At 75.2% G+C, this 54,240-nt stretch carries 56 protein-coding genes and 2 pseudogenes (1 of these 58 only partly in view); 33 read left to right on the top strand and 25 right to left on the bottom strand.

The window, feature by feature from the left end; all coding sequences use genetic code 11:
- Positions 1–87 precede the first annotated feature (87 nt).
- From ACFVUY_RS29415 to ACFVUY_RS29430, 4 genes are all read left to right on the top strand, one after another.
- On the top strand, positions 88–765 hold the full coding sequence (locus tag ACFVUY_RS29415) for an NAD(P)H-binding protein (protein WP_387734965.1): 678 nt from the start codon (positions 88–90) through the stop codon (positions 763–765).
- Between the two features lie 391 nt (positions 766–1,156).
- Complete coding sequence (locus tag ACFVUY_RS29420; RefSeq protein WP_387734968.1) at positions 1,157–2,065, top strand: hypothetical protein; 909 nt, start codon at positions 1,157–1,159, stop codon at positions 2,063–2,065.
- Between the two features lie 154 nt (positions 2,066–2,219).
- Positions 2,220–2,849, top strand: coding sequence for an AraC family transcriptional regulator (locus ACFVUY_RS29425; RefSeq protein ID WP_387734971.1), 630 nt, complete (start codon positions 2,220–2,222; stop codon positions 2,847–2,849).
- A 325-nt stretch (positions 2,850–3,174) separates the two neighbouring features.
- On the top strand, positions 3,175–4,647 hold the full coding sequence (locus ACFVUY_RS29430) for a hypothetical protein (protein WP_387734974.1): 1,473 nt from the start codon (positions 3,175–3,177) through the stop codon (positions 4,645–4,647).
- Positions 4,648–4,695: 48 nt separating this feature from the next.
- Here ACFVUY_RS29430 and ACFVUY_RS29435 read toward each other — a convergent pair whose 3' ends face one another.
- Positions 4,696–5,211, bottom strand: a complete 516-nt coding sequence (locus tag ACFVUY_RS29435; RefSeq protein WP_387734977.1) for a hypothetical protein — start codon at positions 5,209–5,211, stop codon at positions 4,696–4,698.
- Positions 5,212–6,358: 1,147 nt separating this feature from the next.
- Here ACFVUY_RS29435 and ACFVUY_RS29440 point away from each other — a divergent pair.
- The 6 genes and pseudogenes from ACFVUY_RS29440 (at position 6,359) to ACFVUY_RS29465 (ending at position 11,217) form a co-directional block, all read left to right on the top strand.
- A complete protein-coding gene (locus ACFVUY_RS29440) occupies positions 6,359–7,642 on the top strand; it encodes an Ig-like domain repeat protein (protein WP_387734980.1) in 1,284 nt (427 codons plus the stop codon).
- 341 nt (positions 7,643–7,983) lie between these two features.
- Positions 7,984–8,367 (top strand): ferrous iron transport protein A, encoded by a 384-nt coding sequence (locus ACFVUY_RS29445; RefSeq protein WP_387734983.1) that lies wholly within the window; start codon positions 7,984–7,986, stop codon positions 8,365–8,367.
- Between the two features lie 40 nt (positions 8,368–8,407).
- A pseudogene (locus tag ACFVUY_RS29450) lies at positions 8,408–8,863 on the top strand (MarR family winged helix-turn-helix transcriptional regulator); the annotation flags it as partial.
- Between the two features lie 152 nt (positions 8,864–9,015).
- A complete protein-coding gene (locus tag ACFVUY_RS29455) occupies positions 9,016–9,858 on the top strand; it encodes an ATP-binding cassette domain-containing protein (RefSeq protein ID WP_387734986.1) in 843 nt (280 codons plus the stop codon).
- Positions 9,818–10,684: an ABC transporter permease gene (locus ACFVUY_RS29460; RefSeq protein ID WP_387690658.1), complete on the top strand. Its 867-nt coding sequence runs from the start codon at positions 9,818–9,820 to the stop codon at positions 10,682–10,684. The genes ACFVUY_RS29455 and ACFVUY_RS29460 overlap by 41 nt, the downstream gene beginning before the upstream one ends.
- A 206-nt stretch (positions 10,685–10,890) precedes the next feature.
- Positions 10,891–11,217: a hypothetical protein gene (locus ACFVUY_RS29465; RefSeq protein WP_387690656.1), complete on the top strand. Its 327-nt coding sequence runs from the start codon at positions 10,891–10,893 to the stop codon at positions 11,215–11,217.
- A 137-nt stretch (positions 11,218–11,354) separates the two neighbouring features.
- Here ACFVUY_RS29465 and ACFVUY_RS29470 read toward each other — a convergent pair whose 3' ends face one another.
- Positions 11,355–12,083 (bottom strand): SDR family oxidoreductase, encoded by a 729-nt coding sequence (locus tag ACFVUY_RS29470; RefSeq protein ID WP_387734989.1) that lies wholly within the window; start codon positions 12,081–12,083, stop codon positions 11,355–11,357.
- A gap of 220 nt (positions 12,084–12,303) precedes the next feature.
- On the opposite strand from ACFVUY_RS29470, the gene ACFVUY_RS29475 reads away from it, so the two are divergent.
- Positions 12,304–12,846, top strand: a complete 543-nt coding sequence (locus ACFVUY_RS29475; protein ID WP_387690653.1) for a HEAT repeat domain-containing protein — start codon at positions 12,304–12,306, stop codon at positions 12,844–12,846.
- A 45-nt stretch (positions 12,847–12,891) separates the two neighbouring features.
- On the opposite strand, the gene ACFVUY_RS29480 is transcribed toward ACFVUY_RS29475, so the two are convergent.
- A complete protein-coding gene (locus tag ACFVUY_RS29480; RefSeq protein ID WP_387734991.1) occupies positions 12,892–13,836 on the bottom strand; it encodes a hypothetical protein in 945 nt (314 codons plus the stop codon).
- 424 nt (positions 13,837–14,260) lie between these two features.
- Between ACFVUY_RS29480 and ACFVUY_RS29485 the strand changes: the two genes are divergently transcribed.
- Entirely contained in the window at positions 14,261–14,839 is a 579-nt protein-coding gene (locus ACFVUY_RS29485) for an RNA polymerase sigma factor (protein WP_387734994.1), read from the top strand.
- Positions 14,836–15,891, top strand: a complete 1,056-nt coding sequence (locus ACFVUY_RS29490) for a hypothetical protein (protein WP_387734996.1) — start codon at positions 14,836–14,838, stop codon at positions 15,889–15,891. The genes ACFVUY_RS29485 and ACFVUY_RS29490 overlap by 4 nt, the downstream gene beginning before the upstream one ends.
- 125 nt (positions 15,892–16,016) lie before the next feature.
- Here the strand turns inward: ACFVUY_RS29490 and ACFVUY_RS29495 are convergent, their stop codons facing one another.
- From ACFVUY_RS29495 to ACFVUY_RS29505, 3 genes are read right to left on the bottom strand one after another with little or no spacing between them, the layout of a single operon-like run.
- Positions 16,017–16,703, bottom strand: a complete 687-nt coding sequence (locus tag ACFVUY_RS29495; protein ID WP_387734999.1) for a DUF6875 domain-containing protein — start codon at positions 16,701–16,703, stop codon at positions 16,017–16,019.
- On the bottom strand, positions 16,700–17,401 hold the full coding sequence (locus ACFVUY_RS29500) for a hypothetical protein (protein WP_387735001.1): 702 nt from the start codon (positions 17,399–17,401) through the stop codon (positions 16,700–16,702). Before ACFVUY_RS29500 ends, ACFVUY_RS29495 begins: the two co-directional genes overlap by 4 nt.
- Positions 17,398–18,930, bottom strand: coding sequence for a pyridoxal phosphate-dependent decarboxylase family protein (locus ACFVUY_RS29505; protein ID WP_387735301.1), 1,533 nt, complete (start codon positions 18,928–18,930; stop codon positions 17,398–17,400). Before ACFVUY_RS29505 ends, ACFVUY_RS29500 begins: the two co-directional genes overlap by 4 nt.
- Before the next feature lie 402 nt (positions 18,931–19,332).
- Between ACFVUY_RS29505 and ACFVUY_RS29510 the strand changes: the two genes are divergently transcribed.
- Positions 19,333–20,853, top strand: coding sequence for a multicopper oxidase family protein (locus tag ACFVUY_RS29510; RefSeq protein ID WP_387690640.1), 1,521 nt, complete (start codon positions 19,333–19,335; stop codon positions 20,851–20,853).
- 77 nt (positions 20,854–20,930) lie between these two features.
- Here ACFVUY_RS29510 and ACFVUY_RS29515 read toward each other — a convergent pair whose 3' ends face one another.
- Positions 20,931–22,454, bottom strand: coding sequence for an FAD-binding protein (locus ACFVUY_RS29515; RefSeq protein WP_387735004.1), 1,524 nt, complete (start codon positions 22,452–22,454; stop codon positions 20,931–20,933).
- Between the two features lie 63 nt (positions 22,455–22,517).
- Positions 22,518–22,856 (bottom strand): hypothetical protein, encoded by a 339-nt coding sequence (locus ACFVUY_RS29520; protein ID WP_359906340.1) that lies wholly within the window; start codon positions 22,854–22,856, stop codon positions 22,518–22,520.
- A 308-nt stretch (positions 22,857–23,164) separates the two neighbouring features.
- On the opposite strand from ACFVUY_RS29520, the gene ACFVUY_RS29525 reads away from it, so the two are divergent.
- Together ACFVUY_RS29525 and pgm are read left to right on the top strand one after the other, a co-directional pair.
- The gene (locus tag ACFVUY_RS29525) at positions 23,165–23,464 is read left to right on the top strand and encodes a YciI family protein (protein ID WP_387735007.1); all 300 of its coding nucleotides are present in this window, start codon (positions 23,165–23,167) and stop codon (positions 23,462–23,464) included.
- A 217-nt stretch (positions 23,465–23,681) separates the two neighbouring features.
- Positions 23,682–25,322, top strand: coding sequence for a phosphoglucomutase (alpha-D-glucose-1,6-bisphosphate-dependent) (pgm, locus tag ACFVUY_RS29530; RefSeq protein ID WP_387735008.1), 1,641 nt, complete (start codon positions 23,682–23,684; stop codon positions 25,320–25,322).
- 141 nt (positions 25,323–25,463) lie between these two features.
- On the opposite strand, the gene ACFVUY_RS29535 is transcribed toward pgm, so the two are convergent.
- Together ACFVUY_RS29535 and ACFVUY_RS29540 are read right to left on the bottom strand one after the other, a co-directional pair.
- A complete protein-coding gene (locus tag ACFVUY_RS29535; protein ID WP_387735010.1) occupies positions 25,464–25,964 on the bottom strand; it encodes a carboxymuconolactone decarboxylase family protein in 501 nt (166 codons plus the stop codon).
- The gene (locus tag ACFVUY_RS29540) at positions 25,961–26,626 is read right to left on the bottom strand and encodes a class II aldolase/adducin family protein (RefSeq protein ID WP_387735012.1); all 666 of its coding nucleotides are present in this window, start codon (positions 26,624–26,626) and stop codon (positions 25,961–25,963) included. Before ACFVUY_RS29540 ends, ACFVUY_RS29535 begins: the two co-directional genes overlap by 4 nt.
- Positions 26,627–26,769: 143 nt before the next feature.
- On the opposite strand from ACFVUY_RS29540, the gene ACFVUY_RS29545 reads away from it, so the two are divergent.
- The gene (locus ACFVUY_RS29545; RefSeq protein ID WP_387690627.1) at positions 26,770–27,156 is read left to right on the top strand and encodes a MerR family transcriptional regulator; all 387 of its coding nucleotides are present in this window, start codon (positions 26,770–26,772) and stop codon (positions 27,154–27,156) included.
- 70 nt (positions 27,157–27,226) lie between these two features.
- Here ACFVUY_RS29545 and ACFVUY_RS29550 read toward each other — a convergent pair whose 3' ends face one another.
- On the bottom strand, positions 27,227–28,408 hold the full coding sequence (locus tag ACFVUY_RS29550; protein WP_387735014.1) for an MFS transporter: 1,182 nt from the start codon (positions 28,406–28,408) through the stop codon (positions 27,227–27,229).
- Between the two features lie 146 nt (positions 28,409–28,554).
- Between ACFVUY_RS29550 and ACFVUY_RS29555 the strand changes: the two genes are divergently transcribed.
- Both ACFVUY_RS29555 and ACFVUY_RS29560 read left to right on the top strand, forming a co-directional pair.
- Entirely contained in the window at positions 28,555–28,887 is a 333-nt protein-coding gene (locus ACFVUY_RS29555; protein ID WP_387690623.1) for an ArsR/SmtB family transcription factor, read from the top strand.
- Between the two features lie 215 nt (positions 28,888–29,102).
- Entirely contained in the window at positions 29,103–30,404 is a 1,302-nt protein-coding gene (locus ACFVUY_RS29560) for an alpha/beta hydrolase family protein (RefSeq protein WP_387690621.1), read from the top strand.
- A 48-nt stretch (positions 30,405–30,452) separates the two neighbouring features.
- Here the strand turns inward: ACFVUY_RS29560 and ACFVUY_RS29565 are convergent.
- The 3 genes and pseudogenes from ACFVUY_RS29565 to ACFVUY_RS29575 form a co-directional block, all read right to left on the bottom strand.
- A pseudogene (locus ACFVUY_RS29565) lies at positions 30,453–30,701 on the bottom strand (hypothetical protein); the annotation flags it as partial.
- 180 nt (positions 30,702–30,881) lie between these two features.
- On the bottom strand, positions 30,882–31,304 hold the full coding sequence (locus ACFVUY_RS29570; protein ID WP_387690619.1) for a tautomerase family protein: 423 nt from the start codon (positions 31,302–31,304) through the stop codon (positions 30,882–30,884).
- Between the two features lie 84 nt (positions 31,305–31,388).
- Positions 31,389–32,096: an SDR family oxidoreductase gene (locus ACFVUY_RS29575; RefSeq protein WP_387690617.1), complete on the bottom strand. Its 708-nt coding sequence runs from the start codon at positions 32,094–32,096 to the stop codon at positions 31,389–31,391.
- Positions 32,097–32,262: 166 nt separating this feature from the next.
- Between ACFVUY_RS29575 and ACFVUY_RS29580 the strand changes: the two genes are divergently transcribed.
- Positions 32,263–32,925: a helix-turn-helix domain-containing protein gene (locus ACFVUY_RS29580; protein WP_387735016.1), complete on the top strand. Its 663-nt coding sequence runs from the start codon at positions 32,263–32,265 to the stop codon at positions 32,923–32,925.
- A 51-nt stretch (positions 32,926–32,976) separates the two neighbouring features.
- Positions 32,977–33,696, top strand: a complete 720-nt coding sequence (locus ACFVUY_RS29585) for an HAD family hydrolase (protein ID WP_387690613.1) — start codon at positions 32,977–32,979, stop codon at positions 33,694–33,696.
- Positions 33,697–34,622: 926 nt separating this feature from the next.
- On the opposite strand, the gene ACFVUY_RS29590 is transcribed toward ACFVUY_RS29585, so the two are convergent.
- On the bottom strand, positions 34,623–35,273 hold the full coding sequence (locus ACFVUY_RS29590) for a GNAT family N-acetyltransferase (RefSeq protein WP_387735018.1): 651 nt from the start codon (positions 35,271–35,273) through the stop codon (positions 34,623–34,625).
- A 206-nt stretch (positions 35,274–35,479) separates the two neighbouring features.
- Between ACFVUY_RS29590 and ACFVUY_RS29595 the strand changes: the two genes are divergently transcribed.
- On the top strand, positions 35,480–36,721 hold the full coding sequence (locus tag ACFVUY_RS29595) for an acyltransferase family protein (RefSeq protein ID WP_387735020.1): 1,242 nt from the start codon (positions 35,480–35,482) through the stop codon (positions 36,719–36,721).
- The gene (locus ACFVUY_RS29600) at positions 36,658–37,146 is read left to right on the top strand and encodes a hypothetical protein (protein WP_387735023.1); all 489 of its coding nucleotides are present in this window, start codon (positions 36,658–36,660) and stop codon (positions 37,144–37,146) included. Before ACFVUY_RS29595 ends, ACFVUY_RS29600 begins: the two co-directional genes overlap by 64 nt.
- A 135-nt stretch (positions 37,147–37,281) precedes the next feature.
- Here the strand turns inward: ACFVUY_RS29600 and ACFVUY_RS29605 are convergent, their stop codons facing one another.
- Positions 37,282–38,109 (bottom strand): alpha/beta fold hydrolase, encoded by an 828-nt coding sequence (locus tag ACFVUY_RS29605; RefSeq protein ID WP_387735026.1) that lies wholly within the window; start codon positions 38,107–38,109, stop codon positions 37,282–37,284.
- Positions 38,110–38,155: 46 nt separating this feature from the next.
- Positions 38,156–38,818, bottom strand: a complete 663-nt coding sequence (locus ACFVUY_RS29610) for a DUF4097 family beta strand repeat-containing protein (protein WP_387735029.1) — start codon at positions 38,816–38,818, stop codon at positions 38,156–38,158.
- Between the two features lie 309 nt (positions 38,819–39,127).
- On the opposite strand from ACFVUY_RS29610, the gene ACFVUY_RS29615 reads away from it, so the two are divergent.
- Positions 39,128–39,865, top strand: coding sequence for a helix-turn-helix domain-containing protein (locus ACFVUY_RS29615; protein WP_387735303.1), 738 nt, complete (start codon positions 39,128–39,130; stop codon positions 39,863–39,865).
- Between the two features lie 120 nt (positions 39,866–39,985).
- On the opposite strand, the gene ACFVUY_RS29620 is transcribed toward ACFVUY_RS29615, so the two are convergent.
- The 3 genes from ACFVUY_RS29620 to ACFVUY_RS29630 all read right to left on the bottom strand — a co-directional run bounded on the left by ACFVUY_RS29620 (position 39,986) and on the right by ACFVUY_RS29630 (position 42,388).
- The gene (locus ACFVUY_RS29620; protein ID WP_387735032.1) at positions 39,986–40,690 is read right to left on the bottom strand and encodes a hypothetical protein; all 705 of its coding nucleotides are present in this window, start codon (positions 40,688–40,690) and stop codon (positions 39,986–39,988) included.
- On the bottom strand, positions 40,687–40,944 hold the full coding sequence (locus tag ACFVUY_RS29625; RefSeq protein WP_387735035.1) for a hypothetical protein: 258 nt from the start codon (positions 40,942–40,944) through the stop codon (positions 40,687–40,689). Before ACFVUY_RS29625 ends, ACFVUY_RS29620 begins: the two co-directional genes overlap by 4 nt.
- A gap of 505 nt (positions 40,945–41,449) precedes the next feature.
- Positions 41,450–42,388, bottom strand: coding sequence for an NADP-dependent oxidoreductase (locus ACFVUY_RS29630; RefSeq protein WP_387735305.1), 939 nt, complete (start codon positions 42,386–42,388; stop codon positions 41,450–41,452).
- A gap of 136 nt (positions 42,389–42,524) precedes the next feature.
- On the opposite strand from ACFVUY_RS29630, the gene ACFVUY_RS29635 reads away from it, so the two are divergent.
- The gene (locus ACFVUY_RS29635) at positions 42,525–42,935 is read left to right on the top strand and encodes a winged helix-turn-helix transcriptional regulator (RefSeq protein WP_387735038.1); all 411 of its coding nucleotides are present in this window, start codon (positions 42,525–42,527) and stop codon (positions 42,933–42,935) included.
- A gap of 116 nt (positions 42,936–43,051) precedes the next feature.
- Positions 43,052–43,441, top strand: coding sequence for a hypothetical protein (locus ACFVUY_RS29640; protein ID WP_387735040.1), 390 nt, complete (start codon positions 43,052–43,054; stop codon positions 43,439–43,441).
- A 70-nt stretch (positions 43,442–43,511) separates the two neighbouring features.
- Here ACFVUY_RS29640 and ACFVUY_RS29645 read toward each other — a convergent pair whose 3' ends face one another.
- The 3 genes from ACFVUY_RS29645 to ACFVUY_RS29655 all read right to left on the bottom strand — a co-directional run bounded on the left by ACFVUY_RS29645 (position 43,512) and on the right by ACFVUY_RS29655 (position 45,497).
- The gene (locus ACFVUY_RS29645) at positions 43,512–44,114 is read right to left on the bottom strand and encodes an AAA family ATPase (RefSeq protein ID WP_387735043.1); all 603 of its coding nucleotides are present in this window, start codon (positions 44,112–44,114) and stop codon (positions 43,512–43,514) included.
- A gap of 181 nt (positions 44,115–44,295) precedes the next feature.
- Positions 44,296–44,829, bottom strand: a complete 534-nt coding sequence (locus tag ACFVUY_RS29650; protein WP_387735046.1) for a DUF6328 family protein — start codon at positions 44,827–44,829, stop codon at positions 44,296–44,298.
- Positions 44,830–44,840: 11 nt separating this feature from the next.
- Positions 44,841–45,497: a MarR family winged helix-turn-helix transcriptional regulator gene (locus ACFVUY_RS29655; RefSeq protein ID WP_387735049.1), complete on the bottom strand. Its 657-nt coding sequence runs from the start codon at positions 45,495–45,497 to the stop codon at positions 44,841–44,843.
- Between the two features lie 48 nt (positions 45,498–45,545).
- Between ACFVUY_RS29655 and ACFVUY_RS29660 the strand changes: the two genes are divergently transcribed.
- From ACFVUY_RS29660 to fusA, 4 genes are all read left to right on the top strand, one after another.
- Positions 45,546–46,535 (top strand): DMT family transporter, encoded by a 990-nt coding sequence (locus ACFVUY_RS29660; protein WP_387735052.1) that lies wholly within the window; start codon positions 45,546–45,548, stop codon positions 46,533–46,535.
- Between the two features lie 69 nt (positions 46,536–46,604).
- The gene (locus tag ACFVUY_RS29665) at positions 46,605–47,162 is read left to right on the top strand and encodes a nuclear transport factor 2 family protein (RefSeq protein ID WP_387735055.1); all 558 of its coding nucleotides are present in this window, start codon (positions 46,605–46,607) and stop codon (positions 47,160–47,162) included.
- A gap of 141 nt (positions 47,163–47,303) precedes the next feature.
- On the top strand, positions 47,304–47,810 hold the full coding sequence (locus ACFVUY_RS29670; RefSeq protein WP_387735058.1) for a hemerythrin domain-containing protein: 507 nt from the start codon (positions 47,304–47,306) through the stop codon (positions 47,808–47,810).
- A 364-nt stretch (positions 47,811–48,174) separates the two neighbouring features.
- The gene (gene fusA, locus ACFVUY_RS29675; RefSeq protein ID WP_387735061.1) at positions 48,175–50,292 is read left to right on the top strand and encodes an elongation factor G; all 2,118 of its coding nucleotides are present in this window, start codon (positions 48,175–48,177) and stop codon (positions 50,290–50,292) included.
- Between the two features lie 120 nt (positions 50,293–50,412).
- Here fusA and ACFVUY_RS29680 read toward each other — a convergent pair whose 3' ends face one another.
- The gene (locus ACFVUY_RS29680; RefSeq protein WP_387735064.1) at positions 50,413–51,273 is read right to left on the bottom strand and encodes an NAD-dependent epimerase/dehydratase family protein; all 861 of its coding nucleotides are present in this window, start codon (positions 51,271–51,273) and stop codon (positions 50,413–50,415) included.
- A 204-nt stretch (positions 51,274–51,477) separates the two neighbouring features.
- Here ACFVUY_RS29680 and ACFVUY_RS29685 point away from each other — a divergent pair, with 204 nt between their 5' ends.
- The 3 genes from ACFVUY_RS29685 to ACFVUY_RS29695 all read left to right on the top strand — a co-directional run bounded on the left by ACFVUY_RS29685 (position 51,478) and on the right by ACFVUY_RS29695 (position 54,197).
- A complete protein-coding gene (locus tag ACFVUY_RS29685) occupies positions 51,478–52,122 on the top strand; it encodes a class I SAM-dependent methyltransferase (protein ID WP_387735067.1) in 645 nt (214 codons plus the stop codon).
- A 125-nt stretch (positions 52,123–52,247) separates the two neighbouring features.
- Positions 52,248–53,084 (top strand): helix-turn-helix transcriptional regulator, encoded by an 837-nt coding sequence (locus ACFVUY_RS29690; RefSeq protein WP_387735307.1) that lies wholly within the window; start codon positions 52,248–52,250, stop codon positions 53,082–53,084.
- A 207-nt stretch (positions 53,085–53,291) separates the two neighbouring features.
- Complete coding sequence (locus tag ACFVUY_RS29695) at positions 53,292–54,197, top strand: neutral zinc metallopeptidase (RefSeq protein ID WP_387735070.1); 906 nt, start codon at positions 53,292–53,294, stop codon at positions 54,195–54,197.
- Positions 54,198–54,221: 24 nt separating this feature from the next.
- On the opposite strand, the gene ACFVUY_RS29700 is transcribed toward ACFVUY_RS29695, so the two are convergent.
- Positions 54,222–54,240, bottom strand: partial view of a LysR family transcriptional regulator gene (locus tag ACFVUY_RS29700; RefSeq protein WP_387735073.1) — the 3' portion only. The gene runs 1,007 nt beyond the window's last position; the window shows 19 of its 1,026 coding nt (coding positions 1,008–1,026); the start codon falls outside the window, past its right edge; it ends in the stop codon at positions 54,222–54,224.

Consider the following 54,240-nt stretch of genomic DNA (forward strand, 5'->3'; position numbering starts at 1 on the left):
GCCCCCCCGCCCCCCCCCCCCGCCCCGAAGGCCCCCGCCCCGCGCGCCGGTGCCGTCCGGGCGGTGGCGGGCCCGTAAGGTGCCCGCATGTCCGTCGTCATCGCAGGCGGCCACGGCAGGGTCGCACTCCTGACCACCCGTCTGCTCACCGGCCGGGGCCTGCGGGTGTCCGGGATCATCCGGCGCCCCGAACAGGGCGCCGACCTCCGCGCCGCCGGCGCCCGACCACTCGTCGCCGACCTCGCCACCGCCACCCCCGAACAGCTCGCCGACCTGCTCACCGGCGCACACGCGGTGCTCTACGCCGCCGGCGCGGGCCTGGGCGACGCCCCCGGACAGGCCAACCCCGTCGACCACGACGCCGTCCTCGCCCTCGCCGACGCCGCCCACCACGCCGGGACACGCCGCTTCGTCCTCCTGTCGGCCATGGGCTCCGACCCGGCCGCGCACCACCCGGCCGACCCCCTCGTGGAGACCTTCCTGCGCGCCAAGGGCCGCGCCGACCAGGCCCTGCTCTCCCACCCGGACCTCGACAGCACCGTGCTCCGCCCCGCCTGGTTCCGCGACGGACCCGGCACCGGCCTGGTCCACCTCGCCGCACACACCGGCCCCGGCGAGATCGACCGCCCCGACGCCGCCGCCGTCCTCGCCCACCTGCTCACCGTCCCCGCCACCACCCCGCGCCTGCTGGAACTCGTCTCCGGCCCCACCCCCGTCCACCAGGCCGTCGCCCACGTCGCCGCACGCTCCCTCACCGCCCACTGACCCCGCCCCGCCCCTCCGGCCCGTACCCGGCGAGCGCAACGCGGTCCCGCCCGCCGCCGGGCCCGCCCCTCCGGCCCGTACCGGCCCGGCCTGGAGCAAGTCCGCGGCGCCCACTCCCTGTTCGCCCCGTCGGCCCGTGACATCACCCCTGGCGCCTTCCGGACCGCCCCCGCGGGGAGCCCGCCCGCTCCGCCGCGACGACCCCGCCCTGTCTGCCGCCGCCGACCCGCACGCCGGCCACGGCGTCCACGGCACCTGAGGCCGGGCGGCCTGCCGACCGGCTCCCGGGGGTGCAGCGCCCGGCAGGTCCCACGGCCCGTGCCGGGCCCGGGACTTGCCGCCCGGCCCGGGCGCGCCCACACTGGGCTGACCTGTGGGGGGAGGGGGCGTCATGTGGGTGGTCCTGGTCCTTCTGGTGGGGACGGGGGCGGCGCTGGCCGCGGCCGGGGTGCGCTGCCGCCGCGCGCTGAACGAGCTGACCCGGGCCGAACGGCTCGCGGCGGGCCGGGACTTCGACCTCGGCCAGGAGGAACTCGCCTGCCTGGCCGGGAACCTGGCGGAGCTGACACTCGCGGAGATGTACGCCGGGGGCCGGATCGTCGCCTCCCGCTCCGGTGACGTCACACTGACCACGGCAGCCACGACCGGGGACGGGGGCGGGGACGGGTTCGAGGCGGTGGCCGTGCGCTCGCTGAGGTTCACCCGCACCGGCGACATCGGGAAGCTGATCGCGTCGGTGGACTGGTCGCCGGAAGCGAATGCGCTGCGCAAGCAGCTGGCGGCCTCGGGGCTGATCGACGACAAGGAACTGGTCGAGCGGGTGCGCAAGGCCTACGGGTGGATGCCCGTGGTGCTGTTCGCGGTGGCCGCGGCGGGCGTGGCCGCCCTGGTGTGGACACTCACGCGGGACGGGAACCGGCTCGTGCCGCCGGCGGGTTTCGTCGCCCTGTTCGCGGCCGCCCTGTGGGTCAACCACCGGGTACGGCCGCCCGTGCGCCCGCTGCGCCCTCTGACCGCGCTCGGCTCCCGCGTGCTCGCCGACGCCCGGACGGCCGAGCGCCGCGGGCAGGGGCCGGCGACGGTGGCCCTGGGCGGGCTGTCGGCCCTGCCCGTCGACCACGACCTGCGGATCTGCCGGGAGGCGGCCCGCGCCCGCTCGAACGCCCTCGCCCGGGCCGTGGCCGCGAGGAGCACCACCTCCTCCTCCCACAGCGGCGGCAGCGGCGGCGTGGGCCTGGGCGGCTGCGGCGGCGCGTCCTGCGGGGGAGGCTGCGGAGGGGGCTGCGGCGGCGGCCTCTGACCGGGGACGCGCCCCGCCGCCCGGGACGCGTCCCGGTTCGCGGCACGTCGTGGACACCGGCGCGGACACCGGCCCGGACACCGGTGCGTACGCCCGGCCGGCCGTGGAATCCTGGGGCAGCCGGACATCCGATGCCGCACAAGGGAGTGGTGTGATGGTGCAGGTCGCCGTGGTCACCTTCGACGGGTTCAACGAGCTCGACAGTTTCATCGCCTCCGCACTGATCAACCGCTGCCGCAAGGACGGCCTGGAGGCCTTCATCACGACGCCCACCCCGCGGGTCACCTCGATGAACGGTGTCGAGGTCGCCGGGCAGCGCCCGATCGGGTTCGTCGCCGAGGCCGACGTCGTGCTGATCGGCAGCGGGGTGCGGACCCGTGACGTGGTCGCCGATGCCCCGCTGCTCGCCCGGCTGCCGCTCGACCCCGCGCGGCAGCTGATCGGCTCCCAGTGCTCCGGCGCGCTGGTGCTGGCCCATCTCGGCCTGCTGGGCACCATGCCGGCCTGCACGGACCTGACGAGCCGCCCGTTCGTCGAGGCCCGCGGCGTCACCGTGCTGGACGCGCCCTTCCACGCGGAGGGCAACATCGCCACGGCGGGCGGCTGCCTGGCCTCCCAGTACCTCGCCACCTGGGTGATTACCCGCACCCTCGGCGAGGACGCCGCCCGCGCCGTCCTCGACTACGTGGCCCCGGTGGGCGAGAGCCGGGAGAGCATCGAACGCGCCCTGCGCGCCGTCAGCGCCGCAGGCGCCGCCCCCGCCCCCGCCCCGGCCGGGTACTGACCGGGGCGGGAGCTCACGGCCGCGGGAGGCCATCGGGGACGCGGCCAGTCACCAGGGCTTGCCGTCGACGGCGAATGGGATCACCCGGAACACCGTCCCCGTCGGGAACGGGCGGCCGTCCTCCTTCGCCCGGAGCATGTTCCGCTTCCCCGGCCCGGTCTCGGAGACGAACGTCCCGCCCGGCAGGACGGGGACTGTCGAACCGGCGGGCGTGAGCGCCCCGGTGCCGTCAGGGAGCCGCCGCACCCGGGGCTGAGCGGGCCGGGCCGGTGTGCGGGCGGGGCCCGGCGGCTGCGCACCGCAGAGCCCCTGACATCCTGGCCGGATGGACACCGACGCCCCGACCCCGGTCCACCTCGACCACGTGCTGGACGGGCTGGCCGTGAACCCCGCCCTGCCCGCCGCGATGGTCCGGCGGCTGTTCGCCCGGCGGCACGGATTCGGGGAGGTGGCCGGTCGTGCGGACCTCACCGAGGACATGATCGAGGAGATCGTCGCGACCGACGACCACTGGCTCCTGCACAGTCTGGCCCTCAACGACCGGCTGCCGCACCGCTTCCGCCTGCGCCTGGCCGCCCATCCGGACGAGGGGGTGCGGGCCGCGCTCGCCGTCCGTGCCGCGAGCGCACCGCGGCGGATGCTGGAGCAGCTCGTCGACGATCCGGAGCCGAAGGTCCGCGAACACCTGGCCCAGGGGGACGGCACCCCGCCCGACCTGAGGGCCCGTCTCGCCGCCGACCCCGACCCGGCGGTCCGCGCCGCGCTGGCCAAGCACTGGACGCAGGCCCCGGAGGCGGTGCGCCGGATCCTGCTCACCGACCCCGAGCCGGAGGTCCGCGCCGCCGCCTGCTCCACCTGCTTCGCGCGCCTGCCGCATCCGGTACCGCCGGCGGACCTGCTGCCGGCGCTGCTGGCGGACCCGGTGACCCGGGCGGGCGCGGTGGTCCACGCCGTCCTCGACGCGGACACCGCCCGGCGGCTCGCCGAGGACCCGGACGCCGGCGTGCGCGCCGAACTCGCCCGGCATCCCGACCTGCCGTCGGCGCTGCGCGAGGCCCTGGCCGTCGATCCGGCCCTGAGCGTGCGGGTGAAGGTCTTCGCCCGTCCGGACACGCCGGAGCACGAGCGGGCACGGATCCACACCTCGGTCCACGAGGCGTCGCGGTCGACGGCCGAGCCGGGCCCCGACGCCGACGACGAGGCCTTCCTGCGCTGGTACGAGAACTCCTTCGCGCCCACGGAACTACGGATCCTGCGCCTGGACTGGGTGACGGCCGACCCGCTGCCGCACCTCGACTCGCCCTACGTCTGCTTCCGGGCCTCGGCTGCCGCCGCCAAGGACCTGCCCGCCGAGGCGGTGGCCCGACTGCTCGGCGACGAGGAGGAGTTGGTCCGCCTCACCATGGCGCACTGCGCCCCGCACCTGGTCGACCCGGCGACCGCCGAGGACATCGAGCGCCGCTACAGCCGACGCGACAAGTTCACGTTCTGGTGGGACGGGGCGCAGGTCCTGCCGTTTCCCCCGCAGACCCTGCGCCGTTTCGCCACCGACCCCCAGCCCCGGCTGCGCTCCCTGGCGCCCCGCGATCCGGACCTGCCCGCGGGACTCGCCGGGCGGCTGGCCGACGACCCCGAGGAGCGTGTGCGCCGGGCCGTCGCCGCCCACCGCAACCTTCCGCTCCCGTCCCTGCTGCGGCTGCTCGCCGACCCTTCCGAACACGTCGCGCGGGCCGCCGCCGCGTCGCCGTTCCTTCCCGTCGAGCACATGGAGCGGCTGCTGACCGGGGCGGGCCTGTAGCCGTCGCGGGCCCGCCGTCAGGCCCTCGGGCCCCGAGTCCCCGTCCCCTCAGGGCCTTCGGTTCGCCGGCCCGGCCTCGACCCGTTGCGGCACGCGCAGCGGCGCGAGGAACTTCTCGTTGAGGACCAGCAGCCACGCCAGCGCGATGATGCCGACGATCGGGAGCCCGAGCAGCAGCAGGAGGAAGAGGATCGGGTGCTCGTGGCTGAACGCGTCGGCGTTGAGCCCGAAGAGCGTCACGGGACCGGCGACGACCAGCGGCACCACCAGCCAGCAGAACAGGTAGGTGCGGATCACCTCGCTCGCGCGCAGCTCGGCCTCGCCGAGGAACACGTACTCGGTGGTGGTCGTCGAGCCGCCTCGTCCGGGGACGTCGACCGTCTCGCCCTCCTTGACGTAGTAGCGGCCCAGCGGCCGGATCGGCAGCATCAGGACGGTGAACCAGCGGGTGGCGAAGCACGCGCCCTGGGCGTCCACGCGGGTCTTGCCCAGCATCGTGCGCCCGAATCCGTTGACCGTGCCCAGCCGTGGTGCCGCGCGCAGCGGCCTGACCTTGTCCGGCATCCGCCCCCCTCGTCTCCTCCCGGTGACAACTCTTGACCCCAGCATGCCAGTCGCCTGCGACACCGTGCCGGGCCGGGGGCGTAGAACCCCGGCCCGGGCAGGTCACTGAAGGAACCTCAACCACTCGTCGGCCGGGCCGACTTCCCACGGGAGGCGTCCGCGCGCGGCGGTGCGGGAGACGGGGGTTCGTCCGCGCGTCGCCGCCCGGAGGCGGGCGGCGACGCGCAAGTGCCCTCAGGGGGCCTGCCTTGTTCGTGGGTCGGTCGGGCGGTGGAGCAGGAAGTCGACGGGGCCGACTTCTCATGCGAGGCGTTCGGGGGCGGTGAGGTGCCGGCCGTCATGGGAGCGGATGCGCGTGAGGCCGGGGCGCAGGGCATCGAGGACGCGGACGGCATAGACCTCGGCCATGCGGTCGGTGACCTCGTCGGGGAGTCGTGGCCGACGGTTCGGGCCAAGTGCGGTGTGACCAGGGCGTGTTCGTCGAATCGGAAGACGGACAGGCCGATGTGGTTCGGGCCGTCCTCCGGGGCGCTGAAGTGGGCCTCGACGCCCTGGGTGCCGGAGAGCTTGGACAGGTGCTCCAGCGTGACCCGGATCCGGGTGGACACGGTGAGGGTCACGTCCTCGATCTGCTCATGCCGGCGCGTCGTCTCGGGTGGCAGCCGGTGCGGGTCCGGGACAGGATCGCGTTCACGATCTCCCGCATGTCGTGGCGGCCCTGGTGTCCGCCGGCCGACGGGTGCTGTCCCTTCCACGCCGTGACGACCGGCCGGATCGGCTCCCGCGCCTCGTCCGGCAGGTCGCTCGGGCAGGGTCTGCGCTCACCCGTGCCCACGGCGGACCGCATCCCCGCCGAACGTCAACCCCTTGGCTTCATAGGTGAGTCGCGAGAGCGTCTGTCGCTCCGGGACGAGAGCACCCGGTGCTCCGGTCGGGCGGGATCGCCGAGTTTTGAGAGCACTCGAGTGCTTGCTTCGAGACCATGATCGTGCTCTCGGAGTCGGGTGGGCCGAAAGCCGGGCCCGGGACCCACTGGTGTGAACCGACGGTGTGTCAGGCCGAATGCGGACCGCGGCCCTGGCCGGGTGATCCACAGTGGAAGGAAATCCTCCGCCGAGAGGCCCTCTGCCGTCTTCTGGAGTGGATCGTGACGTTCTCACTGTCGGATGCTGCCCGCCGGTCAGGTCCTGGTGCCGGGCATCGTGCCGGTTCGGCCGCCCGGGGCCGGGCGCTGGCCGTCGCGGCCGGCGTGTTCTGTGCCGCCGGTATCACCCCGGTGTCGCTGTCCGGGACCGCCCACGCGCAGGGCACCTGTACGGTCTCGGGCCCCACCACCACCTGTACGTTCGCCTTCACCGGCACCGAGCAGACCTTCACCGTCCCCACCGGCGTCACCCAGGTCGACGTCACCGCGACCGGCGGGGCCGGCGGCGTGGAGGACAACGGCGTCGGCGGCGGCCGGGGCGCCCAGGTGACCGGCACCCTCACCGGGCTGTCCGGCGGGCAGACCCTCTACGTCGAAGTCGGCGGCACCGCCACCGGCGGCGCCCAGTGCGCCGGTAGCGCGCAGTGCACCGGCGGCTTCAACGGCGGCGGCAGCACCCACTTCGGCGGAGGCGGCGGCGGCGCCTCCGACGTCCGCACCCAACCCGGCACCACGCCCCTCACCACCACCGACTCCCGCCTCATCGTGGCCGCGGGCGGCGGCGGAGCCGGCTGGGCCGGCCAGTGCACCGGAAGCCCGGGCGGAGACGCCGGCCAGCCGGGTACGGACGCGACCTGCAACGGAGGACACGGCGGCGGGGCGGGGACGTCCACCCAGGGCGGGGCCGGCGGCACCGGCGGCGGCGGGGTGTTCGGCGGTGGGCCCGGCACGCTCGGGGCCGGCGGCACCGGAGGCGGCCCGGGCGCCTCCCTGACCGGCGGTGCCGGCGGCGGCGGCTACTACGGCGGAGGCGGCGGCGGCAACATCAACCCCTTCATCAGTCCGAGCGGCGGCGGGGGTGGCGGAGGCGGCGGCTCGTCCCTGGTCCCCGCCGGCGGCACCGGCCCCACCGTCACCAGCTCCGCCCCGGGCATCACCATCAGCTACACCACTCCGGGCAAGCCGGTGAACACGCGCCTGATCGCGTTGCCCCAGCAGGTCCGGCTCGGGCGGCCGGTAGTGCTCGACGATCTGGTCTGCCCGGCCGGTACGGGCGCCACGACCCCGCCCACCGGCACCGTGACGTTCACCGACACCACGACCGGCACGACCCTGGGCACGGCACGCCTGATCCTCGATCTCCGAAACTGCGCCGCCGCGGGGCGCGTCGTCTTCTTCCGGACCGCCGGTGCGCACGTCATCACGGCCGTCTACAGCGGCGACTCGGTCTACCAGGGCAACAGCGACAACCCCGAAACCCTCACGGTGACGGTGACCCCGAGCTGATGACGCCGCAGCACAACCATTAGGCACTCCCTACGGGCCCCTGCCGAACCACCCACCCGGCGGGGGCCCACACGTCCCGACCCACCGACACGCCCTCCCCGGGTGCTCTCGGTTCCCACCGACATCTCCCGGCATCTCGACCAAGAACCCTGAGAAATCGACATCCCCGGGCAGGACCCCCGGCTGCTGGCCAAGCCCCCCGTCTGCCGGCTCGGCCGCCTCGTCCTGGTCCGCAACCAGCGCGGCGACGTCCTGCCGGTCGACCCGGACTGCATGGACGGCATGAGAACTCACCGATTAACCGGTGGCTTTTCCGGCGCCCGTGCGTGGAAGCTGAGCGCATGAGCGTCGACCCGTCCTCCGACACCGCACACACCCGGGACCAGGACCGGGACCAGGACCATGACCGGGACCGGGCGGCCGTCGAACGGATCCTGGGCCGCCCCCTGAACCGCGACTGGCCCGCAGGTGCACTGCCCCCGGGCACCCGGGTCACCGTGGTCCGCGACCCGCAGTGGGACGGGCCGTGGCAGGTGGAGTTCACGGGCACCATCGACCCGATGGGGGCGCCGGAGCCCGCCGGCAACCAGCGGGCCGAGGACGGCGAACTGGCCTACTGGGTCGTCTTCGACGCACCGCAGTACGACAGTGCCGGCGACGGCCCGTACCGCAAGGCCCAGATCTGGGCCCGCCACCTGCGCAGCGCACCGGAAACGGGCGCGTGACCCTCGACGGATAGCTCTCACTGAGAGCTAAAATGAGGGTATGACCGCGACAGAGCCGCAGACGCTCGACGTCGCGCCGGCGGACGAGTTCTCCACCCTCCTCGTCGGCATCCAGCGACTGGTCCGCCGCCGCCTGCGGCAGACGATGGACGAACCCCGCCTGCGCGGCGCCCAGGTCGAACTGCTGCGCCTGGTGACGGAAACCCCCGGACTGCGCGTCTCCGAGGCCGCCGAGGAACTGTGCCTGGCCGGCAACTCGGTGTCCACCCTCGTCAACCAGCTCGTCGCCCTCGGCCTGCTGCGCCGCGAGACCGACCCCGCCGACCGCCGGGCCGCCCTCCTGCACGCCACCCCCGAGGCCGTCGAGCGGATCGAGGCCTGGCGCCGGCGCCGCCGCGCGCTGATGGAGGACGTCGTCGCCGGCCTGCCCGCCGACCGGCGCGAGGCCCTGGCCGCCGCCCTGCCCGCCCTGCGGCAGGTCGCCGAAGGCCTGCGCACCCTGCCCGCAGGACCCGCTACGCCCGCAGGACCCGCTACGCCCGCAGGACCCGCTACGCCCGCAGGACCCGCTACGCCCGCAGGACCCACCGGATCCGCTGCGCCCGCTGCACCTGCAGCACCCGGAGGAGCCTGCGGGGAGGAGGAGCCATGAGCACCGAGGACGCGGTGGTGTGCCAGGGCCTGGAGTACGTCTTCCGCCACGGCCGCGGCAGGACCACCCGGGCCGTCGACCGGATCGACCTGACCGTGCGCACCGGCGAGGTGTTCGGCCTGCTCGGCCCCAACGGCGCCGGCAAGACCACCACCATCCGCGCGATCACCACCCTGCTGCCCGTCGGCGCCGGCATGGTCCGCGTCTTCGGCCACGACGCCACCCGCCACCCCATGCAGGTGCGCCGCCTGCTCGGCTACGTCCCCCAGCAGCTGTCCGCCGACGCCGGGCTGACCGGACGCGAGAACGTCGCCCTGTTCGCCCGCGTCTTCGACGTCCCGCGCGCCGAACGCGCCCGCCGCGTCGCCCAGGCGCTGGCCGCCGTCGACCTCACCGAGGCCGCCGAGCGGATGGCCGCCACCTACTCCGGCGGCATGGTGCGCCGCCTCGAACTCGCCCAGGCCCTGGTCAGCGCCCCGCGCCTGCTCGTCCTGGACGAACCCACCATCGGCCTGGACCCGATCGCCCGCACCGGCGTGTGGGAACGCGTGGACGCCGTACGCGCCGCCACCGGCATGACCGTCCTGGTCACCACCCACTACATGGACGAGGCCGACCGCCACTGCGACCGCATCGCCCTCATGGACCGCGGCCGCATCCGCGCGCTCGGCACCCCCGCCGAGCTCAAGGAGCAGGTCCACCGGGCCGACCCGGCCCGGCCCGCCCCCACCCTCGACGACGTCTTCCGCCACTTCGCCGGCCGGCAACTGGCCGACGCGACCGAAGGAGACTTCAGCGATGTCCGCCGAACCCGCCGCACCGCGGGCCGCGTCGGCTGAATCCGCCGGCGCCGCCGACCCCGACCTGTCCCTGCTGCTGGTGCCCCCGCGCGCCCGCACCGGCTGGCGCCTGGTGCCCGCCCGCATCGGCGCGATGTGCGCCGTCGAACTGCAGAAGCTGCGCCACGACCGCACCGAGCTGTACACCCGGGCGGTCCAGCCGGCGCTGTGGCTGCTGATCTTCGGCCAGACCTTCACCCGCCTCAAGGCGATCCCCACCGGCGGCATCCCGTACCTGGACTTCCTCGCGCCCGGCATCATCGCCCAGTCCGCGATGTTCATCGCGATCTTCTACGGCATCATGATCATCTGGGAGCGGGACTCCGGAGTCCTCACCAAACTGCTGGTCACCCCGACCCCGCGCGCCGCCCTGGTCACCGGCAAGGCCTTCGCCGCCGGGGTGAAGGCCGTCCTGCAGGCCGCGGTGGTGGTGCTGATCGCCGCCGCCCTCGGCGTCGCCATGACCTGGAACCCGCTGCGGCTGCTCGGCGTCGTCGCCGCCGTCCTGCTCGGCTCGGCGTTCTTCTCCTGCCTGTCGATGGCCATCGCCGGGATCGTGCTCACCCGCGACCGCCTGATGGGCATCGGCCAGGCCATCACCATGCCGCTGTTCTTCGCCTCCAACGCCCTCTACCCGATCGCCCTGATGCCCGGCTGGCTCCAGGCCGTCAGCAAGGCCAACCCGCTCAGCTACCAGGTCGACGCGCTGCGCGGCCTGCTCATCGGCACCCCCTCCCACCTGCCCCTGGACTTCGCCGTCCTCGCCTTCGCCACCCTCCTCGGCATCGCCGCCTCCTCCGCCCTCCTCGGGCGCCTCGCACGCTAGGAGGGCAGGAGGGCAGGAGGGCAGGAGAGCAGGAGGCAGGAGGGAACGGACCCCGGACCTGACGGCGTCCCGGGCCACGGCACCGGGAAACCCGGTGACAAGCGCGCGCCGCACCGGGAGACTTCCTCCCGACAGGCCGACAGGCCGACAGAGCGGCAGAGCGGCAGACGGACGGGCCGCCGGGCCGAACACCGGGAGGCAGCACCGTGGCACTGGCCAGGAAGGGCGCGCGCCGCATCGTCGTCGACGGCACGGCGTACCGCTGGCGCGTCACCAAGCAGCACTGGTGCTGCGACTACGAGGGCAGCACCCTGGGCTACGCGGTGGAGGACGCCGCCCACCCCGCGACGACGCTCGTCGTGGACACCGGCCGACCCACCCGGCACACCCCGGACGCGGTGCCCGCCCACGTGGTCATGCCGCGGGAGGTCGCCGCGGGCATCCGGACCGCGCGCACCGAGGGCTGGACGCCCACCGCCGACGGATCGCCCTTCAGACTGCGCCTGTCCGCCGCCGGACCACCGGCCGCCTGACGGGGCCGGTGGTCCGGCCTGCCGCGCACGCCGCGTCGCCGGGACCGTCGCCACGTCCACGTCCACGTCCACGTCCACGTCCGCGTCCGTGCCCGTGCTGGTGCGGCCCCCAGGAGTGCGGGGCCCGGGCGCGTGGGTCAGGAGAGCCAGTCGGCGTAGCGGGTGGGGGCCAGGCGGGCGCTGGGGTCGGTCAGGACGTCCCCCTTGACGACGGCGAACATGCCGGCGGTGGGGTCGGTGACGACGGTACGGCTGTCGCCCTTGCGGGACAGGGTGATGCGTCCCAGCTCGTCCAGGGGGAAGATCTCGGGGCCCGCGACGTTGCGGATGCCGCCCAGCGGGGCGCCCGCCGCGACCTCCGCCACCGCACGGGCCACGTCCGCGGAGGCGATCGGCTGGACCGGCGTGGCGGGCAACCGGACGGTGTCGCCGTCGGCGGTCCAGGACAGGACGGCGTCCACGAAGTCCATGAACTGCGTCGCCCGGACGATCGAGTAGGGGATCGGCCCGGCCGTGAGGATGTCCTCCTGGAGCACCTTGGCGCGGTAGTAGGCCAGCTCCGGCACCTGGTCCACGCCGACGATCGAGAGGATGACGAAGTGGCCGACGCCACCGTCGCGGGCCGCGGCCAGAAGGTTCTCCATCGAGGTCCGGAAGAAGTCGAGGGAGGCCTCGTCGAAGGTCGGGGAGTTCGTCAGATTGACGACGACGTCGGCCCCCGCCACCGCCTCGGTCAGGCCCCGGCCGCTGATGACGTCGGCTCCGGTGGACTTGGAGTGCGGTACCGCCTCGTGCCCGGCGGCGTTCAGATCTTCGACGACCTGCGAGCCGATCAGCCCGGTACCGCCGATGACCGCGAACCTCATGACATGCCTTCCGTCGGGACCATGTCCGCAATATGGCATATGAACCCCGTGCGGGCCTGGCGTGCGCCCACCCGGGCGGGCCGTTCGCCGCGGTCGCGGGAACCGGTCGGGAACCGGTCGGGGAACGGCGGCGGCGCCGGCCTGCGGTGGCGGCGGGCGGCTGTGGCGGCGCGGTGAAATCCCTTTGCCCGGTGCCGCTTTGCGGCCCGACACTGGGCGCATGCTCGGATTCGTCAGCACCGACAACGAAGCCCTCGTCTCCTGCCTGGGCGACCCCCAGCGCACGGTGGCCGCCTACCGGGAACTGCTGCGCCGCGGGCAGGACGCGCTCGGGGCCGTGCGGGCGGGCCTGTCCCACGAGAACGCGGCCGTGCGGGAGGGCTGCTGCCGGCTGCTGGACCACCTGGTCGACACCGAGTCCATGGACCAGCTCGTCGCCATGGCCGACGACCCGGACGCCCGGGTGAGGACCGCCGCCTTCCACGCCCTGGCCTGCGACCGGTGCAAGGGCGACACGTGCGCACCGGGCGCGGACCGGGTCCTCGAACCCGGGCTGCGCCACCTGGCCCACGATCCCGATCCGGGCGTGCGGGCCATGGCCGCCGAGCTCGTCGGCCGCTTCGCCCGTACCGAGCCCCGGGCCGTGGCCGCCCTGCGGGCCTCCCACGACCGGGACCCGAGCCCGGCGGTCCGCAAGAAGGCGGGCTGGTACATCCCCGGCGGCGCGATCTACGAACGCGCCGCCGCCCGTACGGCCCGGTGAACGGGCCCGGCAGCGGGCCGGGTCAGGACGCCGGTCGGGCGCCGGTCAGGCGTCGGTGTGGCGCACGGGGTGGCCGTCGGGGCCGGTGGTGAGCCAGGAGCCGTCGCCGAGCGGGTGGATGTCGTACGGGTCCGTGGTGCGGGCGTCGAACTCGCCGTGGACGCGGCCGGTGCGGGCGTCGAGGCGGTAGTGGCGGAACCAGTCCTCCTCGTCCTCGTCCTGGCCGACGAGGGTGGCGACGACGGTGTCGGCGCTCAGGTGGCCGCCGCTCCATTCCAGGAAGACCGTGTCCGGGTCGTGCCCGAAGTCGGCGGCGGTGCGGGTGAACAGCACGTCGCCGCCGGGGAAGGCGTGGACGGCGAGGTCGTTCTGGGCGTGGTCGACGGTCAGGAACCGGTGGCCGTCGGGTGACAGGTCGATGAGGCACCGGTCGTCCCAGGGGTAGCGGACGAGTTCGATCCGGCCGCCGGTCAGCGACGCGCGGTGGATCACGGTGCCGTCCTGCCCCTCGCCGACGTTGAGGAGGACCTGGCCGCTCGCCGGGTGCGCCCGCTGCACGGCGCCGTGCCCGACCGTCTCCAGGTCGGCCCGGGCGAGGACGGTCCCGGTCGCGGCGTCCATGGCGACCCACTGGTCCGGGCGGCCGCGGCCGGCCATGGCGTCGGGCCGGTAGACCCACAGCACCCGCCCGTCCGGGGACAGTTCGCAGCCGGGCCGGTGGCCGAAGACCTCGTCCGCCTCCGGCTCGAACCGCGAGCGCCACAGCTGCGTGCCGTCCGCCCCCACGCAGACGGCCGCGTCCGGCGTGGTGTAGTGGGCGCGGCCCAGGTCGGCGGCGACGGCGTGGCCGACGACCTCGTCCCCCGGCAGGGGCCGGAAGGCCGCCACGGGGGACAACGCGCCCACGGCGCCGGCGTGCGGGGCATAGGCGTGGACGAGCCCGTCGACGAGCCGCGTGGCGGGCCGGACGGCACGGGGGGAGGAGACCATCCCCGGAGGCTACCCAACCCCTGCCGCCGCCCCGCGCGGGGAGGGGCCTGCCGGTGGCCGTCCCCTCCCGGACGAGGCGTGCGGGGATTTCCGGCGGCCGGTTCACGCGGATGTACCGTGCGGCCTCTTACCCACGAGAGGTTCGCACAGGAGCGGACCGCTGAGAGGGAGGGCGCACGGATGGATCCGCTGACGGCCGCAGCCTTGGCGGCGGTATCGGGCGCGGGGGTGCGCATCACCGCGGTGGTGTGCCGGCACCTGCGACTGCGGTGGCGATCGCACGAGGAGTGCGCGCGCGGGAGGGTCATCGAGGCGCTTGCCCGGGTCCTGCCCGAGGGAGGCCGTTTTCGGGAGGTGCGCGGCGACGGGAGCTCGGTGACGCTGACGGTCCCGCGGCAGCCCGTTCGGCGGGGGTACGGGACGGGTGAGTGACAACGATGCGTACGACGCCGGTGTGTCCCGGCCCCTGCTCACTCCGCAGGGGCCGGAGGCTCTGCTGGCCGCCGACCGGCACTCGACGCGGGAGGACTTCGCGGAGTTCTACCGGCGTTTCACGCCGACGCTGGTCGGCTTCCTGATGTGGCAGGGCGCGCCGACGCGGCTGGCGGCGGATCTGGCCCAGGAGACGATGATCAAGGCTTTCCAGGGGTGGCGGCAGATCCGGTCGCCGGAGTCGTGGGCGCGCAAGGTCGCCTCCCGGGAACTGGTGCGGCACTTCAGCCGGGTCGAGGAGGACCCGGTCGAGCAGGTCCCCGAGACGACGGGTCTGATCCGGCGCTGTCCGGCCGAGTTGGCGGAGTGGGAGAGCCGGCACGAACTCGAGGAGCTGCTGGGTGGCCTTCCGCCCCGCCAGCGGCAGGTCCTGGCCTGGAGCGTGTCCGGCTACAGCCCGTCGGAGATCGCCGAGGAACTGGGGATCGAACCCGCCGCGGTGCGCGCCAATCTGATGAAGGCCCGCCGGGCGGTCGCCCTACGGATGAGGGACCGAGAGGAGGGGGCATGACCGGCAGGTCGGGGCCCGTGGCGGACGGCGGGGCGGTCAACCCGGACGACGAGGCGGTCAACCCGGGGATCACCGCGCGGCTGACGAGTCTCGTCAACGGCCTCGCCGGGTTGCTGGACCTGGAGACCGGTCTGGGGGAGGTCATGGTCCACGCCCGCCACGTCGCCCTGGTCGGGGAACTCGGCACCGTGATCGACCTGGAGACCGGTCTGGCCGAGGTCCTCCGCGAGAACCCGCGCAGGGGCGAGGCGCACGCCCGAGCCGACGGCACCGTGCGGGGACCGGGGCGCCGGGAACTCGACGGGGTCGTGCAGGCACTGGATCCCCAGGTCCGACTAGCCCTGCGCCGACACCCGGTCATCGTGGCCAGCATCCGGGGCGGACTCGTGTCGCGGGCGGTGGACCTGGCCCTGCAGGTCGACCGTGACCTCGCACGCGCCCTGGTCCTCGCGCACGCGCTCGCCCGCACCGTCGCCGACGACCTCGGTCATCTGATCGCGCTTCCACGTGATGTCACCCTGGCCCGCGAGCTGTACCTCGCGGTCGACTTCGCCCTGCACCACGCCCACGACGTCCCCCGGGCACTGACCCGGGCGCGTGTCCTGGCCCACGACCTGGCGCACGATCTGGCGCACGATCTGGCGCGGGACCTCGCCCACCACCGCGCCCAGGACCTCGCGCACGCTCTCGCCCGGGATCTCGCCCGAGCCCTCGCCCGAGACCTCGACCGTGCTCCCGTGCGGGAGCTCGTGCGCGCTCTGGCGCGGGACCTCGATCACGCGGCGGGACCGCTGCTCGGCCTGCCGGGCTGCGGTGCGCTCGGCGCCCTGCTGCTGGACGGTCCGCTCGACGACTTCACCCGGGCCGACCTCAGCGACGTGGACCTGACCCGCGTCGATCTGGCCGGCATGCGCTGGTCCGTGCAGGGCACCCGGTGGCCGTCGGCGACCGATGCCGAGCAGCTCAAGAGCGGGTCACGGGAGAGCCCGCCGGGCTCCGGCGTCTATGTGATCCGGCCGGGGACGTCGACGACGGACTTCACCAGGGTGTGAATCCGTCGGCGCAGCGCCCGCGCGGGAAGTCGGCCCGGCCGACTTCCCCCGCGGCACCGGCCCGGGGCGAAGGGGCGCGCGCGGAGCCGGGCGCCGGCCGGCTCCGCGCGCGCGGGGGAGGGGGGTCAGGCGGCGGCGTTGTGCCGGCGGGCGCGGACGCTGGTGACCAGCTGGGCGCGGATGCGGGCGGGGACCTCGGGGGCGAAGCGGGCCAGGTAGTGGTTCAGGTGGGTCTCGTCGCCGGCGAGGAAGGGCAGGTCGAAGACCAGGAGCTTGCGCACCGCGAGCAGCGGGACGGGGGCGCGCAGCGGCCTGAAGGCGTGGTTCCACAGGCCGGGTTCCTCGCAGACCGGGTGGAACTGGCCGATCATCAGGCCCTGTTCGACGAACTCGTCCTTGGCCTTGCGCTGGAGCTCGTCCAGCACGGTGGAGTCCTCGCGGTCCAGCTGGGGCATGACCAGCAGGACGGTGAGCAGTTCGCGCTCGGACTCCTCCGTCAGGGCGGCGAGCAACGCGTCGTAGCGGGCGCGCAGTTCGGCGACCAGGAGGGGAAGGTCCCCGTCGGGGGAGCCGTCGGCAACGGCGATGTGGAACAGGCCGCGGCGCAGCGAGGGCTGGGTGTAGGGGCAGACCGGGCCGCTGCGGCCGAGGTCGGGGTGGGCGGTGGTGAGGAAGGCCCGCGCCCAGGCGAGGGTCTCGGCGGCCTCGGGGCGTTCGGCGGCGTGGCCGGCGTCGATCTGTCCGGCGCTGTACAGGCGCAGCGCCGAGAAGGAGGACACGGCGGGGGCGGCGGGCAGGGCGGGGGCGGTCATCGGGGCCCCCGCCACACCGGGGCCAGGCGGGGGCCGCCGCCGGGCAGGGCGATGGCCTCGCCGAAGCGGGTGAAGCCGCCGCCGGCGAGCAGGTGGGCCCCGCCGGGGGAGCTGGTCTCGGCGTAGGCGGCCTGGCCGGCGGCGTCGACCTCGGCGAGGAAGGCGTGCAGCAGGGCCCGGCCGGTGCGGGTGCGGCGGGCGTCGGGGTGCACGCCGACGAAGGCGAGGTAGTGGTGGGAGCGGTGGCGCGGGTGGCGCAGGGTCTGCAGGCGGGTGATGGCGGCCAGGCGGCGGGCGGGCCCGTCGTGGCCGGCGGCGTCGATCGCCTCGGCGAGGGCCCGGGTGGCGGCGCCGTCCTGCGGGCCGGGGTCGTCCCAGTGGCCGGGCGGCAGGAACAGCAGCGCCCCCAGCGGCTCGCCGTCCCGGGCGGCGCCGTCGCCGGTGGCCCGGTGGGCGACCAGGGCGCCCCGGTGGGCCAGGCACTGCTCGACGTGGACGCGGAAGAAGGAGGGCATCGCACGGGCGCGGTGGCCGGGGTCGGGGAAGGCCCAGAGCATCAGCGCGTCGTCGGCGAAGGCGGCGGCGAGCACGTGGGCGAGGGCGTCCTCCTCGCCCGGGCGGGCCGGGCGCACGGCGGGCCGTACGGCGGGCCGCAGGGCGGTGCCCGCGGCGGCGGGCAGGGCGGTGGTGGTGGTCAACGGGCACTCTCCTCGAACGAGGGGGCGGACGAAGGGGAAGGCGGGTCAACGGTCGTATCGGTCGCATCGGTGGTGTCGGTGGTGTCGGGTGCGGCGGTCACGTCGGCCGCACCGGCCCCGTCGGGTGACGGTCGGGCGGCCGCGGCGGCCGCGGCGGCCAGGGCGGTGACCCGCGCGTGCAGCGGCTCCACCCACTCCTCCGCCTCCGGCTTGATCAGCACGCTGCGCAGCACCCGGGCCCCGCCCGCGTCCGCGCGCACGCCGGGGTGGCGGCGGGTGAAGTCGGCGGCGTCCACGCGCAGCACGCTCAGGTAGACGGGGTCCCGCTCGTCGGCCATGCCCCGGCGCAGGACGTACTCGCTGGCGGCGTCGATCGCCGACAGCGCGGGCGCCGGCGTCCCGGGGACGGTGGGGAAGTAGGTGAGGATGTCCAGCTGCGGCCGCTGGTGCAGCGTCAACTCCTCGCTGGCGTCGATCAGTTCGGCCCAGGCCAGGGCGGCGCGCCGGCTCGCGGCCAGCCCCGCGCCCAGGCCCTCGGGGGTGAGCGGCAGCAGCTGCAGGGTCAGCCACAGCGCGGCGGCCGAGGCCCCGGCGCGCGAGCACTCCAGGCTGATCTCGCCCAGGTGCAGTTCGGCGTCGGTGAAGTAGGTGTACGGGGAGTCGTGGGCGAAGTGCCGCCCGATGCCGGGGTCGGCGAACAGCACCGCCCCGCAGCCGTAGGGCTGCAGGCCGTGCTTGTGCGGGTCGACGGTCACCGAGTCGCAGCCGGCCACGGCCCGCCACGGCGCGGTGTCCACCCCGAGCGAGGCCGCGAGCGCCTCGTCGGCGGCCAGCAGCGCGAAGAACCCGCCGTAGGCGGCGTCCACGTGCACCCGCGCCCCGTAGCGGCGGGCCAGCGGGAGGATCTCGTGCACCGGGTCGACGGCGCCGGGCCCGGTGGTGCCGCAGGTCACCACCACCGTGCCCACCCGCCCGGTGCGCAGCAGTTCCTCCAGCGCGCCGACGTCCATCCGGCCCTCGGCGTCGGCCGCCACCGCGTGGCTCTCGACGCCCAGGACGTGGCACATCCGGCTGTGGGTGTAGTGGGCCTGGGCGCTGTGGGCGACGCCGAGGCCGGGGTGGCTCTGGCGCGCCACGTACAGCGCCTCCAGGTTGGCGATGGTGCCGCTGCTGGTCAGGTGGCCCACGTGCGCGGGCAGCGCGAACATGGCGGCGAGCTGCGCGACGCACTCGCGTTCCATGTCGTTGGTGGCCGGCCCGCCCTCGTAGGCGTGGTTGTTGGGGTTGAAGCGCATCGCCGTCAGGTAGCCCACGACCGCCGCCGGGTGCGGGGGCTTGACCATCTGTCCGGCGTAACGCGGGTGGAAGAACGGGTAGTTGTGCTCCAGGCGCTTGGCGAAGCGCTCGAACGCGGCGGCGAAGTCCGCCTCGTCCACCAGGTGCGAGGGGTGCGGCCGCAGCGGCCCGAACCGCTCGCCCCACCGCTCGGCCACCTCGGCCGCCCTCGGCAGCCAGTACCGCAGGTCCACGCTCCGGCCCTTCCCCTTCGAGTCCATCGACAGACGGGGGCCGGCGCGCGGGTGAGCAGCACGCCGGGCCCCCGGCGAGTACGAGCGTTCACCGCGAGCCGAGTCCTTGAGCGTTCCTCGACCGCGTCCGCAGCCACGGTGGCGGCCCCGCGCAAGGCGCCCGCAACACCCGCAGCTCACCCACCGCGGCGCCCGCCGGCCCCACCCGCACCGCCCCCCACCGGCCCGAAGGGCGCCGCCCGCGGCCCCAGCCGGACCCCAGCGCGGCCCCAGCGGGCGCTGCTGCAATCACCCCCGGACAAGGCCGCCCCCACCCGGGAGAGGCCGGGGGAGCCCACCCGGGCGAGGCCGCCCCGACCCACCCGGGCGAGGCCGGGGAGCCCACACGGGAGGAGAGACGCGATGGTGACCAGACGCAGGATGATCGGCGCCGCCCTGGCGACCGGGGGAGGAGTCCTGCTCGTGCGCACCACCCAGCACCCGGCCGCCTCCGCCACCTCCGCCGCCTCCGCCGCGCAGGACGCGCAGGACGCGGGGCACGCCCACCCGGCGGGCGCCGACGCCCCCGACCCGGGCCCCGACGCCGGCCCCGCGCTCGCCCCGAAGTTCACCACCGCCCTGCCGCTGCCCCCGGTGCTCAGCCCCGTCTCCACCGACGGCGGCGCCGACACCTACGCGGTGACCATGCTGCGCTCCTTCGCCCGCATCCTGCCCGGGCACCGCACCGACGTCCTCACCTACAACGGCGCCTTCCCCGGCCCCGTCATCCGCGCCCGCTCCGGACGGCCGGTGATCGTGCGCCAGACCAACCTGCTGGACGACCCGGTCTCCGTCCACCTGCACGGCTCCGCCGTCCCCGTCGACAGCGACGGCGGCCCGATGAACCTGCTGAACGCCGGCGCCACCCGCACCTGCACCTACCCCAACGACCAGCCCCACGCGAGCCTGTGGTTCCACGACCACGCCCACCACCTGGAGTCCGAGCACGTCTACCGGGGACTGGCCGGCACCTACCTGCTCACCGACGCCACCGAGGCCGCCCTGCCGCTGCCCTCGGGCCGCTACGACCTGCCCATCGCGCTGCGCGACGCCCGCTTCGACGCCTCCGGCAACCTCGTCTACCGCATGGACGACGCCGCCGGACGCGCCACCATCCTCGCCAACGGCCGCCCCTGGCCCAAGGTCGACGTCGCCGCCCGCCGCTACCGCATCCGCCTGCTCAACTCCTCCAACCTGCGCTTCTTCTCCCTGCGCCTGGCCGACGGCGGCCCCATCACCTGGATCGGCTCCGACGGCGGCCTGCTGGAACGCCCCCACACCACCGACACCGTCGACCTCTCGCCCGGCGAGCGCGCCGACGTCGTCATCGACTTCTCCCGCTACCGCCCCGGCACGAGCGTCGTGCTCACCAACTCCATGCCGCCGGGCCCCGCCGAACACATCGGCCAGGTCCTGCGCTTCGACGTCGGCCGCCCCGCCCCCGACCCCTCCTCCGTCCCCGACCGGCTGCGCACCCTGGCGCCGCCGGGACCGGTGGCCCGCGAGCGCACCGTCGTGCTCAAGGTCGAGGAGGGCGGCGCCGGCGCCGCCCCGCGCGGCCTGATCGACGGCAAGGTGTACGACCCGGCCCGGGTGGACGCCGCCGTCGCCTTCGGCACCTCGGAGATCTGGACCGTCCACAACGCCAACACCGACATCCCGCACAACTTCCACCTGCACCTGGTGCAGTTCCGCGTCCTCCAGCGCAACGGCCGGGCCCCCGGCCCCGAGGAGTCGGGCCTCAAGGACACCGTGCGCCTGATGCCCGGCGAGAGCGTGCGCCTGCAGGCCACCTTCGACTCCTACCGCGGCCGCTACCCCTACCACTGCCACCTGCTGGACCACTCCGCGATGGGCATGATGGCCCAGATGGAGATCACCTGAGCACCCGGCCACCCGGCCCCTGCCGGGCCACCCGGCCGCCGGGCCGCCCGCCGTGACGCGGGCGGCCCGAGGGCGCGTCAGGACGCGTGGATGCCCTGCCCCGGAGTGAGGATTCCCGCCGGGTCCCAGCGCCGCTTGGCCGCCACCACCCGCTCCCACAGCCCCCCGTAGTGGCGCTGCCAGTCCGCGCGCGTCATCCCCGGCACCGCCCCGATCAGGTACCGCTTGCCACCCAGCTCCACCGCCAGGTCGTACAGCAGCCGGTTGCGCTCCAGCATCGCCGCCGTGTCCGACCCCGGCCCCGGGAAGGCCAGCAGGTCGAAGTGCCAGCCCACCTCCTCCCGCCCCGGCAGCACCGCCAGCGGCGCCTTCACCTTCGAGCGCAGGTACGGGTAGAACAGCAGCAGCCCCGCCCCCAGGTCGGCGGCGGTCAGCACCTCGGCGGCCCGCGCCATGAACGCCCGCGCCGTGGACGCCGGCAGGAACACGCTCAGCCACGGCTTGGGCAGCGCCCAGAACCCGGCCGCCCGCAGGTACCCCGAGAAGCCGTCCACCCGGTAGGCGTACTCCCGCCAGCTCTGCTCCACCACCTCCGTGTCCACCGGCGCCAGCCCCGCCAGCAGCGCCGCCCGGTCCACCGCCCGCCCGGCGTCCGTGAACGCCACCAGCTCCGCCTTGTAGCGCCAGCGCGAACCGTCCGCGCTGCGCACCACGTCGCCGACCTGGAAGTCGAAGCGGCGCCGGGCCAGCACCTTCTCCTGGTCGGCGAGGTAGGCGTCCAGGTCGTCGTAGTACAGCGAGAAGACGTGGGCGCGCTCGGGCACCCGCACCAGGGCGAGGGTGACGCGCACGATGACGCCGACCTGGCCGCCGCCGGCCAGCACCGCCTCGAACAGCTCGCGGTTGCGGGTGGGGGAGGCGGTGACCAGCTCGCCGGTGCCGGTCACCACGTCCAGCTCCAGCACGTTGTCGACCTGCATGCCGTGGCGCTGCACGCCGCCGCCGATGCCGCCGACGCTCAGCGTGCCGCCCACCGACAGGTGCAGGTAGTCGGTGAGCACCGGCGGCACCCAGCCCGCGGCCAGGCCCGCCTCGGTGACCTGCGCCCAGGTCGCCCCGGCCTCGACCACGGCGCGCCCCGGGCGCACCGAGACGACCTTCGACAGGCCGCGGGCGTCGATGGCGACGCCGCCGCGGGGGTTGGCCTGGCCGTAGCTGGAGTGCGACTCCAATCCGGCCTCGCCGAGCTGCGCGAGGTCCCCGCTCTGCCCGTTGACGGCCACCGGGATGCGGTGGCGGCGGGCGAAGGCGACCAGCTGCTGCACGTCGCGCACCGAGCCGGGGCGCAGCACCGCCCGGGGCGCGGCGGTGACGAGGTGTCCGAAGTCGCCGGAGAAGCGCTCCAGGCCCTCGCCCCGCAGGGTCACCGTGCCGTCCAGGGCGGGCAGCCGGGCGATGTCGGCGCCGGTGTCCGTGCCGGTGTCCGCGTCGGCCTCGGTGGCCCAGGCGGCGGTGGCGGTGTTCCAGCCGATGACGGCGGTGACGGCCCCGGCGCCGGCCGAGGTGAGGAGGGCGCGGCGCGACAGTCCTGACCTGCTCATATCAGAATTTCTCCGATCAGTCGTCAAATAGGGATTGTTGTACCGCAACTATCGGGTGATCACCTACTGGCGTGCACCGGTGATCTGCTGCTCGATGCGCCGCAGCTCGGCCATCGGGTACTCCCACATCCGCACCTGGTGGGCGGGGGCGTGGGCGGGGACGTGCGCGCACGCCGCCCGCGCCTCGTCCAGCAGCGCCTGCCGCGCCCCGGGCAGGTGGGCCACCCGCGGCCCCTCGGCGGCCTCCCGCAGGACGAACGCCAGCTTGTAGGCGTGGGCGGCCGGGCTGACGGCGAACAGCGCCCGGTACACCCACAGGCCCTCCTCGCCGCGCAGGATCCGCTCGTTGTGGCTCAGCAGCCGTACCCGGGCCTTCAGCACCATGTCCTCGTGCACGCTCATCGCGCCCGTCCCCCTTCGTCGTTCGTGTGGTCCCCCCGTCCGCCCGCCGCCCCCTGTGCGGGGGCAGCACGCCGTGCGCGCCGGCCGCCCTGGAAAGGACGGTCGGCGCGGGACGCGGAAGGGGATGCGCACGAGTCTGCGGGCGCGCACCGCCGCGCGGCAAGGCGGAAGAAGGGTGGGCTGCGTCCTACCGAACCCTTGCCCGACCTGGCAGGATGGGGGTCGGCACCCTCCCGGCCGGGCGCCGCGGGGCCGGAGTCGCGGAGGCGCGGGAGGCGGGCCGTGACCCGGGGTCTAGCCTGGGCCGCATGTTCGTACTTGAGCTGACGTACACCGCCGACGTGGAGTCGATCGACGCTGTGCTGCCCCAGCACATCGAGTGGCTCCGGGAGCACTACGCGGCGGGCACCTTCCTCGCCTCGGGGCGCAAGGTGCCGCGCGACGGCGGGGTGATCCTCGCGGTGGGACCGGAGCGGGCCGGCATCGAGGCGCTGGTGGCCACCGACCCGTTCGTGCGGGCCGGGTTGACCGAGTACCGGGTGACGGAGTTCCTCGCCACCACCACCGCCGAGGAGTTGGCGGCCCACCGCCAGCAACTGCCCGCCTGAGCCCTGCCGCCCGCGCCCGTGCCCGCCCGTCCGCGCCCGTTCGCACCGCCGGTGTCTCCGCCCGCGCGTCCGTGCCCGTCCGTTCGGGTCCGGGCCCGTCCGTCCGCGGTGCCCCGGGCCGTTCGTGCGGTTCGGGGCACGGTCCCGTTCTGGCTACGATCGGTGAGCGCGGAGCGACGACGTATCGCGAGTACCGACTTTCGGCGGGAGAAGACGGATGGCACACGCACGGGCCGGGCAGCCGGCGCAGCCCGGTGACCTGGTGGACGTGGCGCGGCTGGTGACGGCGTACTACGCGCTGAACCCGGACCCGCAGGAGCCCGGGCAGCGGGTGGCGTTCGGGACCTCGGGGCACCGGGGCTCGTCGCTGGACGCGGCCTTCAACGAGGACCACATCGCCGCGACCACGCAGGCGATCTGCGAGTACCGGGCCGAACAGGGCGTCGCGGGCCCGCTGTTCCTGGGCGCCGATACCCACGCCCTGTCCGAGCCCGCCAGGGCCACCGCCCTGGAGGTGCTGGCCGCCAACGGCGTTCAGGTGCTGATCGACGCCGCCGACGGCTACACCCCCACCCCGGCGGTCTCCCACGCGATCCTCGCCCACAACCGGCGCAGCCCCCGCGCGCTGGCCGACGGCATCGTGGTCACCCCCTCGCACAACCCGCCGCGCGACGGCGGCTTCAAGTACAACCCGCCCAGCGGCGGCCCGGCCGGCTCCCAGGCCACCGGCTGGATCCAGGACCGCGCCAACGAGCTGATCCGCGAGGGCCTGCGCGGCGTCAAGAAGGTCCCCTACGCGCGGGCGCTGGCCGCCGCCACCACCGGGCGCCACGACTTCCTCACCGCCTACGTCGAGGACCTGCCCTCCGTCCTGGACCTGGACGCGGTGCGCGACGCGGGCCTGCGCATCGGCGCCGACCCGCTCGGCGGGGCCTCGGTGGCCTACTGGGCGCGCATCGCCGAGACCCACCGCCTGGACCTGACCGTCGTCAACCCGGTGACCGACCCGACCTGGCGGTTCATGACGCTCGACTGGGACGGCAGGATCCGCATGGACTGCTCCTCCCCGGCCGCGATGGCCTCCCTCATCGGCCGCAAGGACGAGTACGCCATCGCCACCGGCAACGACGCCGACGCCGACCGCCACGGCATCGTCACCCCCGACGGCGGCCTGATGAACCCCAACCACTACCTCGCGGTGGCCGTCGACTACCTCTACCGCCACCGCGCCGACTGGCCCGGCGACGCCGGCGTCGGCAAGACCCTGGTCTCCTCCTCCATGCTCGACCGCGTCGCCGCCGACCTCGGCCGCACCCTGGTGGAGGTCCCGGTCGGCTTCAAGTGGTTCGTCGACGGCCTGCTGGAGGGCTCGATCGGCTTCGGCGGCGAGGAGAGCGCCGGCGCCTCCTTCCTGCGCCGCGACGGCGGGGTGTGGACCACCGACAAGGACGGCATCCTGCTCGCCCTGCTGGCCGCCGAGATCACCGCCGTCACCGGCGCCACCCCCAGCGCCCACTACCGCGAACTGACCGAGCGCCACGGCGCCCCCTCCTACGCCCGCGTGGACGCCCCCGCCGACCGCGAGCAGAAGGCCCGCCTGGCCCGCCTGTCCCCGGAACGGGTCGGCGCCGGCGAGATCGCCGGCGAGAAGATCACCGCCGTCCTCGCCAAGGCCCCCGGCAACGGCGCCCTGATCGGCGGCATCAAGGTCTGCACCGAGAACGCCTGGTTCGCCGCCCGCCCCTCGGGCACCGAGGACGTCTACAAGATCTACGCCGAGTCCTTCCACGGCGACGAACACCTCGCCCGGGTCCAGGACGAGGCCCGCGCCCTGGTCGGCGAGGTCCTGCGGGGCTGACCCCCGCACCGGGCGGCCCCGGCCCGGCACCTTCCGCCGGACCGGGGCACCCCGGCACCTCCCGGGCGCGCACCTCCCGGGCGCACCTGCCGGGCCTGCCGGGCCCGCCGGGTCGGGGCGCCGCCGTTCTCCCGGGCGTTCCTATCGGACGCCGCCGTCCTCGCGGACGCGACCGCCGGGTTCCGGCCGGTCCGGCCCGGGGCCGGGGCCGGGGTCGGGGCCGGCGGGATCCGGGGCCCGCCCGCCGGCGTCGCCCGCGTGCGGCAGGAGCTCGGCGATGATCTCGGTGCCGAGTGCGTACGCCGGCACCCCCGCGGTGATCAGCGCGGTCTCGGCGACGCCGATGAGATCGGTGATGCCCGCCCCGGCATGGAGCGCGCCCCGGGCGTGGATCCGGGCGGGGTGTGCCCGGCCGAGGGCCAGCAACTGCCCGAAGTGGACGAGCTGCTGCACCCGCGCTCCCAGCGGACTGTCGGTCAGCACGATGTGGCGCAGCTCCGCGAGCGCCTCCTCGGTCGGCAGCCGGCCGAACTCCCGGGCCAGGCGCAGCCGCTCCTGCACCCCGGCGGGAACGGTCGCGAGGGTGGAGCGGTAACGGTCGCGCACGGCCTGCGTGCGGGAGTCGAGGGTGTCGTCCGTCATGACGCGACCCGCGCGATCGCGGCGCGCACGGCCTCCCGGGCGCCCGGGGGGAAGTCCACGGCCCCGCCGATCGCCGCGGCGGCGATCTCGGCCTCGGCGCTCTCCTCGATCGCCACCACGAGGTGGGCGGTGGCTGCCGAGTCCGGGCCGAACACCAGGAGGCCGTGGTTGGCCAGCAGGACGGCGGCCGTCGTCGGGCGCCGCCGCAGCACGTCGGCGATCCCGCGCACCGACACGTCCGATCCGCGAGGTCCCCAGGGGACCACGGGGACCTCCTCGGCCTGTCCGAAGCGCAGCATCGGCTCCGTGCGGCAGGGCAGCGGCCGGTGGGCCACGGCGAAGGCGGTCGCGGAGGGCGAGTGGGTGTGGATGATCGCGCCCACGTGCGGGCGGGCCCGGTACACGGCGCTGTGCATGGCGATGATCTCGGCGCTGACGGACCGCAGCGCGCCGTCGAGGACCTGTCCGTCGAAACCGACGGTCGCCAGCTGTTCGGGCTTCAGGCCGCGGACGAACCCCGGTGTCAGCAGGAGCCGTTCGCCGTCGAGCCGGGCGCTCAGGTTGGCGTGCCCCGAGTGGGACATCACCCCGGCCGCGAAGAGCTTCTCCGCGGCCTCCACCAGCTGCCCGGCCAGCTGTCCGCGTACGTCCCCGTCGCTCATGGCGGTACCTCCAAGGGTGCTGCCGGCGGCTCTTGTTCGCCGCCGTCCACGTGTCGGCCACTCTTCAGCTTGAACTAAGGTTCAAGTCAAACGCCCGGGCCGACGAGGAGCAGGAGCAGCGGAAGGTGCAGCGGAACACGCGCATGACGATCGGCCGACTCGCCGAGATCACCGAGGTGCCGGCTTCGGCCATCCGGTACTGGGAGCGCCACGGCCTGCTGCCCGCGCCCGAGCGCGAGGGCGGGCAGCGGCGCTACCCGCCCGAGGCCGCCGAACGGATCACCGTACTGCGCACCTTCCAACAGGCCGGGCTGAGCCTGGCCGAGATCGGGGAGTTCCAGCGGGAGCAGCCGCGCCGGGAGGTCATGATCCGCGCCAAGATCACCGAGATCCAGCAGCGCATGGTCGATCTCGACCACGCCCACCAGCTCCTGACCCACGCCCTCGGATGCGGCCAGGAGGACATCGTCCAATGCCCCAAGTTCCGCCGGCAGATGGCGCAGTGGCGGACGGCGAACCCGGTGCCGTGACACGATCCCGGTCACCGGCCGGTCGGCGACGACGCCCCGGGCGCCCGCCTGCCGGGCCCGCTGCGTCTGCTCAGGCGCCCGCCGGCTGCGCCCGCTCCGGGCCCGGCGCGGGCCGGCGCTCGTCGCGCGTGGTCGCCGCCGCCACCGCGCACGCCACCAGCGCCAGCACCGCCGCCGCGAACGGGAACCACCGCCCGCCCAGCACCGCGATCGCCGCCGACCCTGCCGCACCCCCCGCCGCCGTCCCCAGGTACAGCGCACTGCTGTTCAGCGAGATCAGCAGCGGCGCGTTCACCGGATCGATCGACGCCAGCCGGTGCGGCAGCGCCACCGACACCGCCCACCCCGCCATCGGTACCACCACCGCGTACGCCAGCGCCCCCGGCATGCTGAGCCCCAGCCACGGCAGCGCGGCGAACGCGAGCGCGGCCACCGCCGAGCCGGCCAGCAGCACCCGCCGCACCCCGATCCGGTCCACCAGGCGCCCGCCCAGCCAGCTGCCGGCCACCGACATCACGCCGCTGGTCAGCAGGATCAGGCTCAGCCGGTCGGCGTCGCCGCCGGTGGCGCCGGCCATCGCGGTGGACAGGAAGATGTAGACGCTCTGGAAGGCGAGGAAGAACACCAGCGTGGTGGCCGCGGCGCCCAGGACCCGGCGCCGGCCCAGCGGCGCCAGGCGCGCCTTGAGGGTGGGGGCGGCGGTGGGGGCGGGCAGGTCGCGCAGCAGGAGGGCGAGGCCCGCGAGGGCGGCCAGGCCCAGCGCGGTGACCAGCCACATCGTCATCCGCCAGTCGGCGCGTCCCACCCAGGTGCCCAGCGGCACGCCGAGCGCGGTGGCCACCGTCATCCCGCCGAGCACGGTCGCCAGCGCCCGTCCGCGCCGCTCGGGGGCGACCAGGGTGGTGGCCACCGCGTTGGCGGTCGGCGTGTAGAGGGCGGCGCCGGCCGCGGCCAGGACGCGGGTGGCCAGCAGCAGCCCGTAGGTGGGGGCGAGCGCGCTGAGCGCGTTGGCCGCGCTGAACACCGCGAGCGCGGTCAGCAGCAGGCGCCGGCGCGGCCAGCGGGCGGTGAGCGTGGCCAGCACCGGGGCCAGCAGCGCGTAGCCGAGCGCGAAGACGGTGACCAGCTGGCCGGCGGCCGGCACCGACACCCCCAGGTCGGCGGAGATCGGGCCGAGGATGCCGGCGAAGACCATCGAGTCGGTGCCCATGGCGAAGGTGCCGAGGGCGAGCAGGAGCAGACGTACGGGCACGGCAGGGCCCCCCGGGGCGCAAGGAAAACCAATTGTTGGATGGACATGCAACTGTTTGATGCTCGTCAAACACTCGGGGATGGGTGGATGATTGTCAAACCATCCGTTTCCCCCGCGGTTCCCCGCGGCCCCGAGGAGCGTGCGCCATGAGCGACGACGAGCGGCTTCCCCAGCCCGCCACCGCCGACATCGACCTCGTCACGGTCCTGCACGCCCTCGGCGACCCCGTGCGCATGACCCTGCTGCTCAGCTACGCCGACGACGCCGAGCACTCCTGCGACCCCCGCGTCCTGGGCCTGGACCACCTCCACAAGTCGACCGTCTCCCACCACATGCGGGTGCTGCGCGAGGCCGGCGTCACCACCACCCGCGTCGCCGGCCGCAACCGCTTCGTCAGCCTGCGCCGCGCCGACCTCGACGCCCGCTTCCCCGGCCTGCTCGACGCGCTCCTGGCGGGCCGGTCAACTCCCGTACGGTAGGCCAAGGTTGACCCCTAGGGGGTGGAGTGCCGCGGCTGCCGCCGCAGGCGTAGGCCCGCGGACGTAAGGCCCCCCGGGCGGCTCCTGCCGCGGGCGGACGCGCCCGGGCGGGCCGGGTCGGCACGGTGGACGCGTACCCCGCCCACCGGCGCGCACCGCCCACCGGCGCACCCCGCCGTCGTGCCGCCGCCCGACCCGCCGCAGGAGCCACGCCCATGACCGGATCCCAGCCCGAGCGCCCGTCCGAGCATCCGCTCTCCCGCCCGCTCTCCCGTCCGTCCGATCGCCCGTCCGATCGCCCGCTCGACCGTCCGCTCGGCCGCCGCGGCGTCCTCGGGGCGCTCGCCCTGGGCGCCGCCACCGCCGCCACCGCCGCCACCGCCGCCGTCACCGGTGCCGGGCCCGCGCGTGCCGACAGCGCGCCGGGCGGCACCGCGCCGGGCGGGGGCGCGGGGGAGCCCCGCCTGTGCCTGCCGGCGCCCACCGGTCCCCACCCCGTCGGCACCGCCCTGCTGTACCTGACCGACACCACCCGCACCGACGCCTGGGCCCCCGTGCCGCGCCCGCGCGAACTGCGCGCCCGCCTCTGGTACCCGGCCGCGCCCGGCGCCCGGGGCCCGTACGCGCCGTGGATGAGCCCCGCCGAGACCGCCCACCTGCAGGCCGCCTACTTCGCCGTCCCCGACGCCCGCCTCGCCTGGCCCACCACCCACGCCCGCCCGGACGCGCCCGCCGACCGCAGCCGCCGCCACCCCGTGGTCCTCAACTCCCACGGCTCCGGCGCCGACAGCGCCTTCAATACCGCCCTCGCCGAGGAACTCGCCTCCCACGGCCACGTCGTCGCCGCCGTCGACCACACCTACGACGCCGGCGAGGTCGAATTCCCCGGCCACCGCCTCGAAGTGCGCGACAAGGCCCGCGTCCAGGCGATGACCGACGCCGAGATCGTCGCCTACCGCGCCGCCGACGCGCGCTGCCTGCTCGACCGCCTCGAAAACGGCCCGCTGCCCGCCGGCCTCCACACCGCCCTCGACCTCGACGCCGTCGGCATGTTCGGCCACTCCATGGGCGGCGCCACCACCGCCCAGGCCCTGCACGACGACCCGCGCATCCGCGCCGGCGCCGTCCTGGACGGCCCCCTGTTCGGCACCAGCGCCACCGCCAACCAGGACCGCCCCCTGCTGCTGATGGCCTCCACCTGGGACAGCCCCGCCCGCGACGCCATGTGGGACACCCTGTGGCCGCACCTGACCGGCTGGCGCCGCCGCCTGACCCTCACCCGCTCAGGACACCTGTCCTACTGCGACCTCCAACTCCTCGTCCCCCAGGGCCAGAGCGTCTTCGCCTGGCCCGCCGACCAGCTGGAACACTTCCTCGGCACCGGCGACCCCCAGCGCGCCGTCGCCGCCCAACGCGCCTACCTCACCGCCTACTTCGGCCTCCACCTGCGCGCCGTCCCCGCCCCCCTGCTCGACGCCCCCTCGCCCCGCTGGCCCGAGATCCGCTTCGACGCCTGATCCCCTGAGTCCCCGAGGTCCTGAGTCCCCGGGTCCTGTTCCGCTGCTCCGCTCCTCCACCTCGGCCGTCACCTCCGTCAGCGCGAAGTACGCCGGCCACATCGGCCCCTCGTCCAGTTGCGCCCGGTCGCTGAAACCCAGCGTGGCGTAGCGGGACTTGAACTTCTCCGCGCTCTGGAAGAAGCACACCACCCTGCTCTCCGGCGCGTAGGCGGGCATCCCGTACCAGAGCTTGGGCGCGAGCGCGGGAGCGGTGGCGGTGACCACCGCGTGCACCCGCTCCTCCTCCGTGCTGTCGTGCGATCCCGGGAGGGACCTCGGCGCCCGCCTCCGACACGGCGGACGGTCCGTCGGCTTCCGGTGCCGGCAGGTGGTGTGCGCACGGTGAAGCGGCGGAGCGGGAGGCCCGTGCCGGTGGGCCTCCCGCTCCGCCGTACCGCCTCCCAGCGGCGGTGAGGGCGGTGCGGTGCAGCGGGGTCAGTAGGGCAGGGGCCGGTTCTCGCGGGCCCACGCGCGTTCGGCCTCGCTGCGGGGCGGGGGCGGGGCGATGCCGTCCGTCATCCACAGGTCCTGGGGCGTCTCGTCGATGTGGAACTCGCAGTACAGGCCGCGCTCGGCGGTGTGGGGTGCGAGGAGGGCGGCGAGGCTCTCACGGGTGTGCCGGCGCGCCCGCGGGTCCGCGTTGTGGCGGGCGATGTGCTCGACCACGATGCGCACCGCGCTGTCGTCCGGTTCGCCGCCGACGTGGAAGGAGTCGGCGGCGATCTCGTGGAAGAGGGTCATGACGTAGAACCTCGGCAGCCCGATGCGGGTGTAGAACCCCGTGACGTCGCCGGCCAGTCGACGCTTCTGCTCGGGGGTGTAGGTGCCGGGAGGGTGGTAGACGTGCCACAGCGGCATGGGGTGTGCTCCTCGGTGTCGGTGTCGATGTCGGTGCGTGCCGGTGTCGGTGTGCGTCGGTGCGTGTCGGTCCCGGCGCGGGGGTCAGCGGCCGATGCGCACGGTGAGGCCCTCCACCGGTCCGGACAGGGCGGCCTTGACGGCCCGGGTGGCCTCGTCGACGAGGACCTCGCTCTCGCCGCGCGCCAGGGCGTCCAGCACGATCCGGGCGACCTCGGCCGGCGGGACCTTCTCGACCGGGAGGGCCGCGACCATGTCGGTGTCCGCGAAACCCAGGTGCACGCCGAGGACCTGGGTGTGCTGGGCGGCGAGCTCCAGGCGCAGGGAGTTGGTCAGCGACCACAGCGCCGCCTTGGACGCCCCGTAGGCCCCGGCGCCCGCCCCCCAGGACAGCAGCGAGTGGACGTCCACCACTGCGCCCCCGCCGCGCGCGGCCAGCACCGGCGCGAACGCCCGGGCGACGCGCAGCGGGCCGAGGACGTTGGTCTCGAAGGTGGCCCGGACCTCCTCCAGGTCACCGGTCAGCAGCGGCCCCGGGTACAGGACGCCGGCGTTGTTGAAGACGATGTCGACGTCGTCGGCGGTGGCGGCCGCGGCGGCCACCGAGGCGTCGTCGGTGACGTCCAGGGCGAGGACCTCCACCCGCGGGTCGCCGCCGGCGCCGGGGGCGGGGGTGCGGGCGGTGGCGTAGACCTTCCCCGCGCCGCGCGCCAGCAGCTCCGAGACGAACGCCCGGCCCAGGCCGCGCAGGCCCCCGGTCACCAGGACGGTGGAGCCTTCGATCACGGTCATGCGCATCTCCTCGCTCGTGGGGCGGCACCGGCCGTGACTGGCGGCGCCGCAGCGTTTAGATTATTACCATCATCTAAATGGGATGGGAAAGTGGACCCCGGGAGCACCACCCGGGAACACACCCGGGAACACCACCGCCGTCCGACACGAGGAAGGGAGCCGCGGCATGCCCCGCGTCTCACGCGCCGAGGCCGAACGCAGCCGCCGCCGCGTCATCGACCACACCGCCCGCCTGATCCGGGAGAAGGGCCCCGACCAGGTCAGCGTCCCCGAGGCGATGGCCGCCGCCGGACTCACCCACGGCGGCTTCTACCGGCACTTCGCCTCCAAGGACGACCTCCTCGCCCAAGCCCTCGCCGCCGCCTTCACCGAACGCCGCGAAGCCATGGAACGACTCGCCGACCACCCCGGCGACCAGTCCGCCGACCAGTCCGCCGACCGGCCCGGCGACGACCGCACCCCCCGCGCCGAGTTCCTCGACCGCTACCTGTCCGAACCCCACCGCGACCACCCCGGCCACGGCTGCGCCGCCGCCGCCCTGGCCGCCGACGCCGCCCGCACCGAACCCGGCTCCCCCCTGCGCACCGCCTACACCGCCGGACTGCGCGAACTCGTCGACGCCCTGGCCGCACTGCCCGAAGGCGCCGGACGGCAGGAGACCCTCGCCGACCTGTCCACCATGGTCGGAGCACTGCTGCTCGCCCGCGCCAGCGACGACACCGCACTGTCCGAGGAATTCCTGACCGCCGCCCGCCACCGCCTGGCCGACGGGGCGGACGGCGGGGACGGGGCGGACGGGGGCGGGACCGGGGCACCGCGGACCGCATAGGGTCCGTACGTGGCCGGGCCGACCCGGACGGAACCAGCGGAAGGACGGACCGTGCCGATCAGAGGTGTGATCTTCGACGTCGACGACACCCTGTTCGACTACTCGGGCTCGGAACAGGCAGGCATCCTCGCCCACCTGCACCACCTCGACCTGCTGCACCGCGTCCCCGACCCGCAGAGCGCCGTGACGTTGTGGCGCGAGGTCATGCGGGAGCAGTACGCCCGCTTCCTGGCCGGCGAACTGACCTTCGCCGGTCAACAGCGCGAACGCGCCCGCCAGTTCCTCGCCCGCCTCGGCGAGGACACCAGCACCATGCCCGACGAGACCGCCGCCGCCTGGTTCGCCGGCTACACCGCCCACCGCAACGCCGCCTGGACCGCCTTCCCCGACGCCGCCCCCACCCTCGCCGCCCTCGCCCCCACCCACCGCCTCGGGGTCGTCTCCAACGCCCCGATCGACCAGCAACGCCCCAAACTCCACGCCACCGGCCTGCTGCACCACTTCGACGACACCGCCCTCGTCGGCTCCGACCGGCCCGGCGAGGCCAAACCCGACCCCGCCATCTTCTGGACCGGCTGCGCCCGCCTCGGCCTGCCCCCGCACGAAGTCGCCTACGTCGGCGACAACTACGACCTCGACGCCCTCGGCGCCCGCAACGCCGGCCTGCACCCCTTCTGGCTCGACCGCACCGCCACCCGCACCGCCCCGGTCGACGACGGCATCCACGTCCTGCACACCCTCACCGCCCTGCCCGCCGCCCTCCAGGCCTGACCCGGGCCGCCCCCGCGCACAGGAAGTCGGCCGGGCCGACTTTTGGCGCGCGCGGGAGGCGGCGAAGCGGGCCGGTGGCCCCGGCCCCGGTGCCGGCGCTCGTCGGCGGGGCCGGGCGAGCGCACGGGAAGTCGGCGGGGCCGACTTCGTGTGCGCGGGGCGTGTTGGCCGCTGGCCGCTCGTCGGTCGTTCGCTGGTCGGTCCGCTGCTCGGTGCATCTGGCACGGCCGCTGTCCTGCACGGGAAGTCGATGGGGCCGACTTCCCACTCCCCGGCCCGTTCCCAGGAATCGCCGGCTGAGCCGCCCCGCTGGAGGGGCCGGGCTTCCCGTGCGCGGGGCCGCAACGCCACGCGCTACCCCAGCTGCGGGGACCGTTCGCCGGGCGCCGGAAGTCGGCCCGGCCGACTTCCGGCGTCGAGGCATGGAGCGGAGCCGAAGCCCTCGTCCGAGACCTGGGCCCGGCTGACGGTGATTCCCGTGCCGATCCGTCCGGCCCTCGTCGGCAGGCCCGCCTCTCCCGCGGCTGTCGCGGGTTGTGGGGGCAGAGTCGGCCGCAGGCTGCTGGCGGATGGGGAGGGGTGAGCGCATTGGAAGTCGGCGGGGCCGACTTCCAATGTCGAGGAAGGGCTTGAACTCGAAGCTCTCGTCGGGCGCCTGGCCTTGGGCGGATGGCGATTTCCCAGTGCCGAGCTGCCCGGTGCTCGCCGGCAGACGTGTCTCTTCTGTGGGCTTCGTCTGTCGGCCGGGCCTGCGTGCGGTTGTTGTGGGGAGTGGGAAGTCGACGGGGCCGACTTCCCACTCCCCGGGGCGTGTTGGCCGCTGGCCGTTCGTCGGCGGGGCCGGGCGGGCGCACGGGAAGTCGGCGGGGCCGACTTCCCACTCCCCAGGGTGTGCTGGGTGCAGGACGTTCGCCGGGGGGCCGGGGTCAGTCGGTGAGGCCGAACATGGTGCGGCAGGCGGCGCTCAGGCCGGTGACGGTGACCGGGGTGCGGGCGTGTTCGGCCCAGGCCTCGGGGCTCAGGCGCAGGCGCTCGGAGACCACCACCCGCCCGTCCAGGACGTCCCGGTCGATGCCGTCGCCGCGGTAGCCGAGCCTGCGCGAGACGGCCAGGGAGGAGTGGTTGTCGGCGAAGGAGAGCGAGGTCGCCGAGCGCGCGCCCAGCTCCGCGAAGGCCAGGTGGAGCATCGCGGCCCGCATCTCGGTGCCCAGGCCCTTGCCCTGGTGCTCCAGGCCGAGCCAGGAGCCGGAGACGATTTCGCGCCGCACGCCGAACTCCTTGGCGCGCATGTCCTGGATCCCCACCGGGCGCCCCTCGTGGAAGGCGACCAGGTCCAGCGCCCAGTGCTGCGCGCTCCAGCGGCCCAGCCGTGCCCAGTGCAGCTGCATCACGTGCCGGGCGCGTTCGGCCGGCGGCAGCTCGCCCCACGGTGTCAGGAACGGGCGGTCCTGGGGCAGGTGGACGCCGCGCGCGGCGACGTCCGCCACCTCGGCGAGTTCCTCCTCGGTGGGCAGGCGCAGCTCCAGGCGGGGCGAGGTCACGCGCAGCCCCCGCAGGGGCCAGTGGTCGGTGATCATCGGACCAGTGTGCCCAGCGGGCGCACGACCCGCACCGCCATTTCCACCCGGCTCGCCGCCCCCGCCCCCGCGTCCCGCCCCCGCGTCCCGCTCCCCGCCCCCGCTCGCCACCAGCGCATCCCGCCCCCGTGTCCCGCCCCGTTTTACGCCTTCCGGGCGACACCGACAGTGACCCAACTTGACACACAGTCACCTAAGGTCATGTTATGAGTGCACGAAGTGATGCTCTGCTCGTCGGAGAACCGCCACCCCCGCACCGCCTGCCCACCCTCACCGCCCTGCGCTTCGCCGCCGCCCTCGCCGTCTTCCTCTTCCACGTCTTCCTCGTCACCGACCCGCTGCGCCCCGAGGCCCCGCTCGGCTTCTTCGCCGACCCCCGCCTCGCCGCCGCCCTCGCCCACGCCACCTCCAAGGCCGGCTACGCCGGGGTCTCGTTCTTCTTCGTCCTCAGCGGCTTCGTCCTGACCTGGTCCGCGCGGGACGGTGAGCGCCCCGCCGCGTTCTGGCGCCGGCGCCTGGCCCGGATCTACCCCAGCCACCTGGCGATGTGGGCCGCCGCCGCCCTGCTGTTCGCCTGGGCCTGCCCGGTGCGGGTCTGGCTGCCCAACCTTCTGCTGGTGCACGCCTACTCGCCCGACCCGAATATCAACTCGGGTATGAACATGCCCAGTTGGTCGCTGTGCTGCGAGGTCCTGTTCTACCTGCTGTTCCCGCTCCTGCACCGCGCCGTACGGTGTCTGCCCGAACGCGCCCTGCGCCCGGCCCTGGCTGCCGTCCTGCTGGTGGCCGCGGCCGTCGCGGGAGCCGACGCGGCCCTGCTGCCGTCCCATCCCCGCATCCCCCAACTGCCGGTCTCGCTCGACCAGTTGTGGTTCGGCTACCTCTTCCCGCCGGCCCGGCTGCCGGAGTTCGTCCTGGGCATGCTGCTGGCCCGGGCCGTCGCCGCCGGTCTCGCCCCGCGCATCCCCCTCGCCCCCGCCGCCCTCCTCGTCGCGCCCGCCTACGCGCTGGCCCTCACCGTCCCCTCGCCCTACGACTTCGTCCTGCCGATGGCCCTGCCGATCGCCCTGGTCATCTGCGCGGCCGCCCACCACGACCTGCGCCGCGGCGCCCCGCGCCCCGCGCCGCGCCGCCCGGCCCAGTGGCTGGGCGGCGTCTCCTTCGGCTTCTACCTCTGCCAGGGCGTCGTCCTCTTCCACGGCCGCCCCCTCGTCCTCGGCGACCGCACCTACCCGACCCCGGTCGCGGTCCTGCTGACGCTCGCCGCGTTCGCCGCGACCCTGGCCGCCGGGGCCCTCCTCCACACCCTGGTCGAACGCCCGGCGGTACGGCACCTCGCCCGCCGCCGCGGCCCGGCGGGGGGAGGCCCGGATAGGCTCCGCCCATGTCGAGCCGGCACCGATCGAGGGGATTCACCGCCGCCCAGCTCTCGGTCGTCGACGAGCTGAGCACCCTCCCGTTTCCCGAGCGGGAGGCCCGGCCGGGGACGGACCGTCGATGGGGCGGGCCCGGACACCACGTGGCCGTGCTCAGGGAGAGCCGGGACTTCTGGGACGACCGCGGCGAGGAGACCGTCGCGGCGGCCGAACAGGAGCTGGAAGCCGATCTCCTCGCGCTGGCGGCCGTTCTGGCCGACCGTTGGGGAGATCCGGCGACGGTCGACCTGCGGCCGTATCTTGGGTTCGACGACCCGGATCCCGCCTCGGCGGCCCCGGAGCCGCTGGGCTTCCTGTGCAACGTCGCCGCCACCATGCGCGTGTGGTGGCTGCCGTCCGGCGGCCGTTGGCTCGCGCTGGCCGTCGGCCAGGCCGATCCGGAGTTCCCGTTCGAGCTGCTGGCCGCCGTCGGCGAGGAGTCCTCGCTCCCGCGCTGAGCCGCGGCACGCACGGCCGCCGTTGCGGCGGGCCGCCCGGTGCCGGCAGGTGCCGCCCGGTGCCGCCCGGTGCCGGCAGGCGGTGCAGGTGGTGCAGGCGGTGGTTGGTGGCGGAAGGTGCGGCTGCGGGGGCCGTCAGTGGCCGGGGGTGGGCCGGTCGAGGGCGGCGACCTCGCGGACGGCGTCGGCGATGGCCCGGAAGTCCTTCCTCAGGATCGCGCCGTGGTTGCTGGGGACCTTCGCGCTGATCCCGATGTGCGGGTTGCGCTCGGTCACCGCGGGCAGGGCCGCGCGGATGATCTCCTGCTCCTCGCCCTTGCTGCCCAGGGAGACCCCCGAGGCGACCACGTACCGGGTCGGGACGGTGACGGCGTCCAGCACCGGGCCCAGCGCTCCGGCGCTGCCGATCCTGCCGAGCTCGATGTTGCAGTCGGACATCTGCCGGTGGGTCATCCGCGGGGTCAGGCCGGTGGGGCGCATCAGCGCCATGAGCGGCGCCCACTGCCGGAACTGCCTGCGGATGCGCTGCTCCATCTCCTCGGTGAGCCAGTCGTAGGGCTGCGCGCCGTCGACCAGGACGGCGCCGACGGTGCGCCGCGGGTTGCGCGAGGCCTGGTGCGCGCCGAGGAACGCCCCGTAGGACCAGCCCACCAGCAGGGCCCGTTCGACGCCGCGGGCGGTGAGGACGGCGTCGATGTCCCGGACGGCGGCCTCGAAGGAGTAGTCCGCGGAGCGCTTCGACCGGCGGCCGCGGGCCCGCTCGTCGTAGGTGATGTGCCGGAACCGCGGGCCGAGTTCGGCGATGACGCGGCGCCAGCGGCCCTGGGTGGCGAACTGGCCGTTGAGGTAGAGCACGGGCAGGCCCGGGCCGCCGGTGTCGGTGACGGCGAGGGCGGTGTCGTCGACCGGCAGCATGCCGGTCCACGGGCTCGGACGGGTGGTGGGTGCGGTGTTGCCGGTCATGGTGTCCCCCTGGAGCTGGACGGTGTCGGCCCGGGCGGGGCCGGGGTCAGAGACTGCGGGCGGTGATGTCGCCGTGGGAGGTGGTGGCGCGGATGTCGAGCACGGTGGTGCCGTCGTTGCGCAGGGCGTTGGCGATGCGGCCGTGGCCGGTGCCGGCGTCCAGGGCGGCCGAGGCGCCGGCGGCGGCGCCGACGGTGATGCTCCCGGCCTGGGTGGTCAGCTCGACGGTGCCGCGCCGGGCCTCGGTGATCCGGATGTCGCCGCGGGTGGTGGCGATCCGGGCGGGGCCGGTGAGCCGGCCGACCTCGATGTCGCCGTCGACGGCGGTCAGGTCCAGGCTCGCGGCCTCGTCGACCTTGGTGGTGCGGTACGCGCCGTCGAAGGCGACGTCGCCGAGGCGGCCGACGACGCGCAGTTCGGCGGCGGCCTTGCCCCGGACGGCGGAGCCGGCCGGCAGCTGGACGGTGACCTCCAGGGAGCCGGTGGGGCCCAGGAGCTGGTGCCCGGCCGCGGCGGTGGTGATCCGCAGGACGCCGTCGGCGAAGGCGACGGCGGTGCGCTCGGCGGCCTGGACGTCGCGGTTCTTGCCGGCCTCGGCGGGCCGGACCTCGACGGTGGTGTCGCCGCGCTCGGCGGCGATGAACCGGACGCTCCCGCCGGGGATGTCCAGGACGACGGTGATCGGGGCGGAGGTGTCGAACTTCTGCATGGTGCGCTCCTGGGTGGATGCGGGCTCGGGCCCGGTTCCGGGCCTGCCCCGTCGGCGTTTCCGACATTGGAAACGCTACGTTGCTTTCAAGATCCCGGCAACTAGTTCGTTGCGTCAAAACGGCGTAGTCACAGGTGAATGGCGGGAAACTGTTGCAACGGGTGTGTCGGTGAACGCAACGGTGACCGTTGCGACCATTGCAATGGGTGAAAGGTGAACGCTATGGTGGGGCCGACCGGTGACCCCACCGGTCGGCACGCCGCGAACCATGCCGCGAACCGCGCGGCGACGACCACCGAGGAGAACGCGATGCCCGGAGGCAGGCTCACCCAGCAGGAACGCCGGCAGATCGCGCTGGGGCTGGCCGACAGCCTCCCCTACGCCGAGATCGCCCGGCGCCTGGACCGCCCCACCTCCACCGTCACCCGCGAGGTGATGCGCAACGGCGGCCCCCTCGCCTACCGCGCCGACCTCGCCCACCGCGCCACCGAACACCGCGCCCAGCGTCGCCGGCCCGCCACCCCCGGCGCACAGCACTCCGGCCCGCAGCCCCACGGGCGCGACAGCGAGGCCGTGGCCGCCTACGAGGAACAGCTCACCACCGTCCTGATGGGCTCGGGCCTCAACCGGATGGGGGCCCGGGTGATCACCTGCCTGTCCACCACCGACGCGGGCAGCCTCACCGCCGCCGAACTCGCCCAGCGCCTGCAGGTCAGCCCGGCCTCCGTCTCCAAGGCGATCGCCTTCCTGGAGAGCCAGAGCCTGGTACGCCGCGAACGCGACGAACGCCGCCGCGACCGCTACATCGTCGACGACGAGCTCTACTACCAGGCCGTCATCGCCAGCGCCCGCGCCAACGACCGGGTCATCGAAGCCGCCCGCCAGGGCGTCACCGTCCTCGGCCCCGGCACCCCCGCCGCCGTCCGCCTGGAGAACATCGCCCGCTTCCTCGACTTCATCAGCGAGAGCATCGTGCGCGCCGCCGACCAGGCCCGCGAAGTCCTCCACACCAAGCCGGCCTCCACAGCGGGCAAGGAACCGGAGTAGGAAGCCGGAGTAGGAAGGCGGAGTGGGAAGCCGGAGTAGGAAGGCGGAGTGGGAAGCCGGAGTAGGAAGGCGGAGTGGGAAGCCGGACCCGCCGACCTCCCACTCCGCGGCCGTGAGGGGTCAGGCCGCCGGGCGCAGGACGGCCTTCTCGATCGTCCGGATCCGCCGCCACGTGTACACCCACGCGTCGATGTCCCGCACCCCGCAGATCTGCAGATAGTGCCGCACCTTCTCCATCTGCGGAAGGGACGCGGCGTTCAGCATGTCGGAGATCGTGCTGCGCCGCAGGACCTTGCCGTACGCCGTGTGCCGCTGCCGGTGCAGCCTCTCGCTGCGCTCCTCCAGCCGGCGCAGCGACGGCTCGCCGGCCCAGACCCTGACGTCCTCCAGGCCCGCGACGAACTCCCGCACGGTGGAGAACAGCACGGGGTCGGGTTCCCCCGCGGCCGGGACCGGCACGCGCCAGTCGGGGGCGGGGCGCTCGTCGGGGACGTGCCCGGCAGCGGCGGCGCGCTCGGCGGCGGGGCGCTCGGCAGCGGTGCGCCGAGCAGCGGAACGGGCTTCCTCGGCCGCATCACGGTGGAGGAGCAGGATGTGCTGCTGGTCGCGACTGCTCACGCCCATCCCGTCCAACAGTGCTTTCAGCGCCCGCTCCGAGGGAAGCAGCTTCCCCGTGAGCATGCTGCTCGCGGTGGTGACCGACAGGCCGCGCCCTCTGACGATCGAGCTCAGGGGCGGCATACCTGTCAGCAGGCGCTGTTGCCGCAGCTCGGCGACGAACCGGGCGCGGGCGGACGGGTTCTCCGCGTGAGCCGGCGTGCTCATCGCCGCCCCCGGGCGGCTGTGCCGGCGACCGCCCGGGGCCGCCGGCCCAGCGAGCCGGAGGCCTCGACCGAGGCGGTGACGACGACGGTGACCAGCGCCTCGACGGTGTATCCGAGGACGATCAGGGCGATGACGCCGGCCAGGGCGATCGCGAGGAACGCCGCGGACAGCGCGGCGCGCCGCAGGTCGTGGCTCTCGGCGTACTGGGCGGGCGGCGGTGTGCGCCGCACCGCGCAACGGAGCTCGAACAGCACAGTGATCCCTTTCTGAACTCTCAACCCGGACGTGGGGATTGCCGTCCCCTGGGCCGCCCGGCGGGCGGCTGGGTCAGATCATGCGCGGGCCGCGAAGGCCGGTGCAAGTTCGTGTCCGCGGGCGCTGCCGGAAGCAACACGGCTTCGGAAGAGGTGATGTGACGGGCTTTCGGGACACGTTCGGACACCGCCGCGCCGGCACCGGGGTCCACGTGTCCGGGGTCGTCCGAAGCCGTCCGCGTGCCTGCGGGCGCGGTCGCGGGATCACGCCTGGTCGGGGCGGTCGGGCGTCCGAAGGCGTCCGGGACTGTCCGAAGTCGTCCGGTCGGCTTGGTCGGAGCCCCGCCGGCTGCCACAGTGCAACCCGAGAGCCCTTCCCCTCAACCCGGACGGTCTCCCCGGGCGGAGCGCTGTTGCCGCAGTCCCGCCGTGACGCGGATCACATCGAAGAAGGCCTGCCCCGTAACGGGAGCAGGCCTTCTTTCCGTTCCCCGGGGGCAGCGGTTCAGGGGGTGAGGACCAGTCGGCCGCGCAGGCCTCCCGTTTCCAGGCGGCGGTGGGCGTGGGCGGCGCGGGTCAGGGGGAGGGTGTCGGCGACCCGCAGGGTGAGGCGGCCGTCGGCGGCGAGGGCGCAGAGGCGGGCGAGGGCGGGGCCGTCGGCGGTGATCCACACGTTGGCGACCCGGATGCCGCGCAGGGCCGGCGGGGCGCTGCCGGCCGCGACCGCGACGAAGGCGCCGCGACCGCGCACCGCGCCCAGCGCCCGCACGCCCAGCAGGGCGGCGTCGATCGCGCCGTCGATCCCGCCGGGCACCGACTCCCGTACGGCGGCGGCCGCATCGGGCGCCGTGCGCGGCACGAACCACTCGGCGCCCAGCCCGCGCACCAGCCGCTCGTCGCCCTCCCCGGCCAGTGCGACCACCCGCAGGCCGCGCAGGACGGCCAGTTCGACGGCGAAGCCGCCGACCGCTCCCGCGGCGCCGGTGACCAGGACGGTGGAGCCGGCCGGAAGGTCGAGCAGGTCCAGGGCCTGCAGCGCGGTGAGGCCGTTCAGCGGCAGCGTCGCGGCCTGCGCGAGGGTGGCGCCCGCCGGGGCGGGGGCCAGGGTGTCCGCGTCCAGGACGACCTGGTCGGCGTAGGTGCCGAGGTCGGTGTCCAGGCGGTCGCGCAGGCCCACCACCGGCTGTCCGGGGGCGAATCGCGTCACGCCGGGGCCGACGGCGTCCACCGTCCCGGCCACGTCCCAGCCGATGCCGGTCACCGCCCGGGGCGCCATCAGCCCGGCCCCGGCGAGCACCCCGGAGCGGGTGACCGCGTCCACCGGGTTGACCCCGGCCGCCGCCACCCGCACCCGCACCTGCCCGAGGCCCGGCTGCGGCAGCGCCACCTCCACCAGCTCCAGCACCTCGGGACCGCCGAACTCCCGCACCACCACGGCACGCATCGCACCCACACCCCTCACGCCTCGGCTCGCGCCATCGGCTCACGCATCGGCAACTCCACCCAACCTAAGGAGAGTTACTCTCCATGAGGAAGGACGCACCCGAAGGTGCGTACCGTACGGAAAGGAGAGTGGGCCGGTGCCCACCACGACCGCCGCCCAGCGCCGCGCCGCCGAGGCCGCCGACTACGACGCCTACCTCGCCGAGTGCCCGGCCCGCCAACTCCTCGACCGGATCGGCGACAAGTGGGCCAGCCTCGTCGTCAACGCCCTCGCCGACGGACCGCTGCGCTACAGCGGCCTGCGCCGGCGCCTGGCCGGGGTGAGCGAGAAGATGCTCACCCAGACCCTGCGCGCCCTGGAACGCGACGGCCTGGTCGGGCGCACCGTCACCGCCGGGGTGCCGGCCCGCGTCGACTACGCGCTCACCGCGCTCGGACGCGACCTGCTGCCGCTCGTGCGGCAGATCAAGGCCTGGGCCGAGTGCCACATGCCGCAGGTGCTCGCGGCGCGCGCCGCGTACGACGACGGGCGCCAGGCGCCGGACTGACCCGGGGGATCGGGACGGTCCGGGCGCAACCTCCGGCGGGGCGGCTCGTTGGGCGTACGGGTCGAACCGACGGCCGGGGGTGCGAGCGCGCCCGGCCCCGACGGATGGGGACGTTCATGACCGACACCGACACCGCCGCGGAATTCGCGGTCCGCAGCGGCAGCCCGGACTCCGCGGTGGACCGGGTGGCCGACTTCTACGGCGCCTACATCGACGCCGTCTCCGACGGCACCGACGACCTGGGCGACCAGTTGCGCTCCCACTACCTCACCGAGGACTTCCGTCAGCGGCTGGCGGCCTGGGAGGAGGCCAACCACGCCGACGGCGTGCTGCGCGCCCAGGACGTACCCACCCGCTGGGAGGTGCGCCACCACGACTCGGGCGCCGGGCACCTGTTCACCACCGTCACCCTGACCTGGGGCACCGGCCCCGACGCCGGGCACACCCGGCTGGCGGTGCAGAGCGACCTGAGTACCAGGCTGATCTCGGACATCGAGGAGGGCTGACCGGGGCCGCCGGGCCGCCCGGCCCGCCGCCCCGGCCCGCCGGGCGCCCGTCCCGCCGTCCCGGCCGCTGTCACGCCAGGGCGGCGGCCAGGCGCTCGGGCAGGGTGGCGTACGGGCGGCAGTCGACCACGGGCAGCGCGTGGGCGCGGGCCTGGCCGGCGAGCCAGCTGCTGTAGCGGGCGCTGACGGCGGCGCGCTCGGGCTGCGGGCCCGAACCGGGTTCGCGGTCGGCGTAGTTGGCGCCGATGCGCCGCGGGTCGTCCTCGTGCAGGAAGACCGCGCGCACGCGCCGGCCCTGCCCGGCGGCCTCGGCAACGGCGCGGGCGGCGGCGGCCGGGGTGAGGTAGTCGCCCTCCACGATCGCGGGCACGTCCACGGTGAGCCGGTTGCGCACGACGCCCAGCAGCGCGTCGTCCAGGGCGCGGGCGGTGGCGATCTGGAGCTCCAGGACGCGGTCGGCGGGCAGCGCGTCGGGGTCGGGCACGGTGGCGAAGTGGTGCAGGCCGGGGTGGCCGGCGGGGGTGGTGGCGGCCTGGAGGGCGGCCACGACGTCGTCGAACTCGACCACGAACGCGCCGTGCCGGGCGGACAGGCGGGCGGCGGCGCGGCTCTTGCCGATGCCGGACGCGCCGCCGATCAGCAGGACGTCCCACGGGCTTTCGTCGGTATGCATACCGGCACGGTAAGCGGTCCGGGGTGCGGGTGGGCTCCGTGGGGTGGGGGAGGCGGCCCGGCGGGCGCCTCCCGGCCCGGCCCCCGGCGCCCGGCAGCCGGCCCCGGCCCGGTCCGTGGTCCGCCGCCCGTACAACTCCGCTGCGGGCGGCGGCAGCGGAGTTGCACGGGCGGCGGTCGGGTCAGGTCCGGTGGTGGGTGGCGGAGCGGCGCACCGCCCAGGGCAGGACGAACCACAGCACGGCGAAGACCAGCGCGATGGCGCAGGTGATCGGCACCGCCAGCACGGTGCCGAGGACGACGTCGAGGACCAGCAGCACGGCGCCGGTCAGCGCGCAGGCGAGCAGCAGCAGGCCCACCTGGGCGATGCGGGCGGAGACGTCGACGATCCGCGCCTTGCGGGGGTGGCGGTACAGGCCGCGGTGCAGGGCGACGGGGGTGGCCAGGACGGCCGAGGAGACGACCGACAGCAGCAGGGTGACGATGTAGATGTCCTGCTGGGCGTCGGTGAGTTGGGGGAAGCGCGGGGTGAAGGCGATGCTGAGCAGGAACGCGAAGACGATCTGCACGCCGGTCTGGAGCACCCGCAGCTCCTGGAGCATCTCCACCAGGCGCCGGGCGGCCCGCACGTCCGGGTTCCGCCAGCCGGGCGGGGGAGCGGAGGAGTGCCGGTGGTGCGGCGGCGGGGCGTCGGGCGGGGGAGTCTCGCTGGCCATGCGTCAGCTTCTCACGGCCCGCCGTCACCGCCCCGCTCCGTACGGCCCGCGTCCCCGGGGCCCCCGGCGCGGCTTCCACCGGTGCGGCTTCCACCCGCGTCCCCGGTGCCGTCCAGGCGGTGCTGCCAGGCGGTGAGCAGGCCCTGCAGGGCTGCGGCCTCCTCGGTGCTCAGGTGCGCCAGCAGGCGGTGCTCGTTGCGCAGGTGGGCGGTGAACGCCTCGTCGAACAGACGCCGGCCGGCGTCGGTGAGGGCGACCACGCGCCCGCGCCGGTCGTCCACGGCGGGGCGGCGGGTGACCAGCCCGGCGCGCTCCAGCCGGTCGATCCGCTTGGTCATCGCGCCGGTGGTCACCATCGTGTGCGCGGCCAGCTCGCCCGGGGCCCGCTCGTACGGGGCGCCGGCGCGGCGCAGCGCGGCGAGCACGTCGAACTCGCCCTCGCCCAGGCCGTAGCGCTGGTAGACGAGGGTCAGCTCGGCGGTCAGGCGGGCGGCGAGGCGGTGCAGGCGCCCGATGACGGCCAGCGGGGAGACGTCGAGGTCGGGGCGCTCGCGCCGCCACGCGGCCTGGATCTGGGCGACGTGGTCCGGGGACCGCTCCTCGTGCCGCTCCTCGTGCCGCTCCTCGTACCGCTCTTCGTACCGGTCCTCGTGCTGGTCGGGCTCCATGGAGACCACCCTACGCCAGTAGCTTCCCAGGAAGCTATATTGCCTTCCATGGAAGCCACCAAACGCTGGGTGCTGCTCACCGCCCTCGCCCCCGTCGCCTGGGGCGCCAACTACTGGGTCACCCACGCCCACCTGCCCGCCGACCGCCCCCTGTGGGGCGCCGCCCTGCGCGCCCTGCCCGCCGGACTGCTGCTGCTCGCCCTCGCCCGCCGCCGCCCGCACGGCGCCTGGTGGTGGCGCAGCGCCCTGCTCGGCCTGCTCAACACCGCCGCCTTCTTCGTCCTGCTCTACCTCGCCTCCCAACTGCTGCCCACCAGCGCCGCCGCCACCCTCATGGCCGCCTCCCCGCTGGCCCTGCTGCTCACCGCCTGGGCGCTGGCCGGGCAGCGGCCGCGCCGCGCGCACCTGGCGGGGTCGGTGGTGGGCCTGGCCGGGGTCGCCCTCGCGCTGGCCGGAACGGGGGAGGGGATCGGCTGGGCCGGGCTGGCGGCCTCCGCGGCCGCGATGCTCGTCTCCTCCGTCGGCTACGTGCTGGCGGCCCGCTGGCGCGAGGGCGCCGACCCGCTCACCGCCACCGCCTGGCAGCTGACCGCCGGCGGCCTGGTGCTGCTGCCGCTCGCCGCCGCCGCCGAGGGCGCGCCCCCGCCGGCGGACGGGCCCACCCTGCTCGCCTTCGGCTACACCACCGTGGTCGCCACCGCGCTCGCCTTCACCTGCTGGTTCGCCGGGCTGCGCCATCTGCCGGCCGGCACGGTGGGCCTGCTCGGACTGCTCAACCCGCTCACCGGCGTGCTGCTGGGCACCGCGCTGGACGGCGACCCCTTCGGGGTGCGCCAGGGCGCGGGACTGGCGCTGGTGGTCGCCGGCATCCTGCTCGGGCGCCCGCGCGCCGGCGCGGCCGCCGAACCTGCCGCCGAGCCCGAGCCCGAGCCCGAGCCCGAGCCCGGTCCCGCGGACGAGTCCGATCCCGCCGCCGATCCCGCCGCCGGGCGGGCCCGCCGGACTCCGGACCGGAACCTTGATCTCAAGTCGACTTGAGGTCCTAGTCTCCGGGGTGCGCGACCGGACCGGACGCGACACGCACAGCGATCCCGAGGAGCCAGGGCCATGACCACCATCACCACCACCGCGAACCTCGCCGCGCTCGAACAGCGGATCCAGGTCCTCACCGACCGCGCCGACATCACCGGCCTCATCGACGGCTACCTGCTCAGCCTCGACACGGTGCCCCGCGGCGGCGGGCGGTTCGACGAGGCGTGGGCGCGGCGCTACTTCACCCCCGACGTGCGGATCACCACGCCGGTGGGGGACCACGAGGGCATCGACGGGCTGGCCGAGTCCGAGCAGGCGACCCTCGGGAAGTTCGAGCGGACCCAGCACGTGGGCGCCAATCACATGATCGACCTGGACGGGGACCGGGCCGCGGTGCGCTGGAACGCCGTCATGGCGCACGTCCACCTCGCCTCGACCCAGCAGGCGCGCGGCGAGGAACCCGGCGGCCACTTCGACGTCGGCGGCACGTTCACCGGCGAGGCGGTGCGCACCCCCGACGGCTGGCGCCTGCGAAGCCTCGACGTGCGGGCCGTGTGGACGAGCGGCAGGGGTCCGCTCGTCCTGACCCCGAAGGCCGGGGCGACCCTGCGCGACCTCGCCGGCGGAGCGTGACGGCGGCCCCGGGACACCACCCGGGGCGCAGGAGCCCCGCTTGCCCTCCGGCCGGGGCACGTGATCCGATGGCGCGAGCATCGCGTGCCGGTGACGGACTGCGTCAGGCATGGAGGTGCGGAACCGAAGGGACCGCCACCCGTGGCCTCCCCCTCCACCGGCCGTACGGCCGCCCTCAGCCTGCAACTCTCCCGCGCGCACCAGGACTTGCGCCGCCGCCTCGCCGACCTGCGCACCAATCTCGGCCGGCCCCGCCGCCCGGACGACGACAGCGGACTCCTCACCCACTGCCTGGCCTTCTGCACCGCCCTGACCAACCACCACCAGGGCGAGGACACCGGCCTGTTCGCCCAACTCCTGCACGAACGCCCCGACCTGGCGCCGACCATCGGCAAACTCGTCGAGGACCACGGCTTCATCACCCACATCCTCACCCGGGTGCGCCACCTCGCCGACCGGGCCGCCGAAGCCGTCGTCCAGGGCGCCACCGGCGCCGACCTGGAGGCGATCGGGCGCGAACTCGACGGACTCGCCGCCATCATGGACTCCCACTTCGCGTACGAGGAACGCGCCATCGGCGCCGCCCTGGACGCCGGGGTGCGCGACGACGGCTGGTCGGAGCCGGTCCTGCGCTTCCGGGCGCCGTAGGACCCGGGCCGTAAAACCCGTCGCACCGGCCGGCCCGCCTTCCCTACACTCGCCACGCGGCCGCGCCCCGACGCGCGGCCCGAGACGACGACCGTGACGGACGAGACCGGGAAAGGGGGCGGGCGGCCATGCCGAAGCAGAGCGCCGCCGCCCCCTCTCCCGCGTCGCGGTACGAGGTGATTTTGGTGTCCCCGGCCTCCCGGTGCCCGCTGCGCGGCCGGCACCGGAGCAGTGCCGCCACCGTCTGACACCGGCCTGTCCGGCCGTAGTCCCATTCCGTGGTCATGAATCCGACGATCCGTCGGCACTGCTGGAATCGCGCGCCCACCCCACGAGCAGAACCGCCTCGAAAGGCACCCGGGCCATGCGCACCCACACCACCACCCGCAGCACCGCCACCCGCAGCACCGCCACCGGCACCACCGTCGCCCGCAGCACCGCCGCCGCCGCGACCGCCGGCATCGCCGCCGTCCGCAACCTCGGCATCCTCGCCCACGTCGACGCCGGCAAGACCACCGTCACCGAGCGGATCCTCTACCTCACCGGCACCACCCACAAGCGCGGCGAGGTCCACGACGGCACCACCGTCACCGACTTCGACCCCCAGGAGCGCGACCGCGGCATCACCATCTTCGCCGCCGCCGTCAGCTGCGCCTGGGCCGGGCACCGGATCAACCTCATCGACACCCCCGGCCACGTCGACTTCGCCGACGAGGTCGAGCGCTCCCTGCGGGTGCTCGACGGCGCGGTGGCGGTGTTCGACGCGGTCGCCGGCGTCGAGCCGCAGAGCGAGTCGGTGTGGCGCCAGGCCGAACGCCACGGCGTGCCGCGCATCGCCTTCGTCAACAAGCTCGACCGCGCCGGCGCCGACCTGGACGCCGCCGTCGCCGCCATCCGCGAACGCCTGCATCCGCGCCCGCTGGCCGTCCACGTGCCCATCGGCGCCGAGGAGTCGTTCACCGGCGTCGTCGACCTGGTCGGCCTGCGCGCCCTCACCTGGGACGACGACGGCACCCTGCACGAAGGCCCGGTCCCGGCCGGCCTCGAAGCCGTGGCGGCCGAGCGCCGCCGCGCCCTGGAGGAGGCGGTGGCCGAACTGCACCCCGAGGCCCTGGAGGAGTTCTGCGCCCGCGCCACCCTGGGCGCCGACACCCTCACCGCGGCCCTGCGCGACCTCACCCGCACCGGCGAGGTGGTCGTGGTGCTGTGCGGCTCCGCCTACCGCAACCGCGGCATCGAACCCCTCCTGGACGCCGCCGTCGCCTACCTGCCCTCCCCGCTCGACGTCCCGCCCACCCGCTCCGCCGACCGCGCCCAGCAGCGCGACCCCGACCCCGAACAGCCCCTGACCGCCCTGGCGTTCAAGGTCACCTCCGCCCCGACCGGGCGCCTGACCCACCTGCGCCTGTACGCCGGAACCCTCCACAAGGGAGCCACCGTGCTCGACACCGCCACCGGCCGCCGCGAGCGCGTCGCCCGCATCCTCACCGTCCTGGCCGACCGCCACACCGAGACCGACAGCGCCCGGGCCGGCGACATCGTCGCCGTCGTCGGCCCCAAGCACACCCGCGTCGGCGCCACCCTGTGCGACGCCGAGCACCCCATCGTCCTGGAGGCCCCCGTGAGCGCCGAACCGGTCGTCACCGTCGCCGTCGAGGCCCGCCGCGCCGCCGACACCGACAAGCTCGCCGCCGCCCTCGCCCGCCTGGCCGAGGAGGACCCCTCGCTGCGCGTGGCCACCGACCCCGAGACCGGCCAGCGCACCCTGTCCGGCCTGGGCGAACTGCACCTGGAGGTCGCGGTGGAGAAGGTCCGGCGCGAGGCCGGCGTGGAGGCGGTCGTCGGGCGCCCGCGCGTCGCGCTGCGCGAGGCCCTCACCGAGGGCGTCACCGGCTTCACCTACCGGCACGCCAAACAGGACGGCGGCGCCGGGCAGTTCGCCCACCTCGTCCTCGACGTCCACCCCCTGCCGGCGGGCACCGAGGGGGAGTTCGCGTTCACCTCCACCGTCACCGGCGGACGGGTGCCGCGCGAGTACGTGCAGGCCGTCGAGGCCGGCTGCCGCGACGCCCTGGCCGAGGGCCCGCTCGGCGGGCACCCGGTCACCGGCGTCGCCGTCACCCTCACCGACGGGGCCACCCACCCCAAGGACTCCTCCGAGCTCGCCTTCCGCACCGCCGCCTGCCTCGGCCTGCGCGAGGCCCTGCGCGCCTCGCGGATGCACCTGCTGGAACCGCTGGCCGAAGTGAGCGTCACCGTGCCCGAGGACGCCCTCGGGACCGTCCTGGGCGACCTCGCCGCCCGCCGCGGCCACGTCCGCTCCACCGAACCCGGCCACGGCGCCACCGCCCGGGTCGGCGCACTGGTGCCGCTGGCCGAACTGTTCGGCTACGCGGGCCGCCTGCGCGGCCGCACCCAGGGCCGCGGCACCTTCACCACCCGCCCGGCCGGCTACGCCCCCGCGCCCACGCCGGTCGGCTGAGCGGCACTGACCGGCTGTGCGGCGCCGCCCGGCTGAGCGGCGCGGGCCGGCTGTGCGGCGCGGGCCGGCTGTGCGGCGCCGCCCGGCCCTCCCCGTACCGGGAGGGCCGGGCGGCGTCCGCTACAGCGCCCCGGCGTCGGCCGCCGCCCACGCCGACGGGTACAGCGGACGCCAGCCCAGCTCCCGGCGCGCCGCCGCCGTGGACACCTGTCCCTCCCACGGGTCGAACGGCTCGAACGGCTCGGCCGGTGAACTGCCGGGGTGCGTCCGGCCGTTGAGCGCGTACAGGTCCCAGGCCGTCAGTGGCGCGTCGTCGCCGACGTTGTACGTGCGCCCCTCGATGCCGGGCGTCACCACCGCGCGCCACAGCGCCCGCGCCACGTCCGCGTGGTGCACCACCGCCAGGCGCTGGTGCGCGGGCCAGTTCGCCGCCCAGTGCAGCGACTGCGCCAGGTGCGGATCGCCCTGCCCGTACACGAACGCCAACCGGGCCACCACCAGCGGAAGTTCGTCCCCCAGCGCGCGCAGCCCCGCCTCGGCCTGCGCCTTGGACGCCGCGTACACCCCCCATGCCGGATCCGGTGCGAGCCGGTCGCCCTCCACGGCGGGGCGCCCCAGCCCCCGCCCGTACACCAGGTTCGTACTGGTGTGGACGAACCGCCGCACTCCGGCCTTCGCCGCCTCCCGCCCCAGGGCGACGGCCGCGTCCCGGTTGACCGCCCACGCCGCCTCGTCCGGCACCCCGCGCAGCGCCGCCGCCACGTTCAGCACCACCTCGGCGCCCTCCAGCGCCCGCGCCCGGTCCGCCTCCTCGCACAGGTCGCCGACCACCACCTCCACCCCGTCCAGGTCCCGCGCCTTCGCGGCGTCCCGCACCAGCACCCGCACCGAGGACCCGTCCGCCTCCGCCCACCGCACCAGCCGCGGCACCAGCCTGCTGCCCACCGAACCCGTCGCGCCCGTCACCAGGATCGTCGCCATCGTCCGCCTCCTCCAGGAGAGTTGATCACCTTCGACACCCACCACCCTGCCCGCGCCCCGAGCGGTGCGGCAGAGACCTCCCGATCCAGGGACCGCCGATCCCTGGCTGGGGGCCCGGGCGCTCGCACGGCCCCGGGCGCAGGCCCGGCCGGGGCCGGGTGAAAAGCGGTCGCGCTCCCGGCGGGCGCGCCGTAGCGTGCGCGTGTGGACGACGAGGATCCGAAGGAAGTGGTCCGGCGCGGGTACGACGTGCTGTCGGAGCACTACGAGCGGGCGTTCGGCAGCGGGACGAAGTACGGACCGTGGATCGAGGATCTGCTCGGCCGGCTCCCCGGGGCCGCGACCGTCCTGGACATCGGGTGCGGCACAGGGGTTCCCGTGGCCCGGTCCCTGGTCGCGGAGGGTCACCGGGTGACGGGGGTCGACATCAGCGAGGTCCAGGTCCGCAGGGCCCGGCAGCTCGTGCCGGGCGCCGACTTCATCCGCGCCGATGCCACGACCGTGGAGTTTCCCCGCGGCCGCTTCGACGCCGTCGTCTGCCTGTACGCCCTGATCCATGTGCCGGTGGAGGAACAGCCGGCCCTGCTGGAGCGGATCGCCCACTGGCTGCGGCCGGGAGGCTGGTTCCTGAGCACCACCGGGCACCGGGCCTGGACCGGGACCGACGAGAACTGGCTCGGCGGCGGGGCCGCGATGTGGTGGAGCCACGCCGACGCCGCCACCAGCCGCGGGTGGCTCGTGAGCGCCGGCTTCGACGTGGTCCACGAGGAGTTCGTGCCCGAGGGCGACAGCGGCCACGTCCTGTTCCGGGCCCGGCGCCGCGGACACCCACCGCACGCCGACGGGTGACGGTGTCCCCGCCCGTGCGGGCCGGCGCGGGCCGGACGGGCGCGGCACCGGGGGGCCGCGTCCGCGAGCCGGGGACCGCCGGTCCCTGGTGGCGGCGGGCGCCGGCGGGCCATGCTGGGGGCATGATCGACCGAGCGGCACTGGCCGACTTCCTCACCCGCACCCGGGCCCGGCTCACCCCCGCCGACCTGGGGCTGCCGCCCGGGGTCCGGCGGCGCACACCGGGGCTGCGCCGCGAGGAGGTGGCGCAGGTGGCGGGGCTGTCGGTGGACTACTACGCGCGCCTGGAGCAGCGGCGCGGCCCGCAGCCCTCGCCGCAGCTGCTCGCCGCGCTGGCGCGGGCGCTGCGGCTGAGCGAGGACGAGCGCGACCACCTGTTCCGCCTCGCCGGGCACGAGCCGCCGCGCCGGCACGGCCCGCTCGGGCACGTGCGGCCGGGGCTGCTGCTGATCCTGGACCGGCTGCACGACACGCCCGCCCAGGTCGTCTCCGACCTCGGCGACGTCCTCGCGCAGAACCCGATGGCCACCGCCGTCTTCGGCGACGTCACCGCCCTGGCGCCCGAGCGGCGCAACCTGCTGCTGCGCTGGTTCACCGAACCGGGCGTGCGGGCGCTGTTCCCGCCCGAGGACCACGAGGACCTCGCCCGCGCCCACGTCGCCTCCCTGCGCGCCGCCCGCACCGCCCGCCCCGGGGACCGGCGCGCCGCCGAACTGCTGGAGCAACTCCTCGCCAGCGGCGAGGAGTTCGCCTCCTGCTGGGAGCGCCACGAGGTCGCCCGGCGGCGCAGCGGCCGCAAGCGGGTGCTGCACCCGGTGGTGGGGCCGCTGGAGCTGGAGTGCGAGGTGCTGGCCGCCGGCGGCGAGGACCAGCTGCTGCTGGTGCACACCGCCGCGCCGGGCGGCGAGTCGGCCTCCCGCCTGGAGCTGCTGCGCGTCGTCGGCGCCCCGGCGCCCGCCTGACCGTGCCCGCCCGACCGTGCCCGGGCCGCCGGGGCGGGGCCGCGGTGCGAACCGGGGCGGGACCGGCGGCGGCGCGGACCGGGGCGGGGCAGCCGGGACCCGCTGCGGCGCGATCCGGGGCGGGGCCCGTAGGCTGGGCCGGGCCGTCGACGGTACAGACCGTCACCAGTAGGGCGGAACGCGACAGAAACGGGCAGGCAGGGGCACATGCAGTTCGACGACCAGGGCGACCTCGACACCTCGCAGGTGGACGACCGGCGCGGCATCCCGGGCGGGAAGATCGCCATCGGGGGCGGGGCCGTGGGCCTGATCGCGGTGCTGTTCGCCGTCGTCCTCGGGGTCGACCCGCAGCTGCTGGGCCTGTCCTCCGGCTCCGGCTCCTCCTCCAATTCCTCCGGCGTGCGCACCGCCGGCGAGGCGCAGCAGGCCTGCAAGACCGGGGCGGACGCCAACAAGCGCCAGGACTGCCGGATCGTGGCGGTCACCAACAGCCTCCAGGAGTTCTGGCGCACCGAGCTGCCACGCGCCGCCAAGGTCCCGTACAAGAACGCCGAGACGGTGCTGTTCACCGGTCAGGTCTCCACCGCCTGCGGGGCGGCGACCTCGGCGGTGGGCCCGTTCTACTGCCCCGGCGACAAGAAGGCCTACGTCGACCTGGGCTTCTTCAACGAGCTGTCCGCCCGCTTCGGCGCCAAGGGCGGCCCGTTCGCCGAGTCCTACGTCGTCGCCCACGAGTACGGCCACCACATCCAGAACCTCACCGGCGCCATGCAGAAGGTCGGCAACGACCGCCAGGGCGCCTCCAGCGGCTCGGTGCGCCTGGAGCTGCAGGCCGACTGCTACGCCGGGGTGTGGGCGCACCACGCGACGACCACCCCGCAGCCCTCCACCGGCCGTCCGCTGATCGCCTCGCTCACCGACCAGGACATCGCCCAGGGCCTGGACGCGGCGGCGGCGGTCGGCGACGACCGGATCCAGCAGCAGGCCACCGGGCGGATCAACCCGGAGGCCTGGACGCACGGTTCCGCCGAGCAGCGCAAGGCCTGGTTCACCACCGGCTACCGCGGCGGCGACTTCGCCCAGTGCGACACCTTCTCGGCCGCGAAGCTGTAGCGGCGCCGAACCGGCGGGCGGCCGTCAGAAGCCGCCGCCCGCC

It is taken from the genome of Kitasatospora sp. NPDC058063 (genome assembly GCF_042885395.1).
GTDB lineage: Bacteria > Actinomycetota > Actinomycetes > Streptomycetales > Streptomycetaceae > Kitasatospora > Kitasatospora lactacystinica.

Coding starts and splice junctions, on each gene's coding strand:
- ACFVUY_RS29475 (WP_387690653.1), top strand. CDS start 12,304: ATGCTCGGATTCGTCAGCACCGACAACGAAGCCCTCGTCTCCTGCCTG.
- ACFVUY_RS29525 (WP_387735007.1), top strand. CDS start 23,165: ATGTTCGTACTTGAGCTGACGTACACCGCCGACGTGGAGTCGATCGAC.
- ACFVUY_RS29540 (WP_387735012.1), bottom strand. CDS start 26,626: ATGAGCGACGGGGACGTACGCGGACAGCTGGCCGGGCAGCTGGTGGAG.
- ACFVUY_RS29665 (WP_387735055.1), top strand. CDS start 46,605: ATGACCACCATCACCACCACCGCGAACCTCGCCGCGCTCGAACAGCGG.
- ACFVUY_RS29650 (WP_387735046.1), bottom strand. CDS start 44,829: ATGGCCAGCGAGACTCCCCCGCCCGACGCCCCGCCGCCGCACCACCGG.
- ACFVUY_RS29460 (WP_387690658.1), top strand. CDS start 9,818: ATGTCCGCCGAACCCGCCGCACCGCGGGCCGCGTCGGCTGAATCCGCC.
- ACFVUY_RS29425 (WP_387734971.1), top strand. CDS start 2,220: ATGGTGCAGGTCGCCGTGGTCACCTTCGACGGGTTCAACGAGCTCGAC.
- ACFVUY_RS29420 (WP_387734968.1), top strand. CDS start 1,157: ATGTGGGTGGTCCTGGTCCTTCTGGTGGGGACGGGGGCGGCGCTGGCC.
- ACFVUY_RS29430 (WP_387734974.1), top strand. CDS start 3,175: ATGGACACCGACGCCCCGACCCCGGTCCACCTCGACCACGTGCTGGAC.
- ACFVUY_RS29520 (WP_359906340.1), bottom strand. CDS start 22,856: ATGAGCGTGCACGAGGACATGGTGCTGAAGGCCCGGGTACGGCTGCTG.
- ACFVUY_RS29515 (WP_387735004.1), bottom strand. CDS start 22,454: ATGAGCAGGTCAGGACTGTCGCGCCGCGCCCTCCTCACCTCGGCCGGC.
- ACFVUY_RS29630 (WP_387735305.1), bottom strand. CDS start 42,388: ATGCGTGCCGTGGTGGTGCGGGAGTTCGGCGGTCCCGAGGTGCTGGAG.
- ACFVUY_RS29695 (WP_387735070.1), top strand. CDS start 53,292: ATGCAGTTCGACGACCAGGGCGACCTCGACACCTCGCAGGTGGACGAC.
- ACFVUY_RS29415 (WP_387734965.1), top strand. CDS start 88: ATGTCCGTCGTCATCGCAGGCGGCCACGGCAGGGTCGCACTCCTGACC.
- ACFVUY_RS29470 (WP_387734989.1), bottom strand. CDS start 12,083: ATGAGGTTCGCGGTCATCGGCGGTACCGGGCTGATCGGCTCGCAGGTC.
- ACFVUY_RS29660 (WP_387735052.1), top strand. CDS start 45,546: ATGGAAGCCACCAAACGCTGGGTGCTGCTCACCGCCCTCGCCCCCGTC.
- ACFVUY_RS29680 (WP_387735064.1), bottom strand. CDS start 51,273: ATGGCGACGATCCTGGTGACGGGCGCGACGGGTTCGGTGGGCAGCAGG.
- ACFVUY_RS29645 (WP_387735043.1), bottom strand. CDS start 44,114: ATGCATACCGACGAAAGCCCGTGGGACGTCCTGCTGATCGGCGGCGCG.
- ACFVUY_RS29490 (WP_387734996.1), top strand. CDS start 14,836: ATGACCGGCAGGTCGGGGCCCGTGGCGGACGGCGGGGCGGTCAACCCG.
- ACFVUY_RS29545 (WP_387690627.1), top strand. CDS start 26,770: ATGACGATCGGCCGACTCGCCGAGATCACCGAGGTGCCGGCTTCGGCC.
- ACFVUY_RS29480 (WP_387734991.1), bottom strand. CDS start 13,836: ATGGTCTCCTCCCCCCGTGCCGTCCGGCCCGCCACGCGGCTCGTCGAC.
- ACFVUY_RS29570 (WP_387690619.1), bottom strand. CDS start 31,304: ATGCCGCTGTGGCACGTCTACCACCCTCCCGGCACCTACACCCCCGAG.
- ACFVUY_RS29610 (WP_387735029.1), bottom strand. CDS start 38,818: ATGCAGAAGTTCGACACCTCCGCCCCGATCACCGTCGTCCTGGACATC.
- ACFVUY_RS29555 (WP_387690623.1), top strand. CDS start 28,555: ATGAGCGACGACGAGCGGCTTCCCCAGCCCGCCACCGCCGACATCGAC.
- ACFVUY_RS29615 (WP_387735303.1), top strand. CDS start 39,128: ATGCCCGGAGGCAGGCTCACCCAGCAGGAACGCCGGCAGATCGCGCTG.
- ACFVUY_RS29600 (WP_387735023.1), top strand. CDS start 36,658: ATGTCGAGCCGGCACCGATCGAGGGGATTCACCGCCGCCCAGCTCTCG.
- ACFVUY_RS29575 (WP_387690617.1), bottom strand. CDS start 32,096: ATGACCGTGATCGAAGGCTCCACCGTCCTGGTGACCGGGGGCCTGCGC.
- pgm (WP_387735008.1), top strand. CDS start 23,682: ATGGCACACGCACGGGCCGGGCAGCCGGCGCAGCCCGGTGACCTGGTG.
- ACFVUY_RS29590 (WP_387735018.1), bottom strand. CDS start 35,273: ATGATCACCGACCACTGGCCCCTGCGGGGGCTGCGCGTGACCTCGCCC.
- ACFVUY_RS29495 (WP_387734999.1), bottom strand. CDS start 16,703: ATGACCGCCCCCGCCCTGCCCGCCGCCCCCGCCGTGTCCTCCTTCTCG.
- ACFVUY_RS29510 (WP_387690640.1), top strand. CDS start 19,333: ATGGTGACCAGACGCAGGATGATCGGCGCCGCCCTGGCGACCGGGGGA.
- ACFVUY_RS29560 (WP_387690621.1), top strand. CDS start 29,103: ATGACCGGATCCCAGCCCGAGCGCCCGTCCGAGCATCCGCTCTCCCGC.
- ACFVUY_RS29445 (WP_387734983.1), top strand. CDS start 7,984: ATGAGCGTCGACCCGTCCTCCGACACCGCACACACCCGGGACCAGGAC.
- ACFVUY_RS29605 (WP_387735026.1), bottom strand. CDS start 38,109: ATGACCGGCAACACCGCACCCACCACCCGTCCGAGCCCGTGGACCGGC.
- ACFVUY_RS29620 (WP_387735032.1), bottom strand. CDS start 40,690: ATGAGCACGCCGGCTCACGCGGAGAACCCGTCCGCCCGCGCCCGGTTC.
- ACFVUY_RS29595 (WP_387735020.1), top strand. CDS start 35,480: ATGAGTGCACGAAGTGATGCTCTGCTCGTCGGAGAACCGCCACCCCCG.
- fusA (WP_387735061.1), top strand. CDS start 48,175: ATGCGCACCCACACCACCACCCGCAGCACCGCCACCCGCAGCACCGCC.
- ACFVUY_RS29655 (WP_387735049.1), bottom strand. CDS start 45,497: ATGGAGCCCGACCAGCACGAGGACCGGTACGAAGAGCGGTACGAGGAG.
- ACFVUY_RS29580 (WP_387735016.1), top strand. CDS start 32,263: ATGCCCCGCGTCTCACGCGCCGAGGCCGAACGCAGCCGCCGCCGCGTC.
- ACFVUY_RS29455 (WP_387734986.1), top strand. CDS start 9,016: ATGAGCACCGAGGACGCGGTGGTGTGCCAGGGCCTGGAGTACGTCTTC.
- ACFVUY_RS29640 (WP_387735040.1), top strand. CDS start 43,052: ATGACCGACACCGACACCGCCGCGGAATTCGCGGTCCGCAGCGGCAGC.
- ACFVUY_RS29435 (WP_387734977.1), bottom strand. CDS start 5,211: ATGCCGGACAAGGTCAGGCCGCTGCGCGCGGCACCACGGCTGGGCACG.
- ACFVUY_RS29535 (WP_387735010.1), bottom strand. CDS start 25,964: ATGACGGACGACACCCTCGACTCCCGCACGCAGGCCGTGCGCGACCGT.